This window comes from Mesorhizobium sp. CC13, from assembly GCF_039907765.1.
In the GTDB taxonomy this organism is placed as follows: Bacteria; Pseudomonadota; Alphaproteobacteria; order Rhizobiales; family Rhizobiaceae; genus Aminobacter.
Map to the genome: position 1 here is coordinate 55,937 of NZ_JARDJI010000014.1, position 55,184 is coordinate 111,120.

At 61.9% G+C, this 55,184-nt stretch carries 57 protein-coding genes, 12 pseudogenes and 1 riboswitch (1 of these 70 cut by a window edge); of the genes and pseudogenes, 44 read left to right on the top strand and 25 right to left on the bottom strand.

The features are described 5' to 3' along the window. Positions 1-81: 81 nt before the first annotated feature. Positions 82-429 (top strand): hypothetical protein, encoded by a 348-nt coding sequence (locus PV773_RS17855; protein WP_347967652.1) that lies wholly within the window; start codon positions 82-84, stop codon positions 427-429. Next, positions 429-719, top strand: coding sequence for an usg protein (locus PV773_RS17860; protein ID WP_347967653.1), 291 nt, complete (start codon positions 429-431; stop codon positions 717-719). The genes PV773_RS17855 and PV773_RS17860 overlap by 1 nt, the downstream gene beginning before the upstream one ends. Here PV773_RS17860 and PV773_RS17865 read toward each other — a convergent pair. After that, positions 713-964 (bottom strand): hypothetical protein, encoded by a 252-nt coding sequence (locus PV773_RS17865; RefSeq protein ID WP_347967654.1) that lies wholly within the window; start codon positions 962-964, stop codon positions 713-715. The genes PV773_RS17860 and PV773_RS17865 overlap by 7 nt on opposite strands. A gap of 244 nt (positions 965-1,208) precedes the next feature. Between PV773_RS17865 and PV773_RS17870 the strand changes: the two genes are divergently transcribed. The 10 genes and pseudogenes from PV773_RS17870 to PV773_RS17915 all read left to right on the top strand — a co-directional run bounded on the left by PV773_RS17870 (position 1,209) and on the right by PV773_RS17915 (position 7,308). Next, entirely contained in the window at positions 1,209-1,679 is a 471-nt protein-coding gene (locus PV773_RS17870; RefSeq protein WP_347967655.1) for an Hsp20 family protein, read from the top strand. 99 nt (positions 1,680-1,778) lie between these two features. After that, positions 1,779-2,288 (top strand): Hsp20/alpha crystallin family protein, encoded by a 510-nt coding sequence (locus PV773_RS17875; RefSeq protein WP_347967656.1) that lies wholly within the window; start codon positions 1,779-1,781, stop codon positions 2,286-2,288. 74 nt (positions 2,289-2,362) lie between these two features. Then, positions 2,363-2,836, top strand: a complete 474-nt coding sequence (locus PV773_RS17880; protein ID WP_347967657.1) for an NADH dehydrogenase ubiquinone Fe-S protein 4 — start codon at positions 2,363-2,365, stop codon at positions 2,834-2,836. Further along, the gene (locus PV773_RS17885) at positions 2,823-3,122 is read left to right on the top strand and encodes a DUF982 domain-containing protein (RefSeq protein WP_347967658.1); all 300 of its coding nucleotides are present in this window, start codon (positions 2,823-2,825) and stop codon (positions 3,120-3,122) included. The genes PV773_RS17880 and PV773_RS17885 overlap by 14 nt, the downstream gene beginning before the upstream one ends. A 147-nt stretch (positions 3,123-3,269) precedes the next feature. Next, positions 3,270-3,677, top strand: a complete 408-nt coding sequence (locus tag PV773_RS17890) for a transposase (protein ID WP_347967659.1) — start codon at positions 3,270-3,272, stop codon at positions 3,675-3,677. Beyond that, entirely contained in the window at positions 3,674-3,805 is a 132-nt protein-coding gene (tnpB, locus tag PV773_RS17895) for an IS66 family insertion sequence element accessory protein TnpB (RefSeq protein ID WP_347967660.1), read from the top strand. The genes PV773_RS17890 and tnpB (PV773_RS17895) overlap by 4 nt, the downstream gene beginning before the upstream one ends. A 127-nt stretch (positions 3,806-3,932) precedes the next feature. After that, positions 3,933-5,402: a tyrosine-type recombinase/integrase gene (locus PV773_RS17900; protein WP_347967661.1), complete on the top strand. Its 1,470-nt coding sequence runs from the start codon at positions 3,933-3,935 to the stop codon at positions 5,400-5,402. A gap of 117 nt (positions 5,403-5,519) precedes the next feature. Further along, positions 5,520-5,762 (top strand): annotated as a pseudogene (gene tnpB / locus PV773_RS17905) (IS66 family insertion sequence element accessory protein TnpB); the annotation flags it as partial. Between the two features lie 62 nt (positions 5,763-5,824). Then, positions 5,825-6,424 carry an IS66 family transposase zinc-finger binding domain-containing protein gene (locus PV773_RS17910; RefSeq protein ID WP_347967662.1) on the top strand — a complete coding sequence of 200 codons (600 nt, stop codon included), beginning with the start codon at positions 5,825-5,827 and terminating at the stop codon, positions 6,422-6,424. Then, positions 6,421-7,308 carry an IS66 family transposase gene (locus PV773_RS17915; RefSeq protein ID WP_347967663.1) on the top strand — a complete coding sequence of 296 codons (888 nt, stop codon included), beginning with the start codon at positions 6,421-6,423 and terminating at the stop codon, positions 7,306-7,308. Before PV773_RS17910 ends, PV773_RS17915 begins: the two co-directional genes overlap by 4 nt. 232 nt (positions 7,309-7,540) lie before the next feature. On the opposite strand, the gene PV773_RS17920 is transcribed toward PV773_RS17915, so the two are convergent. Continuing rightward, positions 7,541-8,554 carry an IS110 family transposase gene (locus PV773_RS17920; protein ID WP_347967664.1) on the bottom strand — a complete coding sequence of 338 codons (1,014 nt, stop codon included), beginning with the start codon at positions 8,552-8,554 and terminating at the stop codon, positions 7,541-7,543. Between the two features lie 78 nt (positions 8,555-8,632). Here PV773_RS17920 and PV773_RS17925 point away from each other — a divergent pair. Next, positions 8,633-8,767, top strand: a pseudogene (locus PV773_RS17925) (transposase domain-containing protein); the annotation flags it as partial. A gap of 147 nt (positions 8,768-8,914) precedes the next feature. Beyond that, entirely contained in the window at positions 8,915-9,217 is a 303-nt protein-coding gene (locus PV773_RS17930) for a putative quinol monooxygenase (protein WP_347967665.1), read from the top strand. 94 nt (positions 9,218-9,311) lie between these two features. Here PV773_RS17930 and PV773_RS17935 read toward each other — a convergent pair whose 3' ends face one another. From PV773_RS17935 to PV773_RS17960, 6 genes and pseudogenes are all read right to left on the bottom strand, one after another. Continuing rightward, positions 9,312-9,590, bottom strand: a complete 279-nt coding sequence (locus PV773_RS17935; RefSeq protein ID WP_347967666.1) for a hypothetical protein — start codon at positions 9,588-9,590, stop codon at positions 9,312-9,314. Further along, on the bottom strand, positions 9,587-10,687 hold the full coding sequence (locus tag PV773_RS17940; RefSeq protein WP_347967667.1) for a hybrid-cluster NAD(P)-dependent oxidoreductase: 1,101 nt from the start codon (positions 10,685-10,687) through the stop codon (positions 9,587-9,589). The genes PV773_RS17935 and PV773_RS17940 overlap by 4 nt, the downstream gene beginning before the upstream one ends. Positions 10,688-10,697: 10 nt before the next feature. Beyond that, positions 10,698-11,945, bottom strand: coding sequence for an aromatic ring-hydroxylating dioxygenase subunit alpha (locus PV773_RS17945; protein ID WP_347967668.1), 1,248 nt, complete (start codon positions 11,943-11,945; stop codon positions 10,698-10,700). A gap of 107 nt (positions 11,946-12,052) precedes the next feature. Beyond that, positions 12,053-12,263, bottom strand: a riboswitch (cobalamin riboswitch). A gap of 429 nt (positions 12,264-12,692) precedes the next feature. Then, positions 12,693-12,923 (bottom strand): DUF2274 domain-containing protein, encoded by a 231-nt coding sequence (locus PV773_RS17950; protein WP_347967669.1) that lies wholly within the window; start codon positions 12,921-12,923, stop codon positions 12,693-12,695. Then, positions 12,920-13,967: pseudogene (locus PV773_RS17955) on the bottom strand (TrbI/VirB10 family protein). The gene PV773_RS17950 and the pseudogene PV773_RS17955 overlap by 4 nt, the downstream one beginning before the upstream one ends. A 54-nt stretch (positions 13,968-14,021) precedes the next feature. Continuing rightward, positions 14,022-14,420, bottom strand: a pseudogene (locus PV773_RS17960) (electron transfer flavoprotein subunit alpha/FixB family protein); the annotation flags it as partial. A 2-nt stretch (positions 14,421-14,422) separates the two neighbouring features. Here PV773_RS17960 and PV773_RS17965 point away from each other — a divergent pair. Next, the gene (locus PV773_RS17965) at positions 14,423-15,403 is read left to right on the top strand and encodes a transposase (RefSeq protein WP_347967670.1); all 981 of its coding nucleotides are present in this window, start codon (positions 14,423-14,425) and stop codon (positions 15,401-15,403) included. A 22-nt stretch (positions 15,404-15,425) separates the two neighbouring features. On the opposite strand, the gene PV773_RS17970 is transcribed toward PV773_RS17965, so the two are convergent. After that, positions 15,426-16,424 (bottom strand): hypothetical protein, encoded by a 999-nt coding sequence (locus tag PV773_RS17970; RefSeq protein WP_347967671.1) that lies wholly within the window; start codon positions 16,422-16,424, stop codon positions 15,426-15,428. Between the two features lie 59 nt (positions 16,425-16,483). Between PV773_RS17970 and xth the strand changes: the two are divergent. The 4 genes and pseudogenes from xth (at position 16,484) to PV773_RS17990 (ending at position 21,022) form a co-directional block, all read left to right on the top strand. After that, positions 16,484-17,241: pseudogene (gene xth, locus PV773_RS17975) on the top strand (exodeoxyribonuclease III). Between the two features lie 146 nt (positions 17,242-17,387). Further along, positions 17,388-18,128: a DUF6088 family protein gene (locus tag PV773_RS17980; RefSeq protein ID WP_347967672.1), complete on the top strand. Its 741-nt coding sequence runs from the start codon at positions 17,388-17,390 to the stop codon at positions 18,126-18,128. After that, positions 18,109-19,221: a nucleotidyl transferase AbiEii/AbiGii toxin family protein gene (locus tag PV773_RS17985; RefSeq protein WP_347967673.1), complete on the top strand. Its 1,113-nt coding sequence runs from the start codon at positions 18,109-18,111 to the stop codon at positions 19,219-19,221. Before PV773_RS17980 ends, PV773_RS17985 begins: the two co-directional genes overlap by 20 nt. A gap of 136 nt (positions 19,222-19,357) precedes the next feature. Further along, the gene (locus tag PV773_RS17990) at positions 19,358-21,022 is read left to right on the top strand and encodes an AAA family ATPase (RefSeq protein WP_347967674.1); all 1,665 of its coding nucleotides are present in this window, start codon (positions 19,358-19,360) and stop codon (positions 21,020-21,022) included. A gap of 25 nt (positions 21,023-21,047) precedes the next feature. Here the strand turns inward: PV773_RS17990 and PV773_RS17995 are convergent. Then, positions 21,048-21,245: pseudogene (locus tag PV773_RS17995) on the bottom strand (DDE-type integrase/transposase/recombinase); the annotation flags it as partial. Between the two features lie 79 nt (positions 21,246-21,324). Here PV773_RS17995 and PV773_RS18000 point away from each other — a divergent pair. The 6 genes and pseudogenes from PV773_RS18000 to PV773_RS18025 form a co-directional block, all read left to right on the top strand. Beyond that, a complete protein-coding gene (locus tag PV773_RS18000) occupies positions 21,325-21,756 on the top strand; it encodes a transposase (RefSeq protein ID WP_347967675.1) in 432 nt (143 codons plus the stop codon). 208 nt (positions 21,757-21,964) lie between these two features. After that, on the top strand, positions 21,965-23,209 hold the full coding sequence (locus tag PV773_RS18005) for a tyrosine-type recombinase/integrase (RefSeq protein WP_347967676.1): 1,245 nt from the start codon (positions 21,965-21,967) through the stop codon (positions 23,207-23,209). Next, positions 23,203-24,117, top strand: a complete 915-nt coding sequence (locus PV773_RS18010; RefSeq protein WP_347967677.1) for a tyrosine-type recombinase/integrase — start codon at positions 23,203-23,205, stop codon at positions 24,115-24,117. The genes PV773_RS18005 and PV773_RS18010 overlap by 7 nt, the downstream gene beginning before the upstream one ends. Continuing rightward, the gene (locus PV773_RS18015) at positions 24,114-25,124 is read left to right on the top strand and encodes a tyrosine-type recombinase/integrase (RefSeq protein WP_347967678.1); all 1,011 of its coding nucleotides are present in this window, start codon (positions 24,114-24,116) and stop codon (positions 25,122-25,124) included. Before PV773_RS18010 ends, PV773_RS18015 begins: the two co-directional genes overlap by 4 nt. Positions 25,125-25,195: 71 nt before the next feature. After that, a complete protein-coding gene (tnpB, locus tag PV773_RS18020; RefSeq protein ID WP_347967679.1) occupies positions 25,196-25,522 on the top strand; it encodes an IS66 family insertion sequence element accessory protein TnpB in 327 nt (108 codons plus the stop codon). Positions 25,523-25,621: 99 nt separating this feature from the next. After that, positions 25,622-26,158 (top strand): annotated as a pseudogene (locus tag PV773_RS18025) (IS66 family transposase zinc-finger binding domain-containing protein); the annotation flags it as partial. A gap of 42 nt (positions 26,159-26,200) precedes the next feature. Here the strand turns inward: PV773_RS18025 and PV773_RS18030 are convergent. Further along, positions 26,201-27,751, bottom strand: a complete 1,551-nt coding sequence (locus PV773_RS18030) for an ISL3 family transposase (protein ID WP_347967680.1) — start codon at positions 27,749-27,751, stop codon at positions 26,201-26,203. Between the two features lie 59 nt (positions 27,752-27,810). After that, the gene (locus PV773_RS18035) at positions 27,811-28,158 is read right to left on the bottom strand and encodes a hypothetical protein (RefSeq protein ID WP_347967681.1); all 348 of its coding nucleotides are present in this window, start codon (positions 28,156-28,158) and stop codon (positions 27,811-27,813) included. Positions 28,159-28,275: 117 nt separating this feature from the next. Here PV773_RS18035 and PV773_RS18040 point away from each other — a divergent pair, with 117 nt between their 5' ends. After that, positions 28,276-28,749, top strand: coding sequence for a hypothetical protein (locus PV773_RS18040; RefSeq protein ID WP_347967682.1), 474 nt, complete (start codon positions 28,276-28,278; stop codon positions 28,747-28,749). Positions 28,750-28,950: 201 nt separating this feature from the next. Here PV773_RS18040 and PV773_RS18045 read toward each other — a convergent pair whose 3' ends face one another. The 5 genes and pseudogenes from PV773_RS18045 to PV773_RS18065 all read right to left on the bottom strand — a co-directional run bounded on the left by PV773_RS18045 (position 28,951) and on the right by PV773_RS18065 (position 32,604). Further along, complete coding sequence (locus PV773_RS18045; RefSeq protein WP_347967683.1) at positions 28,951-29,592, bottom strand: poly-gamma-glutamate hydrolase family protein; 642 nt, start codon at positions 29,590-29,592, stop codon at positions 28,951-28,953. Positions 29,593-29,730: 138 nt separating this feature from the next. Further along, positions 29,731-30,339: an RES family NAD+ phosphorylase gene (locus tag PV773_RS18050; protein WP_347967684.1), complete on the bottom strand. Its 609-nt coding sequence runs from the start codon at positions 30,337-30,339 to the stop codon at positions 29,731-29,733. Continuing rightward, complete coding sequence (locus tag PV773_RS18055) at positions 30,340-31,074, bottom strand: XRE family transcriptional regulator (protein ID WP_347967685.1); 735 nt, start codon at positions 31,072-31,074, stop codon at positions 30,340-30,342. Positions 31,075-31,198: 124 nt separating this feature from the next. Next, positions 31,199-31,951 (bottom strand): annotated as a pseudogene (gene qatD / locus PV773_RS18060) (Qat anti-phage system TatD family nuclease QatD). Continuing rightward, positions 31,948-32,604 (bottom strand): 7-cyano-7-deazaguanine synthase, encoded by a 657-nt coding sequence (locus PV773_RS18065; RefSeq protein ID WP_347967686.1) that lies wholly within the window; start codon positions 32,602-32,604, stop codon positions 31,948-31,950. The pseudogene qatD and the gene PV773_RS18065 overlap by 4 nt, the downstream one beginning before the upstream one ends. 212 nt (positions 32,605-32,816) lie before the next feature. On the opposite strand from PV773_RS18065, the gene istA reads away from it, so the two are divergent. Further along, the gene (gene istA / locus PV773_RS18070; RefSeq protein WP_347967716.1) at positions 32,817-34,349 is read left to right on the top strand and encodes an IS21 family transposase; all 1,533 of its coding nucleotides are present in this window, start codon (positions 32,817-32,819) and stop codon (positions 34,347-34,349) included. 14 nt (positions 34,350-34,363) lie between these two features. Further along, positions 34,364-35,119 (top strand): IS21-like element helper ATPase IstB, encoded by a 756-nt coding sequence (gene istB / locus PV773_RS18075; RefSeq protein ID WP_347967687.1) that lies wholly within the window; start codon positions 34,364-34,366, stop codon positions 35,117-35,119. A 305-nt stretch (positions 35,120-35,424) separates the two neighbouring features. On the opposite strand, the pseudogene PV773_RS18080 reads toward istB, so the two are convergent. Beyond that, positions 35,425-35,541, bottom strand: a pseudogene (locus PV773_RS18080) (IS110 family transposase); the annotation flags it as partial. Between the two features lie 179 nt (positions 35,542-35,720). Between PV773_RS18080 and PV773_RS18085 the strand changes: the two are divergent. The 5 genes from PV773_RS18085 to PV773_RS18105 all read left to right on the top strand — a co-directional run bounded on the left by PV773_RS18085 (position 35,721) and on the right by PV773_RS18105 (position 39,763). Then, positions 35,721-36,815 (top strand): IS5 family transposase, encoded by a 1,095-nt coding sequence (locus tag PV773_RS18085; RefSeq protein ID WP_347967717.1) that lies wholly within the window; start codon positions 35,721-35,723, stop codon positions 36,813-36,815. Further along, on the top strand, positions 36,815-37,135 hold the full coding sequence (locus PV773_RS18090; RefSeq protein ID WP_347967688.1) for a hypothetical protein: 321 nt from the start codon (positions 36,815-36,817) through the stop codon (positions 37,133-37,135). Before PV773_RS18085 ends, PV773_RS18090 begins: the two co-directional genes overlap by 1 nt. A 206-nt stretch (positions 37,136-37,341) precedes the next feature. Then, positions 37,342-37,791 (top strand): transposase, encoded by a 450-nt coding sequence (locus PV773_RS18095; RefSeq protein ID WP_168600502.1) that lies wholly within the window; start codon positions 37,342-37,344, stop codon positions 37,789-37,791. After that, on the top strand, positions 37,788-38,144 hold the full coding sequence (tnpB, locus tag PV773_RS18100; RefSeq protein ID WP_347967689.1) for an IS66 family insertion sequence element accessory protein TnpB: 357 nt from the start codon (positions 37,788-37,790) through the stop codon (positions 38,142-38,144). The genes PV773_RS18095 and tnpB (PV773_RS18100) overlap by 4 nt, the downstream gene beginning before the upstream one ends. Before the next feature lie 71 nt (positions 38,145-38,215). Then, the gene (locus PV773_RS18105) at positions 38,216-39,763 is read left to right on the top strand and encodes an IS66 family transposase (RefSeq protein ID WP_347967690.1); all 1,548 of its coding nucleotides are present in this window, start codon (positions 38,216-38,218) and stop codon (positions 39,761-39,763) included. 41 nt (positions 39,764-39,804) lie between these two features. Here PV773_RS18105 and PV773_RS18110 read toward each other — a convergent pair whose 3' ends face one another. Then, entirely contained in the window at positions 39,805-40,692 is an 888-nt protein-coding gene (locus PV773_RS18110; protein ID WP_184327383.1) for a sigma-70 family RNA polymerase sigma factor, read from the bottom strand. A 220-nt stretch (positions 40,693-40,912) separates the two neighbouring features. Between PV773_RS18110 and PV773_RS18115 the strand changes: the two genes are divergently transcribed. After that, positions 40,913-41,368: a carboxymuconolactone decarboxylase family protein gene (locus tag PV773_RS18115; protein ID WP_095433221.1), complete on the top strand. Its 456-nt coding sequence runs from the start codon at positions 40,913-40,915 to the stop codon at positions 41,366-41,368. 251 nt (positions 41,369-41,619) lie between these two features. Further along, positions 41,620-42,660, top strand: coding sequence for an IS110 family transposase (locus PV773_RS18120; RefSeq protein WP_347967691.1), 1,041 nt, complete (start codon positions 41,620-41,622; stop codon positions 42,658-42,660). A 1,792-nt stretch (positions 42,661-44,452) separates the two neighbouring features. On the opposite strand, the gene PV773_RS18125 is transcribed toward PV773_RS18120, so the two are convergent. Together PV773_RS18125 and PV773_RS18130 are read right to left on the bottom strand one after the other, a co-directional pair. Continuing rightward, complete coding sequence (locus PV773_RS18125; RefSeq protein WP_347967692.1) at positions 44,453-45,892, bottom strand: HlyD family type I secretion periplasmic adaptor subunit; 1,440 nt, start codon at positions 45,890-45,892, stop codon at positions 44,453-44,455. Between the two features lie 5 nt (positions 45,893-45,897). Then, positions 45,898-48,051 carry a type I secretion system permease/ATPase gene (locus PV773_RS18130; RefSeq protein ID WP_347967693.1) on the bottom strand — a complete coding sequence of 718 codons (2,154 nt, stop codon included), beginning with the start codon at positions 48,049-48,051 and terminating at the stop codon, positions 45,898-45,900. Positions 48,052-48,513: 462 nt separating this feature from the next. Between PV773_RS18130 and PV773_RS18135 the strand changes: the two genes are divergently transcribed. Then, positions 48,514-48,759: a hypothetical protein gene (locus tag PV773_RS18135; RefSeq protein WP_347967694.1), complete on the top strand. Its 246-nt coding sequence runs from the start codon at positions 48,514-48,516 to the stop codon at positions 48,757-48,759. Next, the gene (locus tag PV773_RS18140) at positions 48,756-48,968 is read left to right on the top strand and encodes an HNH endonuclease (RefSeq protein WP_347967695.1); all 213 of its coding nucleotides are present in this window, start codon (positions 48,756-48,758) and stop codon (positions 48,966-48,968) included. Before PV773_RS18135 ends, PV773_RS18140 begins: the two co-directional genes overlap by 4 nt. 37 nt (positions 48,969-49,005) lie before the next feature. Here PV773_RS18140 and PV773_RS18145 read toward each other — a convergent pair whose 3' ends face one another. Together PV773_RS18145 and PV773_RS18150 are read right to left on the bottom strand one after the other, a co-directional pair. After that, the gene (locus PV773_RS18145) at positions 49,006-49,491 is read right to left on the bottom strand and encodes a hypothetical protein (protein WP_347967696.1); all 486 of its coding nucleotides are present in this window, start codon (positions 49,489-49,491) and stop codon (positions 49,006-49,008) included. 174 nt (positions 49,492-49,665) lie between these two features. Further along, complete coding sequence (locus PV773_RS18150) at positions 49,666-49,929, bottom strand: helix-turn-helix domain-containing protein (RefSeq protein WP_347967697.1); 264 nt, start codon at positions 49,927-49,929, stop codon at positions 49,666-49,668. A 121-nt stretch (positions 49,930-50,050) separates the two neighbouring features. Here PV773_RS18150 and PV773_RS18155 point away from each other — a divergent pair, with 121 nt between their 5' ends. The 4 genes from PV773_RS18155 (at position 50,051) to PV773_RS18170 (ending at position 51,724) form a co-directional block, all read left to right on the top strand. Then, complete coding sequence (locus tag PV773_RS18155; protein ID WP_347967698.1) at positions 50,051-50,719, top strand: hypothetical protein; 669 nt, start codon at positions 50,051-50,053, stop codon at positions 50,717-50,719. A 155-nt stretch (positions 50,720-50,874) separates the two neighbouring features. Further along, the gene (locus PV773_RS18160; RefSeq protein WP_347967718.1) at positions 50,875-51,171 is read left to right on the top strand and encodes a recombinase family protein; all 297 of its coding nucleotides are present in this window, start codon (positions 50,875-50,877) and stop codon (positions 51,169-51,171) included. 23 nt (positions 51,172-51,194) lie between these two features. Continuing rightward, positions 51,195-51,539: a recombinase zinc beta ribbon domain-containing protein gene (locus PV773_RS18165; RefSeq protein ID WP_347967699.1), complete on the top strand. Its 345-nt coding sequence runs from the start codon at positions 51,195-51,197 to the stop codon at positions 51,537-51,539. Continuing rightward, on the top strand, positions 51,443-51,724 hold the full coding sequence (locus PV773_RS18170; protein ID WP_347967719.1) for a hypothetical protein: 282 nt from the start codon (positions 51,443-51,445) through the stop codon (positions 51,722-51,724). The genes PV773_RS18165 and PV773_RS18170 overlap by 97 nt, the downstream gene beginning before the upstream one ends. A 228-nt stretch (positions 51,725-51,952) precedes the next feature. Here PV773_RS18170 and PV773_RS18175 read toward each other — a convergent pair. After that, positions 51,953-52,193: pseudogene (locus tag PV773_RS18175) on the bottom strand (transposase family protein); the annotation flags it as partial. A gap of 592 nt (positions 52,194-52,785) precedes the next feature. Between PV773_RS18175 and PV773_RS18180 the strand changes: the two are divergent. Continuing rightward, positions 52,786-53,112 (top strand): annotated as a pseudogene (locus tag PV773_RS18180) (IS5 family transposase); the annotation flags it as partial. 319 nt (positions 53,113-53,431) lie between these two features. Further along, positions 53,432-53,892: pseudogene (locus PV773_RS18185) on the top strand (aldehyde dehydrogenase family protein); the annotation flags it as partial. 105 nt (positions 53,893-53,997) lie between these two features. Here PV773_RS18185 and PV773_RS18190 read toward each other — a convergent pair. Next, a complete protein-coding gene (locus PV773_RS18190; RefSeq protein WP_347967700.1) occupies positions 53,998-54,687 on the bottom strand; it encodes a GntR family transcriptional regulator in 690 nt (229 codons plus the stop codon). Between the two features lie 97 nt (positions 54,688-54,784). Between PV773_RS18190 and PV773_RS18195 the strand changes: the two genes are divergently transcribed. Beyond that, positions 54,785-55,184, top strand: partial view of an amino acid synthesis family protein gene (locus PV773_RS18195; protein WP_347967701.1) — the 5' portion only. The gene runs 203 nt beyond the window's last position; only the first 400 of its 603 coding nucleotides appear in the window; its start codon is at positions 54,785-54,787; the stop codon falls past the right edge of the window.

Sequence of the window (55,184 nt, forward strand, 5' to 3'; positions counted from 1 at the left end):
AAAATTTTTGTCCGACGGTGGTCCGCCCAGGACCCGTCGGAACGTCAACGCAAAGGAGTTTTTTGTAACGGAGGACCATCGATGGAACGAACCGTCCCGACGATCATCCCCTCGATCGCCCCTGAAACCACGGATCTGTCACTGGACCGTCTGCTTTTCCCGGCCCGGTTCTTCAGCCATCCCGACGATGTGGTGACGGACGATCAGCTCGAGATTCAGGAAAAGCGCGCCATTCTTGCCTCCTGGGCATCGGATGCATGCGCGGTCGAATCCATACCGGCCCTGCGCAAGCCACCAGGCGTTGCGGCCCCGGTGACTTTCGATGCTGTCATGAATGCGCTTCGCCGGCTCGATGAAATCCGCGCCGACGTCGGCTGCAAATTCGACCAGAGCGGCAACCGCGAACGTCCGGAAAGATTGGACGCTTGATGGTGACCGAGAAGAAGCTTGTGGTCAGCAGGGAATTTCGGCTCCAGATGGAGGGTTACGGCCTTACGACCGCGGAGATCCATTATCACCTTCCTGATTACCCGCGGTTGTTGCAACTTTACGTCTGGCAGGAATACGACCTCGCACCGGAATTCCCGACGCTGAAAGGTTTCCTGAGCTACTGGGAACAGGAACTTGAAGGCGCGCTCCATTCCGTGCGCGTTGCCCACCACCGCCTGATCAAACCTGCGGAGTGGCAGGCGGTGGACGGGGTGTTTACGATTCAGTGAGCACCTGGGCCCGGTGCAGCCGGGCCCTCTATCTCGTCATCGTCGGGCTCAATCAAGTCAATCAGTGCCGCTACCCGCGTTCCGGGCAGAGGGCGGCCTTGCCCCATCAACGCGTCGTCGCCAAAAGCCCAACCCCACGCCTCCCTCAGTTCCTCAAGCGAAGCGCCGGACAGGATCACCTCTGCAATCGTCGCATCGTCCACCGGTCCGAGGACCGAGACAACGTCTTCCCGCGTCATGGTCATCGCTTATCTCCATCGATTTGCCAGCGGACTAGATGGGCATTGGAAGGAGCGCTTTCCAGCGGTTCCGGCCTGCGAATACACTGCCAAGCCGTCAAAATGTCGGATCGATTGATCCCCCTTGACACAGCCTAGATCGCTTCCCAACTCATTGCTCGTCGGCTGCTGTAAAGGGCCGACACGGTCAGGGAGCGCCAGGCTTCTTGGCGCTTCCTCGTACCTATGTTGCTCCAAGGAGGATGTAGCTATGAGAACAAATATGGACTTCTCTCCCTTCTACAGGTCGAGCATCGGCTTCGACCGGATTTTCGACCTGCTCGAAAAATCCAGCATTCCGCAAAATGGCGACAACTGGCCGCCTTACGACATCGCCAAGCTCGGCGAAGACACCTATCGGATCATCCTGGCGGTAGCCGGTTTCACCGAAGACGAGCTTTCGATCACGCATGAGCCGAACCTGCTCGTGATCAACGGCGCCAAGACAGAAAATAGCGAGGTCTTATACCTCCACCATGGTCTGGCACTGAGGCCGTTTGCCCGTCGTTTCGAGCTCGCCGACCATGTGAGTGTCGTCGATGCGAAGCTGGAGAACGGCCTGCTGATCATCGACCTCAGGAAGGAAATTCCCGAGGAGATGAAGCCGCGACGGATCGCGATCAACGCCGACGCCGGCAAGAAGTCCGCGTCGAAGCGGATCGAAGGCAAGGTAGCGGCCTGATCTTACGAATAGCTGGACAGCGCGACACCCATCACGATTTGGGGTGGGGTGTCGTGACCAAAACGCGAAAGGACAAGTAAAACAAGAAAGGAACGGACAATGAGTGTACGTCACCTTATCCCATGGAGCCGTGGCAACAACCAGGCTCCGGCGATCTATCGCGGCGACGACATGGACCCGTTCCTGTCACTGCACCGCAACGTCAACCGGCTGTTCGACGAGGTCTTCCGCGATTTTGACACGCCGTCGGTGTTTGGCCGCATGATGCCTCGAAACGGCGCCTGGCCGAGCGTCGAATTCTCCGAAACCGACAAGGAGATCCGAGTGACGGCCGAGGTGCCGGGCCTTGAGGAAAACGACATCGAGGTCCTGCTGGAAGACGGTGTCCTGACGCTTCGCGGCGAGAAAAGATCGGAAAACGAGGACAAGGATCGTCAGTTCAGCGAACGCTATTACGGGCGTTTCGAACGGCGTCTTGCCCTTGGCCGTGAAGTTGAGGAGGACAAGGTCGCGGCGACCTTCAAGAACGGCGTGCTCACGGTGACGCTGCCGAAGACCGAGAAGGCGCAGGCAAACGCCAAGCGCATCGCGATCAACAGCAGCAAGTGATCAGCCGAGGACGGCAAGCCGACCGGGTGCCCTCCAGGTGCCCGGCGGCATCCTTCCGAAAAGGAGGGATGTCAATGACAGAGCCACTTACACCGGATCAGGACAAGAACCGCATTAGATCGCAGTGTTGGCAAGCTGCGAAAACCGACCAGCCGATGCTGTTTCACATCCGTCGGCCGGCGCTGCCCCGTCATGTAACGGCGCGGATTTTTCGTCCCAGCCGCTCGGTGATGACGTCGGCACGCGGGACTGCCCGGCCGTGGCGGCTCGTCTTCGAGCGGCGGACGCCGCCCTTCATTGACCCGCTGATGGGTTATACCGGAGGGGACGACACGCTGACCCACGTTCAACTGCATTTCCCGACCAGGGAAGCAGCGATTGCTTTCGCCGAAAGACAGAAATTCGACTTTGTGGTGCAGGACAGCCCGCCAGAGCGCCCTCGGCCAAACGTCAGGAAACTGCGCGCCGATCCCGGCGCCTGCGTTCTTACGTCCAGCCACACGAAGGAGAACAACGACAAACAGGGAGGCAGAGATGACCAGTCTTGAATTTCCGGCTCCAGTCACAGTGAGAGCCAACGGGGCAATGCATGATATTCAGACGTTCCGGGACGCGATGGCGTTCCTCAATCAATGGCCGAAAAATCGCCGGGGACCGGTGTTCACCTGCGCGGAGAGAAGTTGCAACGCGGCGATCGCAGGGCAGATGTCAGTCGAACAGGCACGACAGGCCTTCGTCAGCTTCGCCAGAATTGCCGGCGTTCTGATCGGCCCCGAGCCATCGGCGCCATTGCCGAAGATCGCTCTAAAGCAGTCGCGCCAAAACGCACTCTGAGTAGAGGTTGCCGACCTTTGCTTCCGTAACGCCAACTTCTGCGGAACCTTTGTAAGCGCCCGGTGATGGCCGCCTTCCGGGGTGGGGTTCGGATCGGATAGCAGTCGGGCTCTGGACGCGGAAGATAGTGTCCACGAGCGGGGCTTAATGGACACGATCGCGACGGATGGAGTGGCTGGCCAAGATTCTGGGATGACGCGCGCGCGCCGGCGCAAGTCATACTCTCTCGAAGAGAAGCAGCGGCTGGTTGCCGAGAGCTGTGAGTCAGGGTCGTCAGTGTCGCTGGTGGCGCGGCGGCACGATATCAATGCGAACCTGTTGTTCACGTGGCGCCGGCAGATGCGCACGCCGACATCGGTGGCTTCGCCGCTGGAATTGATCCCGGTCGAAGTCATCAGCAGCGCGCCGGCAGCCTCACCAGCCGCGGCGGTTGGGGCGGAACAGCGCGGCATGATTGAGATCGTCCTGGTCGGCGGTGTGCGCGTGCGGGTAGACGCCGCGATCAGCGAGGCAGCGTTGCGGCGAGTGCTGTCGGCTCTGAAGGCGGTGGCATGATCGCGCCCGGGTCTGGGGTGCGGGTCTATCTGGCGACGCAGCCCTGCGATATGCGCAAAGGGATGGATGGCTTGGCCGCCCAGGTCCAGAACGTGCTGGCCGCCGATCCCTTCTTATGCATCGGGTGAGATTTTGTGGCGGAGGCGTCTCGGCGCCAGCCGAGGCCTGCCAAATCTGGAATCCCCCGCCACATAATATTTCCTACCTCTCGGATGGGTGCGGGATCCCCCCGCGCCGCTATTCCGGAGGGAAAATATGCTCGAGTTCTATTTCTCGTATCGCGGGGTGCTCAAGCGCCTGCGTCGTGGTGCGCTCGGTGGCGAGATGGATCGCCTCGCCGAGCATTTTTTCACGCTCGGTTACAAGCGAGCGTCGGCCAAGATTTATCTGAGCCGGATTGCGCGTTTTAGCCAGTTTGCCGCGACGCGCTGTGGTCCGATGCCGATCCATCAAGATGTCATCGACAGCTATTTGGGCGCGTTTACTACGGATACTCCGCGCATTGGGGCAGTATCGGCTCTGGGCCATGCACGGCGAGTGGCTCCGGAGCGGTTCATTATTTCCGTTCCAAGTGAAGAGGATGATCCGGATACTCCGCTTCTGGCCTCCTTTTCGGACTATCTGCGCAGTGTACGGGGCCTGGAGCCGAAGACCCGCGAAGGCGTTCTTCTGGGCGGCCGCCGCTTTCTGGATTGGTTCCGCCATCACCATCCCGGCCAGGACATCGAGGCGTTGACGGCTAAGCAGGTCCTTGCTGCTGTCGAGCATCGGCTGACCAAACAACGCAACGCCACTCCCGCGACCGTGGCCAGCTATCGCGACGCCTTGCGCATGCTGATCCTCTTTGCCGCCGCCAGGTTGCGGAAGAGGCCGGCGGCGTTGGCGCTCGAAGATCTCGATCGAGACCTCGTTCTCGCCTTTCTCGACGAACTCGAAGAGAAGCGGAACAACACCGTCGCCACGCGCAATGCCCGACTAGCTGCGATACGATCTTTCTTCCACCATGTGGCAGCGGCCGACCCGGCGTCCTTTGGTATCGCGCAACGCGTGCTGACGATCCCCACAAAACGGGCGCACATTGAGGTGACGCGCCACCTCACCAACCCAGAAGTGGACGCAATCATTGCGGCGCCCGATCAGAGGACGCCCCGTGGCCGGCGCGACCGCGCGTTACTGCTGTTCCTGGCGCGGACCGGCGCGCGGATCTCCGAAGCCATCAGTGTCAATGCTGACGACCTTCAGTTGGAGCGCCCGCGTTCGCAGGTGCTGTTGCACGGTAAGGGGCGCAGAGATCGCGTCATCCCCGTTCCTCAGGATCTGGCGAGAGCGCTGGCGGCCTTGTTGCGCGAACGCGGAATCGCCAACCACGAACCACGACCGATCTTTGTCGGCGCCCACAATGAGCGCCTGACGCGCTTCGGGGCGACCCACATCGTACGACGAGCGGCGGCCAAGGCAGTGGCCATAAGGCCGGACTTGGCCGAAAAGCCCATATCGCCACACATCTTCCGGCACTCCCTCGCCATGAAGCTTCTCCAATCCGGCGTGGATCTTTTGACGATTCAAGCCTGGCTCGGGCACGCACAGGTCGCCACCACCCACCGCTATGCTGCCGCGGATGTCGAGATGATGCGCAACGGACTCGAAAAGGCGGGCATCGAGGGCAATTACGGCGCGCGCTTCCGACCCACCGATACCATTCTGCAACTGCTGAACAGCATCTAAGCTAAAACATTATGTGGCGGAGGATGCCAGATTTGGCAGACCCCGGCTGGCGCCGAGACGCCTCCGCCACAAAATCTCACCCGATGCATAAGTGTGGTTAGGTGGCGCGCCACCTAACCCTTCTCGGGGGCGCTGTTCGTGTTCCGGGGCAAGCGCGGCGACATGTTGAAGATCTTGGCCTGGGATGGAAGTGGGCTGTGCCTGTTCGCCAAGCGCTTGGAGCAGGGAAAGTTCGTCTGGCCGCCGATCGTGGCGGGTCGGCTTCAGCTGACACCGGCCCAGTTGGCCTTGCTCGTTGAAGGAATTGATTGGCGGCGGACGGTCGCACCGGAACCGGTCACGCGCCCGGAAGCCATCTAAATAAGTTCCTGATTCCAAGGATTTATTCTCGCTCGCGAGTCATGACTTTGCTATAAGCCGGCATGTCTCTTGCCACTGCGGAATTGCCGTCGGATCCGGACGCCCTGCGCGCGTTCGCGGCGGCTTTGCAGGCCGAGCTCTACGCCAAGACGCTGCATATCGAGAAGCTGAAAGCCCAGTTGGCGACGCTGCGGCGCGCGCGCTTCGGCCAGTCGTCCGAGAAGCTCGATCGGCAGATCGATCTGCTTGAGCTGATCATCGGCGATCTGGAGGAGGCCGAGGCCGCCAGCGAAGCCCGCCAGGATGCGACTGCGGCGATGCCAGGCGTGATGCCGGCGCCGACCAGGCCACAGCGCGTAGGCAATCGCCGGCCGCTGCCCGATCACCTGCCGCGCGAGGTCATCACCCACGCCGGGGTTTGCACCTGCCCGGCCTGCGGTTCCGAGCGTCTGCGCAGGATCAGCGACGATGAACGCGAGGTGCTGGAATATGTGCCGTCACACTTCAAGGTCGTCGTGCATGTGCGGCCGAAACTGAGCTGCCGGGACTGCGAGGCCATCACCCAGCCGACGATGCCGAGCCTGCCGATCGAGCGCGGCAGACCCGGCCAAGGGCTGATCGCCCACGAGCTGGTCTCCAAATATGCGACCACCTGCCTTTGAACCGACAGTCCGGCATCTACGCCCGCGAGGGCGTCGACCTCGATCGATCGACCCTGGCCGACTGGGTCGGACGGGCCGCTTGGCTGGTCGCGCCGATGGCCGAGCGCATCGGCGACTACGCTCGCGCCGGCCCGGCCATCCATGCCGACGACACGCCGATCCCGGTTCAGGATCCCGGACGCGGGCGCACCAAGAGCGGCCGGCTATGGGTCGTTGTGCGCGACGAAGGCACCTGGGGCTCGCCCAATCCGCCGGCGGCTTTCTATCGCTACTCGCCTGACCGCAACGGCGAGCACGCCCAAGCCCTGCTGGCGCCGGCATCCGGCTTCCTGCACGCCGACGCCTATGCCGGCTTCGACAAGCTCTACGAACCGGATCCGATCACCGGTCGCCCGCGCCTGGAGCCGGTCGCGTGTTGGGCCCATGCCAGGCGCGAACTGTTCGACGAGCACGCCAGGACCAAATCGCCAATCGCGCGTCAGGCACTGGACAAGATCGGCGCGATCTTCGCCGTCGAGCGCGAGATCAACGGCCGGGGCGCCGAAGTTCGTCTGGCCGTGCGCCAGGCTCAAAGCGTGCCGTTGCTGGCCGACCTCAAGGATTACCTGGAGACCAGCCTCGGCAGGATCAGCCGCAAAGGCGACCTCGCCAAGGCCATCCGCTACAGCCTCAACCGCTGGGAGGCGCTCTGCCGCTTCACCGAAGATGGCCGTCTCGAGATGACCAACAATGCCGCCGAACGCGCGATCCGCCCACTGACGCTCGGACGACGGAACTGGACCTTCCTCGGCTCGGACTCCGGCGGCGAGCGCGCCGCGATCCTCTACACCCTGATTCAGACCTGCATGTGTGGATGGCTCCCGCGGTGCAAGGGTTTTGTTTGAGCAATGCGCGAAAAGTTGGCGGCTTGCATGTGTCCGGCCTACGTAAGAGGCGGCACGTTTGGCCGCCGGCCCAGATGAGATCCGCGGATCGGGTCCATAACAAACTGACGCGCTTAGGGCGCCTACATGTCTACTGGGTGTCCCGATCTCGTCTATCACTGTCGCGTCATCTTCCCATTCAGCGCCGATGCACCACGAGCGCCAGGACCCGGCTGGTCCTGCCGGCCGATACTTATGCCGTGCGGTAGGTCTCCTCTCGCGTCATCACTGCCCAGATGATCCTCGCCATTTTGTTGGCCAGGGCGACTGCAGCGAGCTTGATCGGCTTGCGCGCAATAATGCGTCCTAGCCAACTTTGAGCGAAGTTCTGCCTGCTGCGCGACCAACGTATCGTGGACATGGCGCCAATGACGAGGAGCCGGCGGATAGTGCGATCGCCCATCTTCGTGATGCGGCCCAACCGTTCTTTGCCACCGCTCGAGTTCTGACGTGGCACAAGGCCAAGCCATGCCGCGAAGTCGCGGCCTGATCGGAAACCGCGGATATCCGGCACTCCAGCTAATATCGCGCTGACGGTGATCGGGCCGACGCCTGGAACGCTGAGCAACCTGGCAGCTTCGGGTTCTGCACGGCAATGCCTTTGCATTTGAGCTTCGAGAGCATTGATCTGAGCAGTTAGGGCGACGAGCTGGTCAGCCAGGATATTCAACGGTGCTCGTACCGCATCGGGGATCGGTGTCGCCGGATCGGATATCCTCTTGATGAGAGAGCCGACGTGCTGAGGGCCTGCCGCTGCGATTACACCGAACTCCGCCATATGACTCCGAATTGCGTTGATCAGCGAAACACGCTGCCGCGAAAGGAGTTCATGCGTGCGATGTACCACCCGCGCCGCCTGTTGCGCCAATGACTTCACGGGAGCGGAGCGAACCGCCGGTCGCGTCACCGCTTCGCAGATCGCTGCGGCGTCCGCAGCGTCGTTCTTTTGCCGCGCGACATAGGGCTTCACGTACGAAGCCGGAATCATCTTGGTGTCATGGCCAAGAGCGCGAATCTCGCGTGCCCAGTAATGCGATGATGCACATGCTTCCATGCCGACAACACAAGGCGGCAACTTGGCGAAAAAGCTCAGAACCTCCTCACGGCGAAGCTTCTTCTGGAGAACAGGGCGGCCTTTTGCATCCGCCCCATGAACCTGAAAAACGCGCTTTGCCAAATCGAGCCCGACCGTCGTTACTTCGTTCATGGATGACATCTCCTTTACGGCGATCGTCGCGACCGCTTCTAGACTATGACGCCGGAAGCGGGAGCCATCCACCTCATCAAGCTGAACGGCATCAATCCGGAGGCCTATCTCGCCGACCTGATCGGCCGCGTCAGCGACCATCCAGCCAATCGCATCGACGAGCTTCTCCCCTGGAACTGGCGCGCCCGATCCGACGCCAGACTGGCCGCCTGACCATGGCTGCGATCACCCGGGTCTACAGCCTCCCGCTCGCCGCCGAAATGCTCGGCGAGGACACCGAGCTGCTGTGGGAGGTCTATGTCGACATGGAACCGGAGGACGGCTGCCTCTGGGTCTACGGGCCCGACGATCAGCAGCGCCATGATCGTCGTGCGGTTCAAGGTGCAGTGCCAGCCTGGAAAGAGCGACCCGCTGGTCTCTGCATTTAAGGATGTCATCAAAGCCAGTCGGCCACTGGAGGGTGTCGCAAGTTTCGACATCGGACAGGATCTGGCCGATCCCGACTCATTCGTGGCCACGGAGGTGTTTGAAAACGAAGCCGCCCTGGAACGTCAAGAAGCGCTCGCCGAAGTCCAGAAGACGATAACTCTTCTTGGGGAGCTCGCCGCGGCACCTCCAGAGGCGACGATCTTCCATGTCTCTTCTTCACAGCCCTGGGGCTAGCTGGTTGATTGATCCCAACGACAAACTGCGGTGGGCGTGTCGGCTAGCCTATTATCGACTTCGCCCTAAGGCCTGCCGATATCCGCGGAACTCCTCAAGGATTGAATGGCGGTCGGACCCAGTGGCCTCGTCCTGCGACGGCGGCGAGAAGCGTGCGAAGCACCTGGACATCCTGATGGAGGAGTCCCCGACTGTCGATCACCGCAATCTGCCATCGCGCGGCCGCCTCGATGCTGGTGCCTGGCGGCACCGACATCAGCCAGTCGATGAACACCTCCTCCGGCGGCGGCAACGGCGATATGGCCGCCATCGTCTTGCCATCGAGCTTCTTGCGCGGGGCAGCGGCCGTCGCCTCTCGATCGCTGACGCTCATGCCTCCACCTCCAGCGGCGACAGAGGTATGGAGCAGCAGGCGAGGATGTAGCCGTCGGCGATCTCCTCATCGAGAATGCCGCCGTTGTGGTTCATAGCGACCTCACCGGAGATCTTCTTGATCCGGCATGTGCCGCACAGGCCGAACTCGCAGGCGGCCGAGATGCGAACGCCGTTGGCGCGAGCGGCCTGAAGCACCGTCTGCTCGGCATCGCAGCGCCCATCGACATTCGAACCAACGAAGCTGATCGGGAACGCGGTGCCGGCTGCCGCGTCTTCGTCTCCTGGCTCGATCTGAGCAGGCAGCATTTCGGCTACCGGGGTGCCGAAGCTTTCCTGATGATAGCGCGCCATGTCGAAACCCGCTACCTGCAGCATGTCCCTTACGGCGCGCATGAACGGATCGGGGCCGCAGCAGAACAGCTCGCGCTCACGGAAGTCGGGCGCGAGCAGCGGCAGCCGAACGGCATCGATCCGCCCCATGTGGCCGAACCAGCTTTCGCGGCTCGACCGCTCCTCGATCATGAATCCGAGAGACAATCCGGGCATGCGGCTGCCGAGGAGTTCCAGCTCCTTGCGGAAGATGATCTCCTCCGGCGAGCGGGCGCAGTTGACGAAGGCGACGTCGGTCCATGGTGCGCAGTCGTTCAGCCAGCGTAGCATCGACATCATCGGCGTGATGCCGGAGCCCGCCGAGATGAACAGGTATTTCGCAGCCGGATGGTCGTGGTGGGAGAAGTTGCCTGCTGGACCTAGCGCCTTGACGCGAGACCCCGGCACAAGATTGCCGAACATCCAGCGGGTGCCGATGCTGTCTACCTGTGCCTTGACCGTCACGGCGATGGAGAAGGGCCGCGAAGGCGAAGACGACAGCGTGTAGGTCCGCATAAGCGGGCCGGCGGCCGTCGGCAGCTCCAGCGTCACGAACTGGCCCGGTTTGTAACGGAACCAGGTCTGCGCATCCGATCGGAAGGTGAAGGTTTTCACGCCGGGTGCTTCGTCCGCCACGGCGATCACCTCCAGCACCTGGAGGCGATCGTTCCACGGGGCCATCTCGTCGAGGTGGCGATAGAGGCTGTGATCGTTCATGGCATTCATGGCGCTTCCCTCAGGCGACGCTGCGCAGCGCGGGCTTCTGCCCGTCGGTGAGCCTCGGTTCGATGAAACGGGCGTACCAGTCGACGAACTGGATCACGCCGCCTTCGTGATGCTCGGAGTAGGGGCCGGTCTCATAGGCCGGCGACCTGATGCCGAAGGCGTTCTCCTCGACGATGCGGCGGTCCTCGTCGTTGGTCTCGGTCCAGACGTGGGTCAGTCCCTTGAGGTCGTAGTCGACGCCCTCGACCGCATCCTTGTGCACGAGCCACTTTGTGGTGACCGCCGTCTCCGTCGCGCTGATCGGCAGGACGCGGAAGGTGACCGCATAATCGCCAAGGACGTGGTTCCACGTTGTCGGATAGTGGTAGAGCAGAAGCGTGCCGATGCGGTCGGTGAAAACCTGGTCTGACAGGTTCCTGCGGACGGCGCGCCTTCCCGTCGTCGTGTAGCTGACGGCCTCGCCGAGAAGCGGCGCGCGGGTTGCACGGTACTGCCCGTCCTTGTCTATGCAGAAGCGCGATGGCAGGCCTGCCGCCTCGCAGCGGGCCCAGTGCGCCAGCATGTCGGGGTCGCTGTCAGCGCCGTTGACCCCGGTGACGGTCGGCGCCTCGGGAAAGGTCTTACAAAGTTCGGGATGGTTGGCCGCGCAGTGGTAGCATTCTCGGTTGTTCTCCCACACCAGCTTCCAGTTGCCCTTCTCGAAGATGGTCGACTCGAAGGCGACCTTGGCGTCGACGAGACTGTGGGGAGCGAAGTAGGGCTCCATCAGCGTCCGGAACGGGCGGAAGTCGGCGGGTTCCTTGGCCAGGCAGATGAAGATGTAGCCGCCGCCGCTTTCGCAGGCGACGGGCTTCAGCCCGAAATCCTCCTTCTTGAAGTCCTCGGCCATCTGGCGGGCGAAGACCAGTTTGCCGTCGAGATCGTAGGTCCACTGGTGGTAAGGGCAGACCAGCCGTGCTGACGTTCCCCTGTCGCTGGTGCAAACGCGGCTGCCGCGGTGGCGGCAGGAATTGTGGAAGGCGCGGATCTGTCCGTCGCGTCCGCGCACGATGACGACGGGATAATCGCCCACCTGGACGGTGAAGAAACTTCCGGCCTTGGCGACCTCGCAGTCGTGGCCGACAAACAGCCAGTCCCGGTACCAGATCAGCTCAAGATCGAGCTTGTAGAAATTGGGGTCGATGTAGAAGGGTTGCGGCAGGCTGAAGCCATCGCGCCTTTCGCGGATGAGCTTCAGCATTTCGTTGCGCGTATCCATGTCCGTCCTCGCTAGCGGCACAAGGACTGAACTGGTGGTATGGAGGGGAAGATCGCGCGGGACGAACTGCCCGAACGCTCTGCCTCTTGACCGCCCACCGCGATCAGTCGGTTGAAAGAGTTCGAGGCTGGTTTCCGGGCTCCGAAGCTGTCCTTTGTTGAGGACTGTCCCGACACCTTCCCAGGCATACGCCCAGTGGTTCTCCCGTCGAGACGACAAGCTTCGCTACCGTTGCGGGGGCAGCGTCGGCATCAAACCGACTTCCCAATTATCCCGCAGGCCAATTCGCCAACGGGCACCTTGAACGTGTCGATCAGATCACGGACGCGTCGCTGACAAAGCCTGGAAAGCGACATCGGCAGATTGCAAAGACGACAGCGACCGTGGCGATCGTCAGTTGCTTCCGCGCGCTTCATCAGCACGGCGTCAATGATCCAGCCATTGGCTCGTTGGGCTTCGTCGCGGACACGCTCGGCAAGGAGGCGAATGCCGCCCAGAGATTGTTCCAGCAGCGCTGCGCGCGTGCCATCAGATCGAGACAACTCGGAACGGCATCGGTTCTCACCTGCAGCACGTTGTCGGTCGTGCGGGAAGCGTCGAAGGATTCAAATATTCCCCGGCCCTTGGGGAGCAAGATGGGATTGCGGGCGTACGGAAGTTCACACGCCCGCATTGGTGTGCTGCCGGTTTCGCAGCTTTCTCTCGGATGCGTCACGGACGGCCTGCCAGCCAGAAACTCGACGATCGCTACGGATCGGGGTCAGGGATCCGCCGAGCCTTCGCAAACCCGCAATCCGTCGCGATGAAGCGTTCCAGCATCGGTACGATCAGCCGAACGGGTTCGGTTGCCGGCTGACCGCTCTCGCGGCCGAGGATCTCCGCATAAGTCTTGAGATCGCGATGCAACGACGCTGGAAGCTCCAGCGTCACCTTCACAGGCCTGTCGTCGGCGATGGGGCTTAGCTTCAGCTTGATCATTGTGTTGCGCCATAGGGCTCGAGCACGAGATCGCGCGTGACGATGACGCGGACCGGGAAGCCAGGCCGGATGGTCAGCATCGGCGCGATGTTGAGCTGGCGGCGGATGATCTGCTGACCTGCCTCGTTGATCGTGTCCTGGGCGCCGTTGCGCATGGCATTGATCAGCCGGTCATCGTTGTCGGTGGCGAGCTCCGCCCCGACGCTGTCCGAAGCCGACATCGTTGCTGTATTGGCCGATGACGCGGGTGCCCTGCGGCACCAGCAGGAAGCGTCCCGTCGGGCTGTCATAGACGTTTTCGGTGACCTGCGCCATGATTTGACCGGGCAGATCGGAGCGGATGCCGGTGATCAGTGCGGCCGGGATCACCGCGCCCGCCTGCAGCACATAGGGCGATGTCGGAGCCGCGACGCGATCGGGCGAGACGCTGCGCTTGTCGGGCGGGGCATTGAGGAAGGCGTTTTGACGCTCGACGGCCGTCGGCGTCGATGGCTGGGGGTCGAGGCCGAGTGCGGTTGGATTCGGCATCGGCTGCACTGGGGAGGTCGGCGACGCGGTAGGCGTCGCAGTCAATACCGGTCGTGTTTCGGTCGGCACTAACAGCTTTGCCGTGCGGGCGGATTCGAGCTCCTGCTGCCGACGCTGCTCCTCGGCGCTCAGGTTTGGGTCGGGCGCGACGATCGGCGGCGGCCGCACCGCGTTTTGCGCATTGAGGATCGGTCGGCCAAGGTCGCCGGGAAGCGGCGAGCCGAGGATGGGACCGGTGTAGTCGCGCGGCAGGCCAGCGAGCCCGTCGGCAACGGCGAGGCTGTCCGTCGAAATCAGTTCTTGCGGCTTTCTGGCCTTGCGGCTCTGAAGCGCGTAGATCAGAGCGCCACCCAGGCTGACGCCGGCAATGAGGCTGAGACCGGCCAGCACCTTGCGCGAAAGGCGCGTCACACGCGGGGGCTCGGGGCGCAGCCGCATCGCAGGTTCGTCGGTGAGCGGCAGGGCGTCATCGGAGAACGACGCTTCCTTTTTCTGTCCGGGGTTGGTCGCGCTCATGAAGCCGGCCTTGAGTCAGCGCGCACGATGCGGACGCGCCTCTGACGATTGCTGGATGGTCTCGACCGCGGCCGAGCCGCCTTCGGCGGCAGCCTGGAACGAGGCGGTGCGCACGGTGATCACCTTCATGGCGTCGAGCGCCTGCACCGTCTGGATGGCGTTGCCGGCATAGATCGGGCGCTTGAAGGTGTCGGACGAGACGACCTCGATGATTTCGGAGACCTGGCCGACGTCGAGCAGGGCTGCGACGCGCGGCGAAACGTTCTTGCCGGTCGAGGTGGCGGCGGCGACGATGGTGTCGTAGTTGCCGGCGAGCGAGACGACGAGGGCCGCCGTCGGCTCGGCCATCCGCAAACCCACGCACCAATTGCCGCGTCAGCGGCTTCGTTCAATCCCGCGAGAGTCAGCCGTCAGAACCTTTGGTATCATATACCCTAGAAGAGAAGCAGCGGCTGGTGGGCGAGAGCTGTGAACCCGGGGCGTCGGTGTCGCTGGTGGCGCGGCGGCACGATATTAATGCGAACCTGTTGTTCACGTGGCGCCGGCAGATGCGCACGCCGGCGTCGGTGGCTTCGCCGCTGGAATTGATCCCGGTCGAAGTCATCAGCAGCGCGCCGGCCGCCTCACCAGCCGCGGCGGTTGGGGCGGAACAGCGCGGCATGATTGAGATCGTCCTGGTCGGCGGTGCGCGCGTGCGGGTGACCGAATACCTGAAGCAGTACCGGACACCGATCTTCAGAGATTGTGGCGACCATGGGGTCGGGCACGGTAGCGGATCGTACCTGAGCGTCGGCGACCGCATCTTTGTCCTAACGAACGCGCATGTCGCGGTCGCACGTGAGAGTGGAGAGCGGCTCCTCTACCAGTTCGCAGACTCCAACGATCTCCGCGCCATCGCTGGCAATCACGTGAAGTTCGGAGAACCGCTCGACGTCGCGCTTCTCCCCGTGGACGCTGCGGCATGGAAGAGCGCGCCCCATGGATCACGCGCCATTGAATTCGATCAGATCGCATGGGCCCACTCGCCCTACCCGACCGAACTCATGACCTTCGTCGGGTTCCCAGGTGACGACGTCGGGTTCTTCTTTGAGACGGTCAGGGCCAAGGCGCAGTGTTTGACCGGACGGGAAGTCGAGCTTCCACCTGGCGACGATCGTTTCAGTTCACGCTTCCACTTCGGCCTCGACTATAATCCCAACCTCTCCAGCGACGTGATCGGCAACAAGGGGTTGTCACGGCCCCCCGGGCTGAGCGGCTCGGCAGTCTGGAACACCTGTTTCGTTGAGGCGAAAGCGTGCGGTATTGCCTGGACACCTGAATTGGCAAAGGTCACCGGGGTAATTTGGGGCTGGCCGTCCAACGTTGGCTGCCTCGTCGCGACCCGGGCCGAGTATCTGCGCAGCTTCCTGTTGTCCGCGCTCGCGGAGATCAGCTGAATGGCGGCTCGACTGCCCTCAGTTAGCCGACGCGAACCATGCAACGGCCGATAAATTTGTCCGCGAAGGTAATCCTCGGCTTTCCGGCCGTTTCCTCAATGCCGTAGGTAAAGACCTGGATGCCGGCTTCTTCGAGCGCAGCGGCCATGATTGGCTTCAAAGGATCGTCGGGAATTAGGAGTGCGGTGGTCGGCGCCGAAGCGATGCCGATAAGACTTGGATAGAGTTGAAGCTGACCGACGCCTTCATATAGGGCGTGGGCGGACGTGCTCGTCTTGATCTCGATGAGCAAATTCGCCGGTTCGATCAACGCGTCCACGCAGAAGCCATTTCGTTTAGGCTTGCGCAGTTCCTTGCCAACGACCTTCTTTAGTTCAGCGAAGATATGCCCTTGCAGTGCCTTCACCTCAAAGGTGCCGCCTAGACGGGTCGATTTCGTGACGCGCCACTTCTCATCCATGCCATAGGTCACGGTGGTCTCATCTTCGACAGGACGTGGCTCACCACCGCCAGCCCTGCTCCGAGCACGGACGCACGCGTTGGCAAAGGCTGCGGTCTGCGCGACGATGTCCCCGGGTTTGGCGCTTAGATCCGCCACGACGTAGAAGTGCCGCGCCGAGCGTTCGCCTTTCACAATCAAAGGCACTTCAGCCAGCCCGCTGAGCTTGGCGAAGTCGTCCTTTATAAGGCGCGACAGGTTGTTCTTCTGGAGCCTTCCCTCGCGAAGCAGCAGCAGACGTCCCAGGTCGTCGCAACCCAGCACTGTTGTCGGCCCTTTGTCGTGGCGGGACGCTTTCGGCTGCACGATCTTGACGACGCCGTCCCCATATTCTGGGTCGGCTCCGAGCATCACCTGTGTGGTGATATCTCCCCCCTCGCCGTGACCGTAGTTCGTGAAAACTACCCCGGTGCCCTCAATGACCCACCCATAATCCTTGGCAAGCGAGTTGGCGGTCAGTGTGCCAGCCCATTGCCGAAAGGCGCGGCTGCAAGCGCGCTGGTTAGCTACGATCTTGATCATGATCCCCCGGTGCCTCACTGCGCTGCATGTCTCGTCGGCTTATAGGGAAAGTGCGGAACATTCGGATCGCCACCTTCAACGTGAACGGCGTCAATGGTCGGCTGCCCGTGCTCCTCAAGTGGCTCACGGCTACCGACTACGACATCGTCTGCCTCCAGGAACTGAAAACGTCCGACGAGAATTTTCCGGTCGAGGCTATCCGGGAAGCGGGATACGGCGCCATCTGGCATGGCCAGAAATCCTACAACGGAGTGGCGATTCTGTCTCGGGGGACGGATCCGGTTGAACGCCGGCGCGGCTTGCCAGGCGATCCCGATGACACCCACAGCCCCTACATCGAAGCCGACGTGAACGGGCTCGTTGTCGGTTGCCTCTACCTGCCGAATGGGAATCCGGCGCCTGGTCCCAAGTTCGACTACAAGCTGCGCTGGTTCGACCGCCTCATCAGCTACGGGCAGGACCTGCTCGAAGCGGGCGGGCCGACTGTGCTGTGTGGCGACTACAACGTCGTGCCAACCCCGATCGACGCGGTCGCGCCGGTACGATGGCTCGGCGATGCGGTTTTCTTCCCAAAGAGCCGGCAAGCCTATGCGAAGATGCTCGAGCAGGATGGATCGACGCAGTTCGCCGCATCCATCCGGAGAAGGGCGTGTACACCTATTGGAATTTCTCCTATCAGGGCGGCTATGATCGGAGCTCGGGTCTGCGGATGGATCAACTCCTCATTAATCCCTCACTATCAGATCGCCTAGGCAACGCCGGCGTCGATGCAGAGTTGCGAACGTGGGAGAAGCCGAGCGACCATGCGCCGGCATAGATCGATCTCGATTGAGCATCGATGAACAGCCGCGAGGCGGGATTAGGCACTGACCAAAGTTTGAATACAAATTCTGGTCACAACGATGTTTTCGATCGCTACTGACCAATTTTTATATATAATCTTCGGTCAGAAAGGCGGCCCAGATGCCAGACCCGACGTCCGACACGCTCGATCGCATTCACGACCGGATCACCCAGGCGGCGCCGGCCGGCGTATGGTCGCGCGCCGACTTTCTCGACATTGGGACACCGAATGCCGTCGAGAAGGCGCTGCAACGGCTGACCCTGCGGGGTGACATCCGCCGGCCCTATCGCGGCCTCTACGACAAACCCAGCGTCAGCAAGCTGACCGGCAAGATGGTGTTTCCGCCCCGAGCCTCGTTCATCGACGCTATCGCCCGGCGCGACAAGCTGCGCGTGCTGGTCGATGGGATGACCGCCGCGAACGACCTCGGCCTGACGACAGCCGTCCCGGCGCGCTCGACGATCTATGCCGACACCTATCCGCGAACGATCGAGATCGAGGCGAGCGCAGGCGATCCGCTGGCGACCAGGCCGGTCATCTACAAACTCGACTTCAAGCGCATCTCGGCAAAGACGGCATTCTGGGCCGGCCGGCCCGCCATGCGCGTGATCCAGGCGCTGACGTGGTTTCGAGACGAGCGATCGAGCTTGGATGCGGCCGTCAACGGGATCGTCCGGCATCTGTCGCACAATCCCGACCGGGACAAGATCGCACAGGACCTGCGGGAGAACATTCAAGCGGTCCCCGCGTGGATGTATCCGCTGGTTGAGACAATCACGCGCAGGACCGTCGAGGATCAAACCGAAAGCGCGCCGGAGTCAGAACTCACGAAGGGCGATAATGCAGAAGACGTTCATTGAGATCCTGCGTTCGAGCGTCGACGAACGCCGTACGCTCTTCGAGACGGTCGCTGCCCATTTGGGCACTCAGGCGGCAAATATCGAAAAGGACCTCTACGTCTGCTGGGTGCTCGACTTTCTGTTCAACCGTCGGCCGAACGACCCGGTCGGGCTCTATTTCAAGGGCGGCACCAGCCTGAGCAAGGCGTATGGATTGGTGCGCCGGTTCTCCGAGGACATCGACATCGGCATGTACAAAGCTGATCTGTATGTCCCGCTGGAAGCCGACATCGCCGCCCTGCCCTCCGTCAATCAGCAGCAACGCGCGCTCGCTGAGAAGGTCGACGAGGCCGCGCGGCAGTACATCTCAGGACCGCTCAGAGAACTGCTGACCAGGGAGCTCGCGGTCGTCGAAGAGGCGGCCGGACGTCCTGGCCATTTTTCGCTGGGCTTCGGCTTTGATCTATATCGCAATAAGGAAGCGCTCGACATCCTGGTGCTTGGCTACAAGAGCGTCTTTGAGTCCGCGGGCAGCTATGTGCAGGCGGCGGTCCGCATCGAAGGCGGTGCGCGCCCCGATCCCGAGCCGGCCGAGCCACGCGAGATCGTGCCCTACATCGCTGCCGAAATGCCGGACGGGGAAAGCCTCGCCTTTCGGAACGTGACGACGGTGAGGCCCGAGCGGACCTTCTGGGAGAAAGTGCTGATCCTGCATGCGATGACGGAGATGACAGAAAAGCGGCGTCAGGATGCCAATCCCGAGCGGCCCGTGCCTGATCTCAATCGGTACTCACGCCACTACTACGACGTCCATCAGATCTGGACGCACCCCGATTACGGCGTCGCGACGGCGTCCATACGCGAGCTTGCTGAGGCCTGCCGACAGCACAAGGAGCTGATGTTTCGCGCGCCCGATCATCGTTACGACCGCGCGGTGCCGGGCAGCTATCGCCTGGTTCCGACGGAAGATATGCGGGCCAAGCTCGCGACGGACTACCAGCGGATGTCATCGATGATTTTCGGAACGCCGCCGGCCTTTGCGGAGGTCATGGCGAGCATCAAGGCGCTCGAGCAATATCTCAACGTCGCGCCGGCCAATGTCGGGGCGTCATGAGCGCCTCGCTCTTTGCCAGCGTCGAACCTCCTGCGTCATGTCGGGCAGAAAGATGCCAGCAGTCACTGAACATGTCGGTGAGAGGACGGCATAGGGGAAAAGCCGACACGGCCATGTTCTGGGGGAGTGGAATGGCATGACATTGATCCGAGTGCTCGAAATCGAGAACTTTCGTGCGATCAAGAAGCTCCGATGGTTGCCGGGTCCAGGCGTGAATTGTCTGATTGGGCCGGGCGACAGCGGGAAATCCACCATCCTCGACGCCATCGATCTGTGCCTTGGCGCACGGCGATCGCTGACTTTCACGGATGCGGATTTTCATGCGATCGATTTTCATCAATCCATCCGCATTTGCGTGACCCTTGGCGCTCTTGATGAGCCGCTCAAGAACATGGACACGTACGGGGATTTCCTCGTGGGGTTCAACGCCGGCACCGGCATCATTGAGCCCGAACCAGGAGCGGGGATCGAAACGGCACTGACCCTGCAACTCACGGTGCAGAGTGATCTCGAGCCGGAATGGTCACTTGTATCCCCGCGCGCTCAGGCAGCGGGACGCACCCGCAATCTCAACTGGGCCGATCGCACCCGAATTGCGCCTGCGCGTCTGGGTGTTACCGGGGACACCCACCTGACGTGGCGGCGCGGCTCGGTGCTGAGCAAACTTTCAGATGGCAAGGCGGATACATCGAACGAGCTTACCCGGTTGGCCCGCCAAATGCGGGACGCCTTCGACCAGAAGGAACTCAAGGAACTCGAAGGGTCACTGAAGCTGGTCACGACCGCTGCAGGCGAGATGGGTGTGCCAGTCGGCGCGGCGGTGCAGGCTCTCATCGATGCGGGCTCGGTCACCTTCACGGGCGGCACGATCTCTCTTCACGATGAGAATGGCATAACGCTCCGATCTCTCGGCCTGGGCTCGTCGCGTTTGCTTATCGCGGCGTTGCAGCGAAAGGCTGCTGACAAGGCTACGACCTTCCTGATCGATGAACTTGAATATGGTCTGGAGCCGCACCGCATCATCCGGTTGCTCGGAGCGCTTGGTGCAAAAGAAGAAGTTCCCCCGCTGCAGGTGTTCGCGACGAGCCATTCCCCGACGGCTGTTACGGAATTGAGTGCCCATCAGCTGCATATCGTGCGACGCAATAGCGGTGGAGAGCACGTCGTCACCCGCGCCGGCGACGCCGGCGACGTGCAGGGCACGATCCGAGCTCACGCCCACGCCCTGCTCGCCACCTCGATCATCGTGTGCGAAGGCGGCAGCGAGATCGGGCTCATGCGCGGACTGGATCAGCATTTTACCAGTACGGGTGAAATATCCTTGGCGGCCTGTGGGGCCACGCTCGTCAACGGCAACGGTGATGAGACCTTCAGCCGCGCCAATGCCTTGAAGTCTCTTGGATATCGCGTCGCCATCCTGCGGGATAGTGACAAGCTCGCGCCGGCCGACGCGGAAGCGACCTTCCTTGCCGGGGGAGGGAATGTTTTCGCCTGGGGCGGCGGCCGAGCCCTGGAGCAGGAACTCTTCGTTGCCCTTCCCGATGGTCCCGCCGCCAAGCTGTTGGATCTTGCCGTCGAGACAAAGGACCGAGCGCTCGTTGAGGCGCATATCAAGACGATTTCGAACGGAGCGCAAACACTTGACGGCTTGGAGACCGAGGCGCTGATCAATGGTTTCAGTGCCGATAGCCGGGTACTCCTAGGCAATGCGGCGGCCCGCTTCGGCTGGTTGAAGACCATTACGGCCATGGCGGTTGCCGGGCGGACTATTGTCGGCTCTGTCGCAAACCTGAAGTCTTGAGGCGGTTTGCCGCTTTGGCGATCCGTCAGGCGGCGACAATTTCGAACTGCTCAGCGATCGACGGCGCCGGATTATGGGCATACCTCGCTTGTCGTTTGCGCATCATGTGGACCATCTCGATGCCGGAAAGAATGATGGCGGCGCTCGACTGCGACTTGAAGCCGAGCATGGACCGAATGCGGCGCTTGACGCGGCGATGATCCTGCTCGATGCGGTTGTTCAGAGTAAGCGTCGTCCCGTCCGCACCTTCACCATCGTGAGGTAAGAGCCCAATGTGACGATCCGTTTTGGAGGATCGTTTTGTGTCTAGGCTTGACCATAGACTTGAGCCGGACAGTGAGGTCCGGCGCTTTGAGGTAATCAACGGGGCGATGGGGCGTCGGCGCTGGAGCGCTGACGAGCGGGCGCAGATCCTGGAGGAGTCACTTGCGCCCGGTGCGGTGGTTTCGGCGGTGGCCCGTCGGCATGGACTGACGCCGCAGCAGTTGTTCACCTGGCGGCGCGAAGCGCGGAAGCGGGCGGAGGCCGAGACGTTGTCCTTCGTTCCGGTCGTGGTCGCGCCGGAGCCGGCAGATGCAAAGGGGCCGAAGCCGCCCCGGTCCAAGCGCCGTGCCCCGCGACGGCGTACGGCGGCAATCGAACTGGAGGCGGCCGGTGTCACGGTGCGGATCTGCGACGGCGCGTCTGCGGCCACGATTGCGGCGGTGGTCGGTGCCTTGAAGGGCGCATCGTGATCGGCCCGACCGGCGCGGTGCGCGTCCTGGTGGCGACGAAACCGGTGGACTTCCGCAATTATGCGGAGCGCAGGATTATGCGGAGTCCTGGCCGGTGCAGATAAACATACATGCTTAATATCAATGTGTTGCGTGCAATCGCGCAACCTTTTCAGTCAGCATAATTTGGTCCTCCCTGAGGTGTGCATGCATTTCAAGGGGAGACGATATGGTCATCACGAAGAGTAAGTCACTGAACCCGGGCCGTATGGACGCCGGCTTCCTGATTCCATTGGTTGCAGAGTTTGGATCGCACCTCGAAGTTCTTGGCTACAGCCGACTGACGATCAGTGGCTATACGGATTCCGCCCGGCACTTCGCAGCATGGATGCTCGAGGCAGGCTTGCCGCTGGACGAGATCTGCAAGGACACGGTCGATCGCTTCGCCCACCACCATTGCCAGTGTGCCGGAGCCCGGCGATGGAACGGTGTATCGAGGAAGTATGCGAGGCGGGTGGGCAGGTTCGTCGCATTCCTCGCCGAGCGTCAGTTCATCGCGCCGGCGCCGAGCGTCGCGGCGGAGATCGTTCATCCGCAGATCCTGGGCTACCAGCGATGGCTCGCCGTTCACCGTGGCCTGTCCGTTCGGTCGATTTGGCGTCAAGGCCGTATGATCAAGCGTTTGCTGTCCGCCCTTGGCGAAGAATCGCGGGCCTACAGCGCCACCACCATCCGCGCGACAGTCCGCGCCGAGGCGGAGCGGTGCTCTCCCAGCCACGTCAGGACAATGACGAGCGCACTTCGAGGCTATCTTCGCTTCCTCGCAGCGTCGGGCCTGTGTCGCCCCGGGTTGGACCAGGCGGTGCCGCCGGTCCTGCAATGGCGGCTCTCGGCTCTGCCCCGCTATCTGCCGACCGCGGAGGTCGAGCGCATGATCGCCTCGTGCGACCTGGCAACGCCGCTCGGTCTGCGCGACCGGGCGATATTGCTGCTCCTCGGACGACTCGGCCTGCGTGCTGGAGATATCTGCTGCATGCGCCTTGATGACTTCGACTGGGCGGCCGGCACGCTGCGTGTGAGCGGCAAGAGCCGGCGGGGCGTGCGTTTACCGCTGCCACAAGACGCGGGCGACGCGGTCTTGGCCTACATCGAGACCGGCCGACCGACGGTGACGGAAGATCGACTATTCCTGCGATCGATCGCGCCCTATCGGCCGTTCACGACGTCCTCATCGATCGGTGGGATCGTCGTCCGCGCCTTGCGACAGGCCGGCGTTGAAGATCCTCCATTCAAGGGCGCGGGCCTTCTTCGTCATTCCGCCGCGACGACCATGTTGCGCGCGGGCGCGACGCTTGAGGCTGTCGGCGCCGTCCTGCGTCATCGCTCGCTCGACATGACGGCACACTACGCGAAGGTCGATGTGCCCATGCTCGAGACAATCGCCCAGCCTTGGCCGGGAGAAGCATCATGCTGAATGAAGACCTGGACCGGCATATCAGCCTTCATCACGCCCTGGGCTTCAAGTTCCGTACCCAGGCGCTGCTCCTGCGCAATTTTGTGGCCTATGCTGAAGCGCGCGGCGATCAGATCATCAGCGCCGATCGTGTCCTCGCCTGGGCTGTGGAAGCACCGTCACCACAACAACGGCGCAACCGTCTTCTCGAAGTCCGCCGCTTCGCGATCGCAATGCATGCCGAGGATGACCGGCACGAGATACCGGCCACCGATGCTTTTGGGCGTGGCCTGTTCACCCGCAGGATTCCTCATATCTACAGCCAGGACGATATCCTGCGCTTGATGACCGCCGCCGCATCTCTATCGCCGGCCGGGACGATCCGGCCCTTGACCTACGCCACCTTGTTCGGGTTGCTCGCTGCGACCGGCATGAGGATATCCGAAGCCCTCGCGCTGCGCCTGGCGGATATCACCGACGATGGCCTGATCGTTGACAAGACCAAGTTTAAGAAGAGCCGGCTGCTGCCGCTGCATCCGTCAACCCGACGAGCACTGAACGCCTATCTGGCGGTCCGGTTGCGCGTCGCCGCCGAGAGCGACATTCTGCTGATCGGCAACACCGGCAAGGCGGTGGCCTATCCGACGGTCATCGCTATCTTCCTGCGGTTGACCCGTTCTATCGGACTTCGCCGAACACCCGGCACCGGCGGGCCGCGGATCCACGACCTGCGTCATACCTTCGCCGTCCGCTCTCTTGAGAGCTGTCACAGCAACGCCGCCGCGGTGTCGCGGCATATCGTCGGATTGAGCACCTATCTCGGCCATGCTCACGTTACGGATACCTACTGGTATCTTCAGGCGAGCCCGGCGCTGATGACCCATATCGCCGACGCCGGCGAAGCGCTGCAGCGGGGAGAAGTGCAATGACAGCGCTCGCCCCACCTCTCGCGACCTTCCTTCGCGAGCATCTTCCTCGTGAGCGCCGCGCCAGTCCGCATACCTGCGAAGCATACGCCTATAGCTTCCAACTGCTGGTCACGTTCGCCGCACGGCGCCTTGGGACACAACCTTCCCGGCTGGAGATCGAACAGCTGGACGTGCCGATGATCCTGGCCTTCCTGGAATATGTCGAGCAGGAACGCGGCAACTCGGCACGATCACGCAACGCCCGTCTGGCAGCCATCAAGTCGTTCTTCCACTTCCTGGAGTATCGCCTGCCGGCCTGCCTCGATCAGGCTTCGCGGGTGCATGCGATACCGATGAAGAAGATCGATCAGGGGCTGGTCGCCACTCTGACCCGGACCGAGATCCAGGCACTACTGGATGCTCCGGACCCTCGCACGCTCTCTGGCACACGCGACCGGGCGATGCTTCATCTTGCGTTCGCTGCCGGGCTGCGTGTGTCCGAACTCGTCGGGCTCAGGGTCGATCAGTTCGACGCGAGGGCGCCGGCCAGCATCCATGTCATGGGTAAGGGCCGGCGAGAGCGCGTTCTGCCACTATGGCGGGAGACCACGGCCGTGATCAGAGCTTGGCTCGCAGTCCGTCCGCGGGGTCTGGATACCGCGCTGTTCCTCAACAGCGCCGGACGGGTGATGACCCGTTCCGGGTTCGAATACATTCTCGCCAAGCACGCTGAGAAAGCCGCGGCCGCCCAGCGCTCCATCATTGGAAAGAAGGTGTCGCCGCACGTCCTTCGGCACAGTTGCGCGATGCACATGCTCCAGGCGACGCACGACATCCGAAAGGTCGCACTATGGCTCGGCCACGTCAGCCTTCAAAGCACGGAGGCCTACCTGCGGGCGGATCCGTCCGAGAAGCTGGAGGCTCTGAACGCCGCCTCAGCCCCGAACCTCAAGCCCGGTCGCTTCCGACCGCCTGACAAGCTATTGGCAATGATCAACGGCGGTGAGGCCGAAAATTATGCGGAGTGATGCACCCGAAAAGCCTTGGCCAGTTCTCGGTCAAACGGCCAGGACTCCGCATAATCCTGCGCTCCGCATAATTGCGGTTATGCAGAGCCCCGCATAACCGCAAGGGAGCGGAAGGTCTGGCGGCGCTCGTGCGCGAGACGATGGGCGCGGATCCGTTCTCGGGCGCGGTCTACGTGTTCCGGGCCAAGCGCGCCGACCGGATCAAGCTGGTCTACTTCGACGGCACGGGCGTATGTCTGTTCGCCAAGCGGCTGGAGGATGGCAAGTTTTGCTGGCCGGGCATTACCGACGCCGTCGTGCGGCTGACGGCTGCGCAGTTGCAGGCGCTGCTGGAAGGCCTCGACTGGCGGCGGGTGCACGAGACGCGCGAGACGCGTGTTCCGACGACAGCGAGCTGACCATCGCATCATTGCCAAACCACTGGAATCCATGCTTGAATCCGCTTTGTGACCGACGCGGCCGCTGCCCTTCCCGACGATCCTCACGCGCTTCAGGCGATGCTTCTGGCCGAACGCGCGGAGAACGAGAAGCTCCGCCAGATCATCAAGGAGTTGCAGCGCCATCGCTTCGGCCGGAGGGCCGAGAGCCTGCCTGAAGACCAACTGCTCCTGGGGTTGGAGGAAGCCGAGCAGGTGGAGGCGGAGGGCTTCGCCAGCGAGGAAACTGCAGACCCCACGAAGCGTGACGCCCGGGCTCGTAAGCGCCGCGCCAACCGCGGTTCGTTGCCCGCCCACCTGTCGCGCGTGGAGCGGGTGATCGACATCGCCGACAAGATCTGCCCGTGCTGTCGAGGCCAGTTGCATGTGATGGGCGAGGACGTCTCCGAACGTCTCGACATCGTGCCCGCTCAGTTCCGGGTGATCGTCACCCGTCGGCCGAAATATGCCTGTCGCGCCTGCGAAGAGGTGGTGGTCCAGGCGCCGGCGTCAGCACGCCTCGTCGAAGGCGGCATTCCGACAGAGGCCACGGTGGCTCATGTGCTGGTGTCGAAGTATGCCGACCACCTTCCCCTGTACCGCCAGGCCCAGATTTATGTGATTTTTCATGGAAAGAGGGGTCTGACGCGATCTCGATGATCATGGTGCCAGCAACCGGGCCTGCAGAAGATCGAGCTTTCCACGTCCGTACATCTGCCGTTTCACCAATTTGAGCTTCGTGATCTGACCTTCGGTTTGCCCGTTGGACCAAGGCTCGGTGATCGCCGCTCGTACCGCGGCGCGGTCGCGGAGAATGCCGCTAGCGAAGGATGCGACGAGGCTTTTGCTTGCGCAGGTGATCCACGGTTCCAGGTCATCGGCGATCTTCTTGCGGATCATGGAATGGAAGCTGTCGATCAGGCTACGTGCTTCCACCAGCATGGGCACGCCCGCTTCGATGGCGGCGATCATCACCGTATCGGCTTTGCTCAGGTGATCGCGCGCCGTCGTCATCAGTCGTGCGATCGTTCTGGCGGACGGTACTTTCTGAAGCTGCTGGTCGGAAGCCAGTTCCGCGCGCCGGCGGCGCCTCGCCCATTCGCTGACGACACCGGGACGTCCCCGAAAGCCCTTTGCCTTCATCCGTCGCCAGAGTTCGCTTGCATTGTGGCAGGCCGAGGCCCACTGCTCATCGAGGAAGGGCAGCCAAGCTTCAAGTGAGCTTTGCCGGACACGGAAGATATCGGTCCGCTGGCCACGCACCACCTGGCGAACCAGCTTGCGGCTGTGGCCGGTGCGGCGCACGATCTCCTTGATCGACACGCCTGCACTGGCGAACTTCATGATGGCCGCATTGGTATCTTCGCGGCGCAGGTAGCCTTCATATTGCAGCTTCTCGGCATAGGTGAGCAGATCGGGATTGATTGTGGTGGCCCCGATCGCCGTTCGGATCGTGCGCATCGATTTGCGGACTGCGTCCAGGAATGCAGCGCTGGCGTTCTCCATGAGATGCCAGCGATCGGCGACCTGAACCGCATTTGGCAAGGCTCTTGCGGTCGCTTCCCCATATCCGCCGCCGCGATCGCGTGACACAACCTCGATCTGAGGACGGTCCGCAAGCCAAGCTTCGACGGTCGCGATCTCGCGGTCGGGCAAGAGTGTCACGATCCGCCGCCGTTCCAGATCGCAGACGATCGTGCCGTAGCGGTGATTGCGCCGGAAGGCCCAATCATCGATTCCGACAACGCGCAGAGTATCTGCGTACGAGCAAGCCCGGCGCCGCACCACCCTCAGCAGCGTGTCGTTGCTGGCAGGCACCATCAGCCGTTTTGCCGTCCTGGCGGCGGGGCGTCCGCCGAGTGCCAGCCCAAGATGATGGACGATGCAGTCCAGCCGCGAGGTTCGACGGGAACGCTCGGCAATAATGTCGCCGAAACGTTCGGCGAAAATCCGTCGGCGACAAAGTGGGGCATCACAGACGAAACGGCGCGCCATCAGCCGAAGTTCGACCCTTCTGCCTGCACATGGCAGGTCAGAAACTGTCCGCGAATACCAGCTATGGACACGCCGCGATGCTCGCCGGCAAAGCGGGCAGGCCCGCTCGTCTACTGTCGCTCGCGCCGAGACTACCAATATTCCCTCGACCTCGGCGGTACGCTCAACAATCAATCCGGCCGGGATCAGGGACGAAAAACGCAATCTGTTCGCCATGGTGCTGATTCCCCTCAGAAAACAGCACCACCTCGCCAGCGAAAATCATCGAATGTGAGTCAGACCCCCGATTCCACGCTCATTGACATGACCGCCTCCGTGCGTTCAGCGTCGACCTTGGCTTGCCTGTCGAGGAACCGTTCCGCGACGGCCACCATGGCGTCCAGGCTTTCGTTCAGCTCCGATCCTATGCCAACGCTCTCCAGCGACGCCCGCAACCCGATGCGTATCAACTCCCCTTCGTCGGTCGCCCGTTCGACCTTCTTGCGAGCGACCAGGATTTCGTCCCAAGCCGCGAGCGCGTCGGCGCGGGCGGAACTGCGCTCCTCGATCAGCTCGATCAGAAGTTCAGGCGCGGATTCCTTGCATCCCCCGAGCAAGTCTCTTGCTGCGGTGGTGATTTCCAAAAGGGTCGCATCCGCGCGCGTAGCGCGCTGGACAAGTTGGTCGGTCGTGCGAGCGATCGCGGCGGCACTTTCGGCTAGGCTTCGCTGCGTTGTTCGAATTTCGGCCAACTCGCGCGCGTGAACCAGACGTGCTGCCCCAGCATCGTCGTCACGCGCCAGCACCACTTCAAAACTATCCGCCGTCTCGGCGATCAGCTTCTTGCGATGCTCTTACTGCCCAAGCTGAATGCTGCGAGCCCGGCAGAGTACGAATATCAGGTGAAGAATCTCTATGGCCGACTGCGCGACACTTATGAGCGCGTGGTGGAGGAAGTGATCTTCCGGGATATCGTCCGACGTGGAACTGATGTCATTCGGACCCAGCTGTTGCGCTACGTTCGCTTTCCTGACGCACTGGCAATCCGATTCCACGAGGGCATGACCCGCGCAAACACTCACAGCCATGACAATCCGGCGGCCGACACGGTAGCCGTTCCCCTTCCCGACGAATTCACCGAGCATATTTCTGAGCTTGAAGCCCTGATTGCTGATCTCAAGGCTGAGAGCGAGGCTGCAGAAGTAGATCGTCCGCAGATGAAGCCGAAGAAGTAACGGCCTGCGCTGACGGGATTCGAACTTGGACCGCAGGGGCGTTCAGTCCAATTTTGAACTTTCGCCTCTGACGGAACGGTGTCGCTGATTGCTTTCTACAGCCGACCACCTGTACGGCAGGCAGAAACAAGTCCCGGTATGGGCGTTCAAGCCAAAGCCGTGATCCCGGTGGCTGTGAGTTTGGCGGCCGCCGTCAAGTTTTCAATCCGTGCCCTGCTGGCCAAGATGATCCGCAATCGCCTTGCAGGCCGCGTCGGAAAACAGCGCGCGGCGTTCGGGATCCGCAACGAGCGCGTCCCGCAGCGTTTTTGGCAACTCGAGCTGCACGCCCGCCTTACCTATACCGCGGTTGCAGATGTTGTTCTTGTGCTCACCCGGGAGCCGATGGCCGGACGTGATGGCCTTGAAGCCCGCACTCCGCAAGGCTAGCGAAATTGCGTCGCGCAACTCCTTGCCCCGACCGCCGGCCCAGATCGTCTCTGGGTCGTCGCCGTCCGCGCGTCCATGCATGCCGATCACGATCTGAGCCTTCGAGATCAACTGAAGGCATTGGTCCTCGTCAAAATATTCGGATTTGATATGCAGGGCGCCATGGCGCCGGTTCGGCTTGAGTCCTTCAAACAGATAAAGTGAGAAATCGTCGCCCGCGACGGCGGTGGCCAGTTGCAACGTACCATACTCTATCCGGCCACCATGTGGCGCGACGATCGCCACAGCCGAACCGCGATCCATTGCCGAGATATCGTAGTCGACACCCAGCTTCTCACGCGCGGCCAGATCGGCAAATGCCGTGTATTTGTCGTCGGCTTTCGGCTTCTGCTCAACGCCTCGAGATAGTTTCATTGCTCGCCCTGGCTGGCGGCCGAGCCACAAGCGACGCCAGATTCTTCAGAATAGTCGTGCGCATCTCGCCAGCATTCAAGCCCAACGTTTCAGCAAGGAGACGGACGGCGTCGGTTCCCGAACAATACCAGCCCCACATCATTGCACCCCGACCTTCAAGTCGCGCAGCACTGCCGCGAGCCCGGGTTCCTTGAGAAGGGGTCCGTGCGTCACTGCGCGCAGCTTCGGAACTGCCCGACCGTATATTGCCAGATTTGTCTCGCCGTTCAGCCGCGACGGGTAAATGATTCCATCTGGCTGCGCCGGGTGGTCGTGAATCGCTACTGACCAACGGCGCGCCAGGCTCTGCTTCGAACCGCGTGCGACATCGCTGGGAATGCCCATTCGCAAGGGACCGTCGCCCCGCAGGTCGACGAGCGACAACGCCGCGGTAACCTCAACCAATGCATAGCTGCGCACGGTGAGGTCCCGTTCGTCGAGGAGCAGATCGCCGACACGACCATCGCCCTGATCACGCAGCACCGCCTCGACAAAGCAGACCTTCAAGCTGCTGCCGAGATAGAGAACGCCAAAGCGATTGGCAGTCGCACGGCGGCGAGGATCGCTGAAACGGCTTGGGCTCTTGCTGAATCCGAGCGGATCCTTGAAGCGCGTGAAGAAGATGCGCCCGAATTGCGCACCGGCGTCGACTGTCGCGCTATCTAGCGCGACAGTCGCGAACCCCGATGGAGGATCTAGCCCGGGCACTCAGGCGAAGGTGCCGTCGGCAATGCTGTCAGCAACGGCTAGCGCCTCATCCGCTTTGCCGCGCCGCAACGCCTCGCGACCCGTCATGCCGTCGAGCTCTGGATGGGACTGGACGAGAAAACGATATACCGACCACGGGCCACCGCCGAGTCGCTCGAAGAGACGCGGAAGGGCCGCAAACGGCTTTCCGTCCTCCCCGACCTGCCAGGCCGGAAAGCGAAAGCCGCGCTTGGCACCATCGAGACCCAGCACCTGATGGTTTTGACGTTTGGTGTTGACCGTCATTCGACTGGTGCCTAGCAACATGGCGAACTTATCCGCGCTCAGCATGTCCTCTCGAGCGAGGATCGTTGCGGCGTGCACCTTACCGCGCGCACGTGCCTCATCGAGCGCTGCCGCCAAATCGTCGGCGGCATCTGCCACCGGCTCTTCCATTGGAGTGACGGTAGTATCGCCCGTTGGGTCAACCTTAACACGGAAACTCACCGCTCGACCCGCCGCTTGGCTCTCGGCCATCGCCTTCCCATAACCAGCCAGTAGCGGCTTTATCTTGGCCGGCTTTGTCGAAATTACCTCGACAATATTACGCGGGGCACGGAAAGTAACCCCGGCCGCGCCTTTAGGCAGCGCCGCGACCGCATTCGTCATGAATGCGGTCGTGAGCATTGCCTGCGAAGAATTTCCTGTCGACCGCTTGGGGCCGCGCCGGCTTGGTTTGGTCTTGATGTTGGCCATGTCGCACCTCTTGCGCTCCAATATGGCGACGTTCGTCAATCTCGTCAAGTTCGTAAAGTGGTCCACTTCATGTCCCGTCACGCGGATGCATCCGGTTCAGCCCATAGCCTTTATGAACCTCCCTTCATTCGTGGACAGAGCCATCGGGTATTGATGCTGACAGAACTCGCAGGTTTTCTCTGAGTTGATAATGCATGGCTCCCGAGTCCAGGTTCCAAGCGCGCCTCAATTCCTCGACGGCCATCCAAGCGTCTACCGGTTGTAACGGGCGGCTACGATCCATTGCGAAAGGGCCATCTGTTTCGGTGAGCACCCGATTCCTCGGTAGTGCTTGAGCAATCGTGCGGCCGTTAGTGGTTCTAAGCATCGCTGGCCCGACGCTGAACCAACAACCTTAACGAATGGCCCGCTGTAACTCTTTGCTGTTTCCGCTAAACCAGTGGAGAACCGGGGTGCCGGACGACGGAAAGCGTGCAAGAGCGTCGAGCACGTCTCCAGCAGCACGTCTGCTATGGATTGACAGAATCTTGCCACCCATCGTCGATGCCGTTCGCAGGATCAACTCGAACGCGCGTAGTTGGAGGTCCTGTGTGGGTTTGAACTGGGGGGAGCCGTCGAGGCCGATTTCGCCGAAGTACCTTGTTTCCGTTGCTAAGGCTTCAAACAAGGCGAGCTCGCCAAATCGATCACCGGCCAGCTCGGGATGCAGCCCTAGAGCCGTGCGAATTCGAGGCTTTCCCTTCGCCAACGCCGTCGTCTTACGCCATGCCTTCGGGGTGGTCGTCACGGACAGAACGTACACACCAGCCCTATTCGCATCCTCAGCTGCCAACTCAGGATCACGATAGAGGTCAAGGTGACAGTGAAAATCGATCAAACCGAAAGTCCGCTATCTCGGAGGAAATTGCCGACCTCAGTCAGCCCACGTCGGTGCACATCCAGTATGTCGCTTCGTCTTTGAGGGTCAATCGGCAATGGCCCGGAGCGAGCCGCCCATCTTCCGATGTTCTCCGTTGCAAGTCGCTGAACCGCAGTCATCATCGCAACGAGGTCATCGCGGTTATCTTCATCGGACATCACCTGAGCAATGTCGGCATCCTCATAGTCAGTCTTGTCGTCGACGGCCCCGGCATAGAAGGACGCTCTGCGGATCAGGCAGGGAACGCACCTCCCGCATTGACGATTCGTCCGCTTCCACTTGCCGCACGAGACCGTCTCGCTGGCGATACGTTCGAAGCCTGGATAGCTCGCCATTCTGAGGACCATCTCTCCCTTCGTGGTGGCTTCGTAAGGATTTCTGATTGTCACCTCGAGGCCGACTTGCGTGAGTATTGCCTGCACCGATGCCAGGAAGTGAGGATGCGTCGTCCTCGTGCTGAGGGAGCCGATACGGCGTGGCGTCAGTGGGGCGTTGAGTGCTATCAGACCATTTTCAGGCATTAGCAGTTCGGTGACACCATTCCGAAATGACGAACGGGCTTGGGCGGCAAGAACACCAAAGGCAATGAAGTTGAAACTGCGGGTCCGCATGCTGACATCGGAAGCACCGCTCCAGGTCGGATGCGCGTTGACTGCGGATTCCAGGAATTAACCGGATGGGATTCCGATCAAAATCCGGACAGCGTTCCGATCTGAAGCCGGACAGCATTCCAATCAATTGCCGGACGGTTTTTCCGTCGTGACGATGCCTTTGGGTCAGCAACCTTGGCATGAACCTCCTCAGTATCCACGAGGGGAATTTCATGCCGTTAAAGAGAAGGCTGACCATGCGACACATACGACAGATGCTTCGGCTCTCTGCCGGCGGGACAAGCGTACGCGAGATTGCGGTGGTGCTCGGGGTTGCCCGAAGCACGGTGCAAGATAACCTGGATCGGGCTAAGGCCGCTGGGTTGAACTGGCCATTGCCAGGAGAACTGACAGACGATGCTCTGGAGCATCGGCTTTTCATCCGCGCCGGCGTCAAACAGGGCCAACGGCGACGTCACGAGCCGAACTGGGCGGAGCTTTCCATCGAGCTGAAGAAGCCCGGCGTGACGCTGTTGATCCTGTGGGAGGAATATCGCAGCGTCCATCCTGATGGTTATGGCTATAGCCGCTTCTGCGAGCTGTTCCGCGGTTTCGAGCAGCGCCTTTCGCCGACGATGCGCCAGGAGCATGCTGCCGGCGACAAGGTCTTCGTGGACTATTCCGGCAAGAAGGTGCCGATCGTCGATCGCAAGACCGGCGAGATCCGCGAGGCGGAGCTGTTCCTCGGCGTGCTCGGCGCGTCGAGCTACACATTCGCCGAGGTGACCTGGACCCAGACCTTGCCGGACTGGATCGGCTCGCACGTGCGCATGTTCGCCTTCTTCGGTGGCGTGCCCCGCCTGATCGTGCCCGACAATCTGAAGTCCGGCGTCAGCCGCGCAAGCTTCTACGATCCCGAGATCAACCGCAGCTACGGCATGATGGCGTCCCACTACGGTGTCGGTGTTTTGCCGGCGCGGCCGCGGCGTCCGAAGGACAAGGCCAAGGTCGAAAACGGCGTGCGCTTCGCCCAGAGCTGCATTCTCGGCCGCTTGCGCAAGCAAACGTTCTTCTCGCTTACAGAGGCCAATGCCGCGATCGCCGGTGTGCTGGAGCGCATCAACAATCATGTCATGCGCCGGCTGGGCGTCAGCCGCCGGCATCTCTTCGAGACGGTTAAACGCGCCGCGCTCGCAAGCCTGCCTGCCGAGGATTACGAGTTCGCCGAATGGCGCTTGGCGCGGGTGTCGACGGATTATCACGTCGAGTTCCCGAGCTTTTTCTATTCCGTGCCGCACGCCCTCATCCGTCAGCAGGTCAATACCCGGGCGACAGCGCGGATGATCGAGATCTTCCATCGCGGCAAACGCGTCGCTGCGCATCAGCGCCGCTATGGCGGTCCGCGCTATGGAACGGACCCCGCGCACATGCCCAGCTCGCACCGCCGATATGCCGAGTGGACACCGGAGCGCTTTCGGCGCTGGGGCGCGTCCATCGGTCCGCAGACCGAAGGGCTGATTGTTGCCATCCTCGCCAGCCGGCCACACCCCGAGCAAGGCTTCAGAACATGCCTCGGCATCCTGCGCCTTTATCGCGACATCACCCGCGACCGCGCCGAGGCCGTTTCGGCGCGCGCCGTGGAGATTGGCGGCCTGACCTGCAAGACCATCGCCTCGCTCATCGCCACCCACAGCACAAGGCATTCCACCGAACCTGCTGCCGTCATGGAGCACGCCAATCTGCGTGGCCCCGGCTACTTTCATTGAGGAGACAACGAACGATGCTGATCAACCCAACCATCGACATGCTGCGCGAACTCGGCCTGACAGGCATGGCCAGTGCCTATCAGGAACTCGAGACGCAAACGGAAGCCAGAAGCCTCGAGCATGGCGAATGGCTCGCCCTACTTCTCGAACGTGAGGCGACAATGCGCCGGCAAAAGCGTTTCGAGGCCAGGGCCCGCGCCGCAAAGCTGCGCCATGACGCCCAGATCGAAAATATCGACTTCCGCGCCGCCCGCGGCCTCGACCGCAATCTCTTCATGAAGCTGGCCGGCTGCGACTGGGTCCGGCAGCGCCACAGCCTGCTGTTGATCGGTCCGGCCGGCGTCGGAAAGAGCTGGCTTGCCTGCGCGCTGGGACACAAGGCATGCCGCGAGGACCTCTCCGTTGCCTACCATCGCCTCCCCAGGCTCTTCGCCACACTTGCCCTGGCGCGCGGCGACGGCCGCTATCCGAAGGTCCTCAAGGCCCTGGCCAGAACCGACCTGCTCATCCTCGACGACTGGGGCCCGGAGAAGCTCAACGACGAGCAGCGTCGCGATCTCCTGGAAATCATCGAGGACCGATACGAGAAGCGATCCACCATCGTTACCAGCCAGGTGCCCGTCGATCACTGGTACGACATGATCGGCAATCCAACCATTGCCGATGCCATCCTCGACCGGCTCGTACACAACGCCTATCGCATCGAGCTCAGCGGCGAGAGCATGCGAAAACAGAAAGCCCTGATCACCGACCAAACAACCCTAGCTTGACCGCGAAACGCGGTTCAGGTCAAAAACACATACGACCCAGGGGCCAACTGTCCGGCTTCAAATCGGAATCGTGTCCGGCATGAGATCGGAATACCTGTCCGGCTTCAGATTGGAATAGCCGTCCGGCATCACCGGAATACGCACCTCCGGCGCGTGGGGCGCCAGCGACCTACGGAGTGCGGGCGCTCACAGACGCCGTTGTCTGCGTCATCCCGCGCGGGAACTTCAGCCGGCTATCAAGAGAGCATCCGGAGATCGGAATGCGGCTCGCGTGGCTGATGTCGCGGGACCGCAATCTCTCCTTCGGCCAAGGCCTGTGGTTCGCTCGCCGCTCGTGTTTCCTTCACGATCCGACTACTCTCATCGACGACGCAAATCGCGGTCTCTTCCAAAGACACGTCCAGTCCGGCAAAATACTTCACGGCTGCTCCTTCCCGATGTTTGTGGCGCTCCAAAGCGACCACGTTCTAACATCCTGACAGGAGCAGCCGCCCGCATCTGGGCTCGGGCGAGACCCCAATCACCCCATCTGTTGAAAAAGGCGCTCGCCGCAAGGTGGTGACCGTGATTCATTGGCTCCGACGAGATTCGGAGGGTGACGGTGCGCGGCGGGGACGATCGGACTGGCGAACTGTTCAGCTACGTGGACCTTGAGGCGCGGATTCGGCGGAGTCATCCGCTGCGCGCCATCCGAGTGATGGTGAACGAGGCGCTGTCGGCGCTGGAGCGGGAGTTTGCGGCGCTGTATTCGCCGATTGGGCGTCCATCGATCCCGCCGGAGAAGCTGCTGCGGGCGATGCTTTTGCAGGCGTTCTATTCGATCCGTTCGGAGCGGCTCTTGATGGAGCGGCTGGAATACGACCTTTTGTTCCGCTGGTTCGTCGGGATTGGCATCGATGATGCGGCCTGGGATCATTCGGTGTTCTCGAAGAATCGCGACCGGCTGCTGGAGGGTGACATCGCGGCGAAGTTCCTGGCTGCGGTGCTGGCCCAGCCCAAGGTGAAGCGGCTTCTATCCATGGATCATTTCTCGGTCGACGGCACGCTGATCGAGGCCTGGGCGTCGATGAAGAGCATCAAGCCGAAGGACGATGGCTCGGGCGAGCCGCCGGTAGAGGGCGGCGGGCGCAACGCGGAAGCGGACTTCCATGGCCAGAAGCGGACGAACCAGACGCACGTCTCGACCACCGATCCCGACGCCAGGCTCTACCGCAAGGGGGCAGGCAAGGAGGCGAAGCTGTGCTTCATGGGGCATGGGCTGATGGAGAACCGCCACGGCCTATTGGTCGACGCTTGCCTGACACAGGCCAACGGGCATGCCGAGCGGGTAGCCGCACTGCATATGATCGAACCCCGCGCCGACCGGTCGCAAGCGATCACCCTCGGCGCCGACAAGGCCTATGACGCGGAAGACTTCGTCAATGAGTTGCGCTCGATGAAGGTGACGCCGCACGTGGCGCAGAACACCAGCGGCCGCCGCTCCGCGATCGATCGTCGCACGACCCGGCACGGCGGCTATGCCATCAGCCAGCGCATCAGAAAGCGCATCGAAGAGGCGTTCGGCTGGATCAAGACCATCGCCGGGCAGCAGAAGACCAAGTTCCGTGGCCGCGACCGTGTCGGATGGGCCTTCACCTTCAGCGCCGCCGCCTACAATCTGGTGCGATTGCCGAAGCTCATTGCGGAGACCGGCTGATGGCTAAGGTCCCCGCCTTCGCCAAGGCCTTCATCGGGCGCTGGCGCATTGTCGAGATGGACGTTTGGGACAATGAGTTCCTCGATCTCGTCGACACGGCGCATCTGACGTTCAAAGGCGTGGCGGATGGCGAAATCGCCTTCGGCGCACTGAGGGGCTTCCTCGATGTCCGCTACGGCGCCCGCGACGGCTCGGCCTGCGCAGAGTTCTCGTGGGAGGGAAACGACGAGAACGATCCGACCTGCGGTCGCGGATGGGTTGCCATCGGCACAGCAGGACGCCTCGTGGGCCACTTCTACATCCACAACGGCGACGAATAAGGCTTCGTCTGCGAGCGCGACTGACTTCTTCAACAGATGGGGTGATTGGGGTCTCGCCCGAGCCCAGATGCGGGCGGCTGCTCCTGTCAGGATGTTAGAACGTGGTCGCTTTGGAGCGCCACAAACATCGTAAGCGGTGTTTTGACCGCACCTTCCGGATCAGTGCGTGATTGACGATGTTGAGCCCCGAACAAGGGCTTGGACATATGTCGATTTCTCAGCTTACGCTTACATCCAGCGATGAAGAGCCGGTGCGGCGGTTCGAGGTTTTCACAGGCAGCGGCCGGCGGCGCGAGTGGGGCGACGAGCGTAAGGCGCAGATCGTCGCGGAGAGTTATGAGCCGGGAGTGACGGTCTGCTCCGTGGCGCGGCGTCATGGATTGACCCCGCAGCAATTGTTCACCTGGCGTCGGCTCGCCCGGAAGCCGCTGGACACTGTACCTGATGTCGAGGATGTTCCGATGTTTGCGTCGGCGATCCTGGATGTGCCGACGAAGCCTGTGGCGAAAGAGCCTGAACCGGCCCGTGCATCGAGAAAGAAGTCGAGCAGCGGCGCAATCGAATTGGAGATCGGCGGGACGCTCGTCAGGATCGCATCCGGAGCGGACGCGGCCACGATTGCCGCCGTCATTCAAGCCGTGAAGGCACAGTCGTGATCGGGCCGTCGGGAGCGGTAAAGGTCATGGTCGCCACCCGGCCTGTCGATTTCCGCAAAGGCGCGGAGAGCCTGGCTGCGCTGGTAAAGGCCGAGATGGGTGCTGACCCGTTCTCCGGCACGATCTACGTGTTCCGGGCCAAGCGCGCGGACCGGATCAAGCTGGTTTTCTGGGATGGCAGCGGGGTGTGCCTTGTGTCCAAACGCCTTGAGGATGGCGAGTTCCATTGGCCCAAGATGCAGGATGGTGCGATGCGCCTGACGGCCGCTCAGTTCTCGGCATTGTTCGAGGGGCTGGATTGGAAGCGCGTTCATGCGCCCATCGAGACGCGCGCCCCGGAGAAGGCTGGATAGCCAATGCGACCAATTGAATCAGGCTCACCCACGCCCTCGTTTTGGTCGCCGGCTTATGCTGTTGTCGCTCCATGACGATGACGGCCGACGAGCTTCCGGACGACCTGAACGCGCTCAGAGCCATGGTGCTTTCGCGCGAGGCGGAGAATGCCCGGCTGCGCCAGATCATCAAGGAATTGCAGCGCCACCGCTTCGGCCGCAGAGCCGAGACGCTTCCGGAGGATCAGCTTCTCCTTGGGCTCGAAGAAGCCGAACAGGTCGAGACGGACGGTCTGGAGGAGAAGGAGCATGCATCCAGTGATCTGCACCGGGAGCGGGTCGCAAAACGGCGGATAAACCGCGGCTCACTTCCTGCCCATCTGCCGCGCATCGATGTGGTCATCGACATCGAGAGCCATGACTGCCCCTGCTGCGGCAACGGCCTGCACCGGATCGGCGAGGACGTCAGCGAGAAGCTCGACATCGTGCCGGCCCAGTTCCGCGTTCTGGTGACGCGCCGCCCCAAATACGCTTGCCGCGTCTGTGAGGAAGTCGTCGTCCAGGCTCCAGCTCCCACGCGGCTGATCGAGGGTGGCATTCCGACCGAGGCGACCGTTGCCCAGGTGCTTGTCTCTAAATATGCCGACCACTTACCGCTCTACAGGCAGGCGCAAATTTACAAGCGACAGGGGATCGATCTCAACCGTTCAACACTCGCTGACTGGGTCGGTCGAGCCGCCTGGCATCTGCGCCCAGTTCACCAAAGGCTGCTCGAGCATCTGAAGGCCTCGTCCAAGCTCTTCGCCGACGAGACGACCGCTCCAGTGCTCGACCCGGGTCGGGGAAAGACGAAGACTGGGCAGCTTTGGGCCTATGCTCGCGACGACAGGCCATGGCAGGGAGCCGATCCGCCCGGCGTCATTTATGTCTATGCGCCCGATCGCAAGAGCGAACGCCCGATGGCGCATCTTGATGGATTCGTCGGTGTCCTGCAGGTGGACGGATACGTGGGCTATCGCGCGCTCGCCGCCGGCAACAGCGTGTTTCTGGCGTTCTGCTGGAGCCATGTGCGCCGGCGCTTCTATGAGCTGTCGGCCGCCGCTCCTGCACCCATTGCCAGCGAAGCGCTCAGGCGTATCGCCGAACTCTACAAAATCGAGGACGATATCCGCGGCATCACCCATGAGGAACGCCGCGCCGTCCGACAGGAAACGAGCCGTCCGATCATCGACAGTCTTGCGCCTTGGCTGACCAAACAACTCTCCCTCATCAGCCAGAAGACCAAGCTCGCCGAAGCCATCCGCTATACGCTCTCACGCTGGGACGGGTTGACCCGTTTCATCGATGACGGTCGCATCGAGATCGACTCCAACACTGTCGAGCGTTCCATCAGGCCGATCGCCCTCAATCGGAAGAATGCCTTGTTCGCAGGCTCCGACGCCGGGGCCGAACACTGGGCAACGATCGCCTCGCTCATCGAAACGGCCAAGCTCAATGACGTTGAGCCACTTGCCTATCTGGCCGACGTCATCAGCAAAATCGTCAATGGCCACCCGAATAGTCAGCTCGACGACCTGTTGCCTTGGGCCTTCCGACCAGCCAGAAACCAAGCCCGTGGCCTGAGAATACCGCTTAGATGAATGCTGTGCGGCCGGGCGCTCGAAGCGCCGCAGCGGCGATCTTAAACGTCAATATGCGTCAGCTTATTCGGGTTTTTGACGATATAGATCGCGAAAATCTTACCGTCGCGAATGCCGAGAGCTGTTGTTTGCAGCCCACCATTTGAATCAAGGCTTACATACCCGGGCAGGCCGTCAATAGTTGCGGTTCGCAGCAAGGTGGGCGGAGTCGCGGCCTTTCGCTGAGCGGAAACGAAGAGTCGCAGTGCACGTTCCAAGCCGCGGATGACTTCTCGGAACGCCAGCACCTTGCCGCCGCCGTCGCTATGTATCTCGACATCGCGCGCAAGCAACGCCGAAAGCGCGGTGACATCGCCGTCACGCGAAGCCGCAAAAAAAGCGCGCGCAATTCCATCAGCCTCTGCCGCCCCGACGCTGTATCGTGGTCGTGCATTCTGAACATTCTTGCGTGCGCGAGAAGCAAGTTGCCGAACGGTGGCAGGTTCACGATGAAGCACGACCGCGACCTCGGTCAGCGCCACGTCGAACACTTCGTGGAGCAGGAAGGCCGCTCGTTCTAGCGGCGAAAGTCGCTCCAACGCTAACATCAGCGTCACAGTGACATCGTCAGCAATGGCTTCTTGCGCATCAAGAGGCTCGACCAAAGGCTCTGGTAGCCATGGGCCGACATAGATCTCGCGGCGCGCTCGCGCCGACTTCATCCGATCAAGGCATAGTCGGGTGACGATGCGAGTGAGATAGGCGGTCGGAGTACGGACTTCGTCTTCAACGCGTACCCAACGCAACCACGCATCCTGCACGACATCTTCCGCCTCCGTGATCGACCCTAGCATCCGGTAGCTCAGACGCAGCAAGCGTTTGCGATCCAGTTCGAATTCTACGGTTCTTTGGTCGCTAAGCGGCACATCAGCGCTCGCTTCATTGGCCATCACCCCCTCGCGGATGTCATGAGACCGATTCGTTGCGTTCCTGCCGTTGTGCCACATGCCACTTTCCTCGCACTCGCTCGCTTGACTCGTGGACGAGCGAGTTCGTGCAAGTGTGACATGGCACATGCCAAAATAAAATCAGGTCGAGATGTCACGCCTCCCATCGCCGTGTCGTCACTCGAGCAGCGCCGGCTGTTGGCGCAACTCACAGGAGACCATCATGAATGAGACAACGCGCCTCAACTGGTACGAGGTAGCACCCGCTGGAGCCAAGGCCCTTTTCGGCGTCCATCACTACGTCACACACAACACGAATTTGCCTGAGGAACTTATCCATCTCGTGTTCCTGCGCGTATCGCAGATCAACGGCTGCGCACATTGTATCGACCTGCACACCCGCGATCTGCTGAAGACCATGGCAGCCGACAAGGTCGCTCTGGTCCCGGTATGGGAAGAGGTGCCGTATCTTTTCTCCGAACAGTACCGCGCGGCGCTGGCCTGGGCCGAGGAGGTGACGCTTGTCAGCGAGACACATGCTTCTGACCGAGCCTATGCTGCTGTCTCGGCAGTTTTCGAGCCTAAAGATTTGGTAGACCTTACAATCACGATTGCAGCTATGAACGCCTTCAACCGTCTAGGCGCGCCATTCCGACTTCCGGTGAAGGCGCAGCCCTGAAAACGCGCTGGCGCTGTTGCTTAGCCACGACGGCACCACTGTGCTTATGAATCGGTTGCTTGCAGGCCCCGCTTGCTTGCAGCTTTACGACCGGGATGGGGTGGAACAGCTCCTTCATCAACGCGCAAAGGCTCGTCCCGGTCGGTGCATTCATGCCATCAATCAAGCAGCGATGATAATCGGTACGATCTTTCGCGCTTAGTCAATGTGGGAGGAAAACACCGCTTACCAAACATCGGGAAGGAGCAGCCGTGAAGTATTTTGCCGGACTGGACGTGTCTTTGGAAGAGACCGCGATTTGCGTCGTCGATGAGAGTAGTCGGATCGTGAAGGAAACACGAGCGGCGAGCGAACCACAGGCCTTGTCCGATGCGTTGCGGAAGCTCGATCTGCCGCTGGAGCGCATCGGGCTGGAAGCGTGCTCGCTGACAGCCTGGCTTCACGATGGGTTGTGCGCCGAAGGCCTGCCAGCGATCTGTATCGAGACCCGCCAGGCCAATGCGGTCATGAAGACGATGCCCAACAAGACCGATCGCAACGATGCCCGCGCGCTTGCGCAGATCATGCGCACGGGTTGGTATCGGCAGGTGCATGTGAAGAGCCGGCAATGCCGGTTATGGCGCGCGCTGTTGGTTGCCCGCCGCACGGTGCTGAACGAGATGCGCAGCATAGAGAATGTTGTGCGCGCCATCCTGCGCGAGGCCGGTGTCAAGCTCGGCACGCCCTCGCGCACCTCCTTTGCCGATCGCGTGCGCGAGCTGGCCGGCACCGACGCCGAGGCGATGGTGATGGTGGAGCCGCTGCTTTCGATCCTCGGCTCCATGCTCAACGAGTTCGCCCGCCTGACCAAGCAGGTTCTCGACATCGTGCGCAAGGAGGCCGTCTGTCGGCGACTGATGAGCGCGCCCGGCGTCGGGCCGATCACCGCGCTCACCTTCCGCGCTACCATCGACCGGCCGGAGCGCTTCAGCTCCTCGCGGGCAGTGGGAGCACATCTGGGGTTGACGCCGGCGCGCTACCAGTCCGGCGAGACCGACATACCGGGCAAGGTCAGCCGCTGCGGTGACGAGCTCGCCCGCACCGCCCTCTACGAGGCAGCACATTCGCTGCTCGTGCGCTCGAAGAAATGGTCGAGCTTACGCGCCTGGGGCATGAACATCGCCAAACGCCGCGGCATGGCGCGAGCCCGCGTGGCGGTAGCCCGCAAACTGGCCGTCGTCCTGCATCGCATGTGGGCCGACGCAACCGAATTCCGCTTTGGAAAGGAAGCCGCCGGCCCCGCATCGGCATGAAAATAGGCCAAGGAACAAAGGAACAAAAACGAACACAGACAGTGGCTCGCCCGAGAGGGTGATCCGGATCGTTCCCGTGGGGACGATGGGCAAGGCGATCTCGTTAGCAGGCACGATCCTGGGCGAATTCTCCAAGGTCGTTCAACAGATTGAGACACCTCGCTCTCCTGACCCCATCATGCGGCGGCTCCGCGCCGACCGCGAAGAGAAGCGAGTGACCCGCGGGGCGACGTGATCCGGAAAAAGACAGGAAAAGCTTGACCTCACCGACCCCAATCAGAGAAGCCTGCTAGGGGACCTGTCACTTGGCGTGCGATCTCGAGACCTGTCGCGGTCGTTGTCCCGTCCGCCCAGCCCGCCAGAACGGTCGGTGGCGCGAGAGTCCTTGGATGAGCGACTTGGGCCGCCTATGTCGTAATCGTCTTTATCCTTGCCGGGGAATTTGCCGCCCGTCATACCGTTGCGGCGATCGCGCTCGGCTTGGGTAGATTCGGAGCGCGGGCCATTGGGGGATATGCCGCTAACCGGAGTCCGGGAGCCTGCGGGAGAACTTGACGCCGGACTGCGCGCCATCTCGCGGTCATCTTGGTCCTTGCCGGGAAACTTGCCACCAGTCATGCCTGCTTTATCTGGGGCCTCGACTGGCCTATTCTGCCTAGACCAGTCAGCAGGTGACATCATTTCTCTTGGCGTGTTAAACCCCTCGTAAGGTTTAAGTTTTCCTGCATTTAACTTTTCTATCGCTGGACCTGTGTAGGCGTATCCTTTGTTTACGTACGTAATACCATTGCCTAACCAAACATCAATCGGACGTGACGAGCCAATGCTGAATGGCGTGTTACCTGGGTTGCCGGGGACAAATTCATCTGGCTTCACCCCATTAAATGTCGCACCTAATCCGACACCAAGCACTCCTCCCATCCCAAGATTGGGGGCCGGCGACACATAGTCAAAGAACCCCCCGACCGTAAATTTCTCGATTGCCCAATCGTATCCGGGCCCAAAAGTTCCAAATCCGCCAGGTGTAAGTTTTGAGCCGACGTCAACGCCTATTCCGCCGGTGACGGATATCCCAGATGGTGTTGCAGTGCCCGCAACAGAGAGGCCAAATAACTCCCTTGGATGGTACCATACGGTTCTTGACTGATGGTGAACGGATTGTCCGAGGACCATGTATATTTAGCACCATACGAAAATCCCCCTCCGAACAGCCCGACACCCTGGACCATTCCCTTCCCGACGTTCCCTTCAATGTAAATGCCCATCTATCCCCCCCCATTTTGCGCATAGATTCTGTACGACAATAGGATTTATTACAAAGATAAAAATATATCACAAAGAATTACTGTAGAAATAATTGCAACTATGCAGAAGAATACTATAGACACTAAGAATGCATTTCTAATATCTGACTCTGAGTACTTAGAAAGTTCAATATTTCGCCGATATTCAGAAGAGCCATTAATGGATCCAATCGTGAATGCAGCAGATGTAAGAAACATTGAAAAAAGACATATTAGATATATATTATAGGCATTACCATAACTAAACAATGATCCAGTCAGTGAAGCCGGTTTTCTATAAATAATCTCATTTGCATTGATTGTGAAGAATATAAACGATAATATGGAAAACACCGACATCGCCCTAAGCGCGTATGTGCAGATGTTGATGAAGTGATCATTATTTTGATTTCCGTTAAATGATGTCATCTCTGCGATCTCGTAATTATATTTAACTTAACGTTAGGCGAGAAGGGCCATATGCCCACGCCCCCGGGTGGGCACGAGATCTACCGCTCACGGAACGCTTCATCTTTCACCTCCATAAGTGGATCCAGCAGGAACTGCAGCACGCGCCGGCTCCCGGTCTTGATCTCGGCGGTCACCGACATACCCGGCGTGAGCGGGACATCGCTGCCGTCGGCGCGGATTGATGTCTGGTCGAGCGCGATGCGGACCGGGAAGACCAGCGGCCCGGCCGTGCCCTGGGCAGCGCCGCCGTTGCCCGCGGTGACGGAGGCACCAACCGGGATGGCATCGTTGGAGACGGTCGCCACCTTGCCGTCGAGCGTGCCGTAGCGGGTGAAGGGGAAGGCCTCGAGCTTGATGCGGGCTTCCTGGCCCTCGCGGACAAAGCCCTTGTCCTTGTTGAGCAGCATCGCCTCGATCTCGAGTGCCGTGCCGTCGGGCACCACCACCATCAGCTGCTGCCCGGTCTGCACCACGTCGCCGAGCGTTGTGACCTCGACCTGCTGGACGCGGCCGGCGACCGGCGAGGCGAGCACGCTGGCGCGTTCGAACAGCTCGGCCTTGGCAAGGTCCTGGCGCAGGATGCCTGTGGTGCGGTCGATGTCGACGAGTTCGTTGGTCATGCGGTCGAGATAGGCCTCCCGGCGTTCGCGCTTGCGGGCAGCCAGCGACTTGAGCGTCGCCTCCAGCTCGGCGATGCGGCCTTCTTCGGCCACCGCTGCCATCAGCTGGTCCTGCTCGCCCTGGCGCGCGTCGATCGTGTCGGATTTTACGCCGACGCCGCGCTTTTCCAATTCGAGATAGACGCCGAGCCGCTCGCCCGTGAGGCTGACCAGCTTGCGCCGCTCGGCAAGCGTCTTCCAGCCCCGCTCGATCTCGACCCGCTTCTGGGCGATGTCGGCCTCGAAGCTTGCCTGCTCGGCCTGGTAGGCGGATAGAGACTGGCGCATCTGCAGCAGCTGCAGTTCGGCCAGCTCGCGCGGTGCCTCGGCTGGGAGCGCCAAGCCGGCCTCGGCCGTTGGGATGTTCTCGGCAACCGCCTTGACGATGGCGCGCAGCCTTGCGGCGGACACCTCCGCCACCGCCAGGCTGCCGGCGAGCTTCCGGCGCTCGGCGACCTGCTCGGCGGGGTCGAGCTCGACGAGGAGGTCTCCCGCGTCGACCTGATCGCCCGCCTTCACATGGATCGCCTTGACGCGGCCCGTGATCAGTGGCTCGACGACCTGCACCTTGCCGACCGGCACGATCTTGCCCTGGATGCTGGCCGTGGTCTCGACGCGCCCGAACCACGACCAGACGAGTGCTCCCACCGCAAAGGCCATGATCATGGCCGAGAAGACGCGGGCGGCCGGGGAGGCCGGCGTCTCCAGGATTTCGATGGCGGCGGCCTGGAACTCGCGTTCGTTGCGGTCGAGCGACGGCCGCCTGTTGTCCCTTTCCCGCGCCACGCCTGCCTTCATCGCATCCCAGTAGCGCCCCATGGCGATCACTCCGCCGCCATCGGTTGATGGCCGGCCTGCAGCCGGTGCAGCTGGGCATAGCGGCCGTCGCGCTCAAGCAACTCGTCATGCGTGCCCTGCTCGGCGATGCGGCCCGCCTCGACGGTGACGATGCGGGTGGCGTCGCGAAGTGCCGCCAGGCGATGGGCGATAATGAACACCGTGCGCCCTTGCGCCATGCGGCGCATGTTCTGCTGGATCACATATTCGGATTCGTAGTCGAGCGCGCTGGTCGCCTCGTCGAAGATCAGGATGCGCGGGTTGGTGACCAGCGCGCGGGCGATGGCGATGCGCTGGCGCTGGCCGCCGGAGAGATTGGCGCCGCGTTCCTCGAGCACGGTGTCGTAGCCCGACTGCAGCTTGAGGATGAAGTCGTGCGCGCCGGAAAGCTTCGCCGCCTCGATGACGCGGTCGAGCGGCAGCGCCGGGTCGGCGAGCGCGATGTTCTCGCGCACCGTGCGCCGGAACAGGACGTTCTCCTGCAGCACCACGCCGATCTGGCGGCGCAGGCTGCGCGGGTCGATGAGGGCGAGATCGACGCCATCGACCAGGACGCGGCCGCGCTCCGGCACATGCAGACGCTGCAGCAGTTTGGCCACGGTGCTCTTGCCCGAGCCGGACGGGCCGACGATGCCGATGATCTCGCCCGCCTGAACCTGGAACGACACGTCGGAGAGGATCTCGCGCTCGCCCGGGCGGTATCGGAAGCTGACATGGTCGAAGGCCACGTTGCCAGCGATCTTGCGCAGCGAGCCCTGGCCGCCGGCTCCGGTGATCTCGGCGGGCGCGTTGAGGATGTCGCCCAGCCTGTCGACCGATATCCTGACCTGCTGCAAATCCTGCCAGAGCTGCGCGAGGCGCAGCACCGGTCCCGAGACGCGGCCCGCCATGATGTTGAAGGCGACGAGCTGGCCGACGGTCATGTCGCCGGCAAGCACCGCCTTGGCGCCGAACCACATGGTGGCGACGATGACCGCCTTGCTGATCAGCTGGGCCGCGTTGTTGGCGATGTTGGCGAGATTGGCCGTGCGGAAGCCGGCGCTGACATAGCCCGCGAGCTGGTCCTCCCAGCGCCGCTGCATCTGCGGCTCAACCGCCATCGCCTTCAAGGTTTCCACACCCACGATGGATTCGACCAGGAAGGTCTGGTTCTCGGCGCCGCGGTTGAACTTCTCCTCGATGCGGCGGCGGATCTCCGGGGTGACCGCCACAGACAGCGCCGCATAGGCGGGCATCGAGACGATGACGATCAATGTCAGCCACGGGCTGTAGAGCCACATGACGGCCAGGAAGACGAAGAGGAAGAAGACGTCGAGCAGGACCGTCAGGGCCGAACCGGTCAGGAATGCCCTGATGTTTTCGAGCTCGTGGACGCGGGCGACCGTCTGGCCCGTCTGGCGCGCCTCGAAATAGGCGATGGGCAGGCCGAGCAGGTGATGGAACAGCTTGGCCCCAAGGGCAACGTCGATGCGGCTCGTCGTGTGCACCGTCGTATAGCTGCGCAGCGCCGTCAGCAGCACCTCGAACAGCGAGACCGCGGCGAGGCCCACGACCAGCACCTGCAGCGTCGTCAGGCCGTTGTGGACGAGCACCTTGTCGATGACCAGTTGGAAGAAGATCGGCGAGATCAGCCCGAGCAGTTGCACGAAGAATGAGGCGAGCAGCACCTCGCCGAAGATCCAGCGATAGCGGATGATCTCGGGGATGAACCAGGAAAAATCGAAACGCCGGGCAAAGCCGTCGGCGAAGGCCCGGCTGGTGACCAGGATGGCGTGGCCGCTCCATAGGGCTTCGAATTCGGCTCGGGACAGTTCCTGCGGCGCGCCGACCAAGGGGTCCTGCAGCAGGACCTTTTCCGCCGACAGCGCCGCGAGCACAGCGAAGCTCCCGTCCTTCTTCTCGACGATGGCGGGCAAGGGAATCCGCTCGAGGCGATGAGGGGACGGTTGAACGATCCTCGCCTTCAGCTTCAGCCGCTTGGCCGCTCGCACCAGGTCCTGGCTGGATGCCCGGCCGACCACGAGGCCTAGATCATGGCGGACGACTTCGGCATCTACCGGCCGCCGCAAATATTGCGCGATCAGCGTCAAGCATATGACGCCGCTGTCCAAGCCAGCCGCTCCCGAAATCCCCGTATCCACGCCCGCCCACGCGAATTTTAGCCCCGATGCAACTATTCCGAATTTTCCAAGCGGAATGCAAGCGCAGTAAGAACGCAAATTTGCTCAAAATCATATGTTAGTATTTCCTGAAATAATGACGCACCATTTAAGGTGGCTTGAGCTGTTCTCACCTGCAGATAGCGGCGACCGGGCCAAGCTCTCGGTTCTTGACCTCCATGCTGCGCAACGAAGTCATCGCCTACGCCGCAAACCTCATGATTTGGTCTGGAGTCTATGACCTGGGCTTACCTTCTGGTTATCGACCCTGCTCCGCAGGCAGAAAGCTTTGCAGGCGGCGTAGTCCGTGCGGCTGCTTTGAGAGGCCCGTCCTATACGCCGTCGACACTTCGCTATCGCCGCACGACCTCGATCTGCGTCTTCACTGTCTGAGCTCCACCCCGCTTCATGCTTGTGTCTCGAAACAGCAAGGCGGAATGCGGCATGGAAGACGACAGCCAAGGCCCGCAAGACGGGAAGATACCGGCCAAGAACGACAGGCCGGAAGCCGAGGCAGAGAGCGGTGAGGACATAGCGCCCTGGGTGAGGTTGGACACAATGGTGTTCGACATCGCTCGCCTGATCGGACGGCAGATGGCCCGGGCAGACTTCGAGCGGCTGAGAACCGCTGCCAATGACAACAAGCCTCGCATCGCCGAACCGGGTGGAGGCGAGGGCAATAAGGATTGAACGAGACGGAGATCGCCTCTTGTGGGCCTCATGGCGAAGGCTTCATCGAGGTGCATCACTTGCAGCCCCTCCACACCCTAGTGGACGGAGGCAAGACACGTCTTGGTGACTTGGTGCTCGTTTGCTCCAATTGTCACCGGATGATACATCGGCAAAAGGAGTGGTTAATTCCCACAGCGCTTCGCCAGATGCTCAGTCAAAGGGAATGAAAGGGCAGGACGGTACGGAGCTCCGCACACTAGGCCGCTAAGTTTTCTTCTTGGGCCTCAACACTCTCGGGTTGATGTTGTCGTAAACTTGCTGAGCAGGAAAAGCTCCAGCTGGAGCCTGCTGGCCCGGCAAAACCTTGCCAACCTGAATTAGCAGATCCTGCCCTGGTTTCACGATGTCATAGGTGACGCCTGGGTTGTAGGTCGTGAACGCCGTGTTGCCGTAGACGTTCGTCTGCATGGTACCCGGCGTCCGCCCGTAGTCTCGTCTGGTCGCATCCTGGCTGCCGAGGATAACAAAGTGGGTATTGCCGCTCTGGAGCGTAATTTCTGCGGCCTTAAGCAAGCTGTAGTCTTGGACAACCGTAGGGTCGGTGAAGCCGTTTCCACGCGTTGAAATACGGTAAGTATCGTTGGTTATCGGCATTGCGACCACCCCTCCAGTCGCTCCCATTTCTTGATATGGTGTTTGGCAGCCTGCCAAAAGTGCGACGAGCAATATCCCAAAAAGGCTCACCTTCATCGACATCCCCCTCAGAACGCCATTGTGTTGGATCGGTCTTTTCCGCTGCTGGTGTCCAGCCCCTCAATATATTCAAGCCTACCCCGGCAGTGCTTGCAACTGCTCATCAGGCATGGTGGAAACGATTGGAAGGGGTCAACCTTGTCAATTTGGCGGGCAGGGTCTCTTCAATTCTCAGCTACGAGCCAGCCGAACACCAGGCCCTCCACCGTTCTGAGGAATGAATTCAACGCCTGCGGCTATCAATGCAAGGCAGATTTTGGTCCGCGTCCGCGTTGAGACAATCGGTGCATTTTCACTGTCGCTTTCGCACCTCTTCAGGGTGGGGATTGAAACCCCAGATAGAGCAGCTAACTCCTCTTGCGAAAGTCCAATAAGCGCACGAGCAGCTCTCATCTGTCCGGTGGTAATGAAATCTACTTGATCCTTTTGGATCATTTTCGTATGATCTTTTCGTATCAAAAAAAGTAGCTCGGCTCAATGTCGAGAACGGCCAGACACGGTGTTCCAGCACCGCATCTGGCCTGACCATAACCTAAGCTGTTGAGGAGCTCGGATCATGGCTGATTCCGACCATAGCATGAGTTTGGCCCGCGTCACCCGGCGGGTGGCGCTTACGGGATGGGTTGTTGGTGCGACCGGATGGGCGTTTGGCCGCAAGGCGTCGGCGCGCAGCGCTGCGACGATAGATGCGACCGCCGACCCGGCGCTGGCGCTGTGGCGGGAGTGGGCGGCGGCGCATCAGCGGGCGCAGCGGCTGTGCCGGCGGCAGCAGGAGTTGGAGGCAGAGCTTGCCGAGCGGGTCGAGGTTCTGTGGACGGTGGTCAAGGTTCCTGGCGGCGAGGAGATCGTCGTCTGCTCCAAGGAAGCCCTCGACCGGATTGTCGGCGCGCGGACGGACATGGCGGCGATCCGCGCCAGGGCGGAAGCCGAGCTTGCCGAACGGCAGGCCTGTTTCGAGGCTGCGGCGACAGAGATCGGCTATTTCGCGGGGCTGAGGGCCGAGCGCGAGGCCTACGAGCGGGTCGAGGCGCTGCTGGAGGCACTGTCGCAGACGCCCGCCGTGTCGCTCGCGGGCGTCGTAGGCAAGCTCGATGCGGTGATACGCAACGGCGAGGCGTGGGAAGATCTTTCGGCCTTTCCCTGGCCGCAAATCCGCTCGGCGCGCGACGACCTGATGCAGATCGGTCGCCAGATGACGCCACATGCGATTTTCCCGGTCGGATAGACGCCTTTGTTGGACAGTTTGCCGGACAGCTTCATTGCATTGGAGCCGATCCGGCGGAGCCGGTCAGGGTCAAGGCTGGGTGGAGCCGGCCCTGACCGGCTTTCTGGGAACACAGTTTCTCGGAGGTTCGGCCTCGACCAGGGGCCGCGGGCACGCTGTGGAACGACACCACGGTCCGCGGCCATGTCCGGCGCGGCACCGGCATCATCAACAATGAACTCTACATCGGCCGCCTGGTCTGGAACCGACAGCGCTATGTGAAGGATCCGACGACCGGCAAGCGGGTGTCGCGCCTGAACCCGGAAGACGAACGGATAGTCACCGAGGTACCGGAGTTGCGCATCGTCGACGACGAGCTCTGGCAGGCGGGTCAAGGCACGCCGGGGCGAGATCGCCGACAGGCACGTCAACCTGGTCGGCCATCCGCGCCCACTACAGCCGCAACCGGCTGAGCGTCGCCCGACGGCCGAAGTCGTTGCTGTCTGGCCTGGTCTACTGCCGCTGCTGCGGCGGCCCCTATTCGCCGCGCAGTGTCGACCGCTTCGCCTGCTCCAGCCACATCAGCAACTGCTCCTGTCCGAACAGGCGCACCATTGCGCGGAGCGAACTGGCAGCGTGTGCTTGCCGGTCTCAGGCACCGGATGATGGCGCCGGAGGCGGCCGCGGCTGCGATGCGCACCTTTGCCGAGGAGACAAATCGGCTCAACCGCGAGCGCCGCGCCAATGCCGACGCCTGGAAGGCGGAACTGGTGGAAGATCGAGAAGCAGATCCGCGGCATCATCGAGGCGATCAAGGCCGGCATGTTCCACGACAGCATGAAGATGGAGATGGATGCGCTCGAGGCGCGCAAGGCCGAACTGGCGGGTCTGCTTGACGGCACGCCGCAGGACATGCCGGACCTTTTGCCGAGCGTGGCGGTGCTCTATGCGCGGAAGGTCGCGCAGTTGACCGAGGCGCTGAACCATCCGGACGACCGGCCGGAAGCCACTGCGGCGCTGCGCTGATCGAGAAGATCATGCTGACGCCTGGCGCGAAGCGCGGAGCGAAGCGCGGCGTGATCGACGCGACGCTGTATGGGGAGTTGGGCACGATCGTGAACTGGACCGGGCGGCAGGCCGCTAGTCCAAACAAAAACACTCCCGGAGCGGGGCTCGCGGGAGTGTCTTCATCGGTGGTTGCGGGAGCAGGCTTCAAATCTCTACGATCAGCAAGTGTCGGTCTCGGTGAAAACCTGCCCACAGATCGAGGTCACGGGAGACGAACTCCGAGCTTGATCGACCCTAATCGTCTTCGGATAGCCGATCTTGGGGCAGACCTTTTCCAGTGTCCTGACCACATCCTCTGCCCGGTAGCTGAAGCGCGGGTCGAGCACCGGCACGTAGCGCGAGAACGTATCGACGACCGTCAGGACGCGGATCTTCTTGCCCGTCGCGAACTGGCGTGAACGAAGTCCATCGCCCACACGTCGTTGGGTTCGACCGGCATCTCGTGGCCGGCGCTGAACCAGTCGTGTGCGCCCTGCGGTTCTTCTACGGCGTGACGCTCGGGCAGGCGACCTCTGACCGCGAGGCTCCGGCCTGTCCGATCTGCGGTGGGATCGTTCGCGTGACGAGCTATCTGCCAGCCGGCTCCGACTGCCTCGGGAGCGTGGCCCCGATCTTCCGATGCGATACTTCCTGAGCCCTCATGACTGCCGCCGCGATCATCACTGACATCCGCCGACACGCTCAGACAGGGCGCAGACGCAGTCGTCCCGATGCCGCGTCCACGGCTCTGCACACCCTTCAGGCTATAGCTCCGGCCGCACTCGACTCGCTCCAATACGATCTCCTCGACGTCTGCGCCGGCCGCAGCCACCGCCGACAACCGCTCCGGCTTGAACATTCCCCATAGCGGCCGCGAGAACTCATCCGCGCCTTCGTTCAATCCGGCTTCAATGAGGTCCGCAGCCGAGCCAGCACGCCCCACCAGCACCCGGACCTCACAGAACCCTCCAGATTCCCAGGACTGACGGAAGCTGAATCAATGCGTTCCGGATTTGCTGATTCGGAGCGGGTTGATGGGAGTGAAGCGCTACTACGAGCTAAACGAGGCGCATTGGCTTCGGATTGCACCGATGCTACCGGGCAAGGCGACCGATCCCGGTCGGACCGGCGCGGATAACCGGTTGTTCGTAAACGGAGTTTTGTGGGTGCTCCGGTCCGGGGCCTACTGGCAGCATCTGCCGGAACGCTACGGCAAGTGGAAGAGTGTTCACGCCCGCTTCACCCGCTGGGCCAAGGCGGGGGTCTGGGAGAAGGTCTTCGCCGAGCTGATCAAGGATCGAGACAACAAGTACCTGATGCTCGACACCACCCTGGTCCGCGTCCACCAGCAGGCGGCGGCCGGAAAAGAGATCCCATGAGGCGACGGGCGGCGGAACTCAGGTAAGGTTTCGGGGTCCGACATCCTAACCCTGGAGACGTCTCATGGATCTCTCATCCGTTGCTCTGCCGCCCGTCGGCGAGAAGACTGCCACGATTTTCGTGGCACTGGAATTCTTAGCAAGTCGGCTTGGCTTGTAGCGCTGCACTCACCGACGGCCGACAAGATCAGCCTGCATCGCCTGCAAGGAGGCGACACCGAAGGGCTTATGGCTCTCATTGAACGCCGGCGCGAACAAGCGCAGGCTGCCTTGGCGGGTCCTGTCCAGGTGATGTCGTGCTTCCTTTGCCGATAGCATTTCCGCCGAAGTCGGTATTCCGATCGCCTATTGCCGGGAGGTGCCGGTGGCGCTGCGCCATCTGGAACTCGCGATCTCCGTGAATTCGAGGTCCGGCCCGGATCGGGGCGGGTGCTGCGCGAGCCGATCGGCGCGCCCGGCCTCATCACGCCATGGAACTGGCCGCTAGTGAAGATCGTTTGCATCGCGCCGGCGCTCGCCGCGGGCTGCACAATGGTGCTGAAACCCAGCGAGATCGCCCCGGAAGCCGCCCGCCTTTTCGCGGAAGCCATCGATGAAGCCGGCCTGCCGCCGGGCGTGTTCAATCTTGTGGAGGGCGACGGGCCGACGACAGGCGAGGCGCTCGTCTCGCATCCGGACGTGGACATGGTCTCGTTCACCGGCTCGACACGGGCCGGCATCCGCATCGCCAAACTCGCCGCCGACACGGTCAAGCGGGTGACGCAGGAAAAAGATCAAAGCGGTAGCAACTGGGAGGTCGCCTATGAACCCGTCTGGCTCGCCGCATAAGGCGTGTAGACATCTCCCTCTGCATGGAGGTTGATCGGCTGCCGCCTATAGCGCCTTGCCAAGAAGGGCCTCGGCGATCTTTGCCGCGGCAGCGACATGGTGCCGGCAGGCCGCCGCCGCCGCATCTGGGTCGTTCTTCTCGATAAAGGCAAAGATTTCTCGGATCTGCGCAGGTCCCGAGACAGTGCGGTTCGCCGTCGAGAGCGTCATCACCCGCAGTCGCGAGATGCGGCTGTTTAGCCGGCTGACGATATCCCAGGCGATGTTGTGGCCGCTCGTCTCGAAGATAATCCGGTAAAATTCCGTCGTCGCGTCGAGGATGCCGGGGGGCGAATTCTGGCGCGAGGTGCGGTCCAGCTCCGCCAGCGCCGCGCGCAGCCGCGCCTTCACGCCCGCATCCGCAGAACGCGCGCAATCGGCGACGGCAGTCGCCTCCAGCGCGGCGCGAATCTCGTAGATCTGCCGCGCATCCTTCCAGTCGAGCCGCGCGACGATCGGGCCATGCCCGGCCAGCATCTCCACCAGCCCCTCCGCCTCCAGGTGGCGGATGACTTCGCGAATTACCGAGCGCGAGACGCCGAGCTGGTCGCAGAGCGTACGCTCGACCAGCCGCTCGCCCGGCTCGAAAAGCCCGCTGATGATGGCGCGGCGCAGCCGGTCGAGCGCGATTTCCCGGAGTGTGGCAGGCGGGGTCTCGATGCGGAGGGCCGCGAGGTTTTCGGCGTTCTTAATCATGGCTTTTGATAGCCCCAAAAAATAGGCCGCACAAGGTCTTGACACGTTGTAAGATGGTATACCAACATATGAGCAGTTCGATTGACAGGAGGATTTCGTGGCAGCCATCATTCGCAAGACGCTCTTGCATGTGGAGACAACCCTCATCGAAGGCGGCCGGGAGGCGGCGGTGCCGTTGAAGCTCATTGCGGCCATGGCTATTGTGAAAAACCCTTGGGCGGGGCGCGGCTTCGTCGAGGACCTGCGGCCGGAAATCCATGCCGTCGCGCCGGTGCTTGGCGAAACGCTGACGCGCATGGTCATCGAGACGGCCGGTTCGGGCGAGGCTGTCGAGGCCTATGGGAAATCGGCCGTCGTCGGCCTTGATGGCGAGGTCGAGCACGCCTCGGCGTTGATCCACACGCTGCGTTTCGGCAACCACTACCGCACGGCCGTCGGCGCCAAGTCCTATCTCGCTTTCTGCAACACGCGCGGCCCGGCCAATGCGCCGATCATGA

Bases quoted from the DNA above. Each gene is read 5' to 3' on its own strand.
- PV773_RS17855 (WP_347967652.1), top strand. From the start codon at position 82: ATGGAACGAACCGTCCCGACGATCATCCCCTCGATCGCCCCTGAAACC.
- PV773_RS17860 (WP_347967653.1), top strand. From the start codon at position 429: ATGGTGACCGAGAAGAAGCTTGTGGTCAGCAGGGAATTTCGGCTCCAG.
- PV773_RS17865 (WP_347967654.1), bottom strand. From the start codon at position 964: ATGACCATGACGCGGGAAGACGTTGTCTCGGTCCTCGGACCGGTGGAC.
- PV773_RS17870 (WP_347967655.1), top strand. From the start codon at position 1,209: ATGAGAACAAATATGGACTTCTCTCCCTTCTACAGGTCGAGCATCGGC.
- PV773_RS17875 (WP_347967656.1), top strand. From the start codon at position 1,779: ATGAGTGTACGTCACCTTATCCCATGGAGCCGTGGCAACAACCAGGCT.
- PV773_RS17880 (WP_347967657.1), top strand. From the start codon at position 2,363: ATGACAGAGCCACTTACACCGGATCAGGACAAGAACCGCATTAGATCG.
- PV773_RS17885 (WP_347967658.1), top strand. From the start codon at position 2,823: ATGACCAGTCTTGAATTTCCGGCTCCAGTCACAGTGAGAGCCAACGGG.
- PV773_RS17890 (WP_347967659.1), top strand. From the start codon at position 3,270: ATGGACACGATCGCGACGGATGGAGTGGCTGGCCAAGATTCTGGGATG.
- tnpB (WP_347967660.1), top strand. From the start codon at position 3,674: ATGATCGCGCCCGGGTCTGGGGTGCGGGTCTATCTGGCGACGCAGCCC.
- PV773_RS17900 (WP_347967661.1), top strand. From the start codon at position 3,933: ATGCTCGAGTTCTATTTCTCGTATCGCGGGGTGCTCAAGCGCCTGCGT.
- PV773_RS17910 (WP_347967662.1), top strand. From the start codon at position 5,825: ATGTCTCTTGCCACTGCGGAATTGCCGTCGGATCCGGACGCCCTGCGC.
- PV773_RS17920 (WP_347967664.1), bottom strand. From the start codon at position 8,554: ATGAACGAAGTAACGACGGTCGGGCTCGATTTGGCAAAGCGCGTTTTT.
- PV773_RS17930 (WP_347967665.1), top strand. From the start codon at position 8,915: ATGATCGTCGTGCGGTTCAAGGTGCAGTGCCAGCCTGGAAAGAGCGAC.
- PV773_RS17935 (WP_347967666.1), bottom strand. From the start codon at position 9,590: ATGAGCGTCAGCGATCGAGAGGCGACGGCCGCTGCCCCGCGCAAGAAG.
- PV773_RS17940 (WP_347967667.1), bottom strand. From the start codon at position 10,687: ATGAATGCCATGAACGATCACAGCCTCTATCGCCACCTCGACGAGATG.
- PV773_RS17945 (WP_347967668.1), bottom strand. From the start codon at position 11,945: ATGGATACGCGCAACGAAATGCTGAAGCTCATCCGCGAAAGGCGCGAT.
- PV773_RS17950 (WP_347967669.1), bottom strand. From the start codon at position 12,923: ATGATCAAGCTGAAGCTAAGCCCCATCGCCGACGACAGGCCTGTGAAG.
- PV773_RS17970 (WP_347967671.1), bottom strand. From the start codon at position 16,424: ATGATCAAGATCGTAGCTAACCAGCGCGCTTGCAGCCGCGCCTTTCGG.
- PV773_RS17980 (WP_347967672.1), top strand. From the start codon at position 17,388: ATGCCAGACCCGACGTCCGACACGCTCGATCGCATTCACGACCGGATC.
- PV773_RS17985 (WP_347967673.1), top strand. From the start codon at position 18,109: ATGCAGAAGACGTTCATTGAGATCCTGCGTTCGAGCGTCGACGAACGC.
- PV773_RS17990 (WP_347967674.1), top strand. From the start codon at position 19,358: ATGACATTGATCCGAGTGCTCGAAATCGAGAACTTTCGTGCGATCAAG.
- PV773_RS18005 (WP_347967676.1), top strand. From the start codon at position 21,965: ATGGTCATCACGAAGAGTAAGTCACTGAACCCGGGCCGTATGGACGCC.
- PV773_RS18010 (WP_347967677.1), top strand. From the start codon at position 23,203: ATGCTGAATGAAGACCTGGACCGGCATATCAGCCTTCATCACGCCCTG.
- PV773_RS18015 (WP_347967678.1), top strand. From the start codon at position 24,114: ATGACAGCGCTCGCCCCACCTCTCGCGACCTTCCTTCGCGAGCATCTT.
- PV773_RS18030 (WP_347967680.1), bottom strand. From the start codon at position 27,751: ATGGCGAACAGATTGCGTTTTTCGTCCCTGATCCCGGCCGGATTGATT.
- PV773_RS18045 (WP_347967683.1), bottom strand. From the start codon at position 29,592: ATGAAACTATCTCGAGGCGTTGAGCAGAAGCCGAAAGCCGACGACAAA.
- PV773_RS18055 (WP_347967685.1), bottom strand. From the start codon at position 31,074: ATGGCCAACATCAAGACCAAACCAAGCCGGCGCGGCCCCAAGCGGTCG.
- PV773_RS18065 (WP_347967686.1), bottom strand. From the start codon at position 32,604: ATGCGGACCCGCAGTTTCAACTTCATTGCCTTTGGTGTTCTTGCCGCC.
- istA (WP_347967716.1), top strand. From the start codon at position 32,817: ATGCCGTTAAAGAGAAGGCTGACCATGCGACACATACGACAGATGCTT.
- istB (WP_347967687.1), top strand. From the start codon at position 34,364: ATGCTGATCAACCCAACCATCGACATGCTGCGCGAACTCGGCCTGACA.
- PV773_RS18090 (WP_347967688.1), top strand. From the start codon at position 36,815: ATGGCTAAGGTCCCCGCCTTCGCCAAGGCCTTCATCGGGCGCTGGCGC.
- PV773_RS18095 (WP_168600502.1), top strand. From the start codon at position 37,342: ATGTCGATTTCTCAGCTTACGCTTACATCCAGCGATGAAGAGCCGGTG.
- PV773_RS18105 (WP_347967690.1), top strand. From the start codon at position 38,216: ATGACGATGACGGCCGACGAGCTTCCGGACGACCTGAACGCGCTCAGA.
- PV773_RS18110 (WP_184327383.1), bottom strand. From the start codon at position 40,692: ATGGCCAATGAAGCGAGCGCTGATGTGCCGCTTAGCGACCAAAGAACC.
- PV773_RS18115 (WP_095433221.1), top strand. From the start codon at position 40,913: ATGAATGAGACAACGCGCCTCAACTGGTACGAGGTAGCACCCGCTGGA.
- PV773_RS18125 (WP_347967692.1), bottom strand. From the start codon at position 45,892: ATGGGGCGCTACTGGGATGCGATGAAGGCAGGCGTGGCGCGGGAAAGG.
- PV773_RS18135 (WP_347967694.1), top strand. From the start codon at position 48,514: ATGGAAGACGACAGCCAAGGCCCGCAAGACGGGAAGATACCGGCCAAG.
- PV773_RS18145 (WP_347967696.1), bottom strand. From the start codon at position 49,491: ATGAAGGTGAGCCTTTTTGGGATATTGCTCGTCGCACTTTTGGCAGGC.
- PV773_RS18150 (WP_347967697.1), bottom strand. From the start codon at position 49,929: ATGATCCAAAAGGATCAAGTAGATTTCATTACCACCGGACAGATGAGA.
- PV773_RS18155 (WP_347967698.1), top strand. From the start codon at position 50,051: ATGGCTGATTCCGACCATAGCATGAGTTTGGCCCGCGTCACCCGGCGG.
- PV773_RS18170 (WP_347967719.1), top strand. From the start codon at position 51,443: ATGCCGACGCCTGGAAGGCGGAACTGGTGGAAGATCGAGAAGCAGATC.
- PV773_RS18190 (WP_347967700.1), bottom strand. From the start codon at position 54,687: ATGATTAAGAACGCCGAAAACCTCGCGGCCCTCCGCATCGAGACCCCG.